Raw genomic sequence first — 57671 nt, 5'->3', positions numbered from 1 at the left:
TAGGAAACTTTTTTATTACGTCATTTACAACTTCGCCAAATTCCATAGCTTTTTGATATACGTTTAAATCTTCAAACTTAAAATGATACTTCGATTTCCTCATCTGTTATTAATTTTTTCCTCAAATATTACTCATACCACATACCTCACACTTTTATTCTTCCCAGTTTTTAGCTGTTCTGTAAACCACACCTTTAAAAAGTGCCACCAATTCATCACCTCGCTTAACCTCTACGATGTTAAAGCCGAGTTTGTTATTTACTTTTTCAATAACTGATTCAGCTACTAAATAATCACCTTCTTCTAAGGCTTCAATATGGTTAATACTTGTTTCAATGGAAACCGCATATTTACCATGCGTATTTGCTGTAAAACCAAATGCTGTGTCAGCTAATGAATAGCTAATACCTCCATGTGCATAGTTCATACTATTGAGCATGTCTTTTCTAACGGTCATGGCGACTTTACAACGTCCGATTTCACACTCAAGAATTTCTATTCCCATCCAAGTACTGAACGCATCTTGGCTTAACATTTTATATGGAATTTTGACTCTTTTCATATTCTATTTTGTCATTGCGAGGACGAAGGACGTGGCAATCTCATTATGAGATTCTTCGCTTCGCTCTGAATGACACTCTAATTAAAGAATGTTTTATGTTCTCTATTCATCTTGCGCAATAGCGGACTACATCGGTATCTATCTTCATGATACACTTCATACAATTTGTCCAATGCTGTAACACATTTATCAATACCTATTTCATCAGCCCAAGCCAATAACCCTTTTGGATAATTAACCCCTTTTGTCATAGCATTATCTATGTCTTCTGCTGAAGCAATATTTAAAAATAATGCATCTGCAGCTTCATTAATCAGCATCACTAAAACACGATTAAAAATTTGCTGTGCCAGTTCAGGGTTATGAGATTTCTCACTATCGTTCGAAATGACAAGTCGACTATTTTCGTCATAATCGTAATAGCCTTTTCCTGTTTTTCTACCTAAATAGCCTGCTTCAGCAAAACGCTTTTGTGTGAAGGCAGGTTTATATCTTGGGTCAAAATAGAATGCTGTAAACACAGTTTCTGTTACTGTATAATTAACATCGTTACCAATAAAATCCATCAATTCAAATGGCCCCATTCTAAAACCTCCAATAGTTTTTAAACTCCAATCTATGGTTGCAAAATCAGCTATGCCTTCTTCATAAATTCGTAAGGCCTCACCATAAAATGGTCTCGCCACTCTATTGACAATAAAACCAGGTGTATCTTTTGCTACTGCAACTACTTTTTTCCAATCGGAAATGATTTTAACAGAAGTCTCTAAAACGTCGTTTGATGTTTGAATCGCAGGAATGATTTCAACCAACTTCATTAAAGGCGCTGGATTGAAGAAATGAATCCCAATGCAGCGCTCTGGCTTTTCTAAAGATGCAGCAATAGAAGCTATGGATAAACTTGAAGTATTCGAAGCAATGATACAATCGTCTCCCACATAACTTTCTAATTCTGAAAAGACTTTCTTCTTAATGTCTAAGTTTTCGACAATAGCTTCAATGGTTAAGTTTGAATCTGATAAATCCTTTAGCTTATTGACATAACTGATATTTGACTGAATCCTCACCTTTTCGTCTGCATCAATTCGACCTTTTTCAATGAGCCGATTTAGTATTTTTTCTAAAGCAGATTTTGCTTTATCTAAAGCTGCTTGATTTGTATCGTATAATTTTACCTGACAACCAGCAGTTGCAGCAACTTGTGCAATGCCACTTCCCATGGTTCCAGAACCTATAATTCCTACGTTCATAGTTTTATATTAAAATGGTAGATTTTTGACATCCACATTACCGCCAGACAAAATAATTCCGACGTTTTTATTTTTGAATTCTTCCTTATTCTTCAATACAGCTGCAAAAGGTACTGCGCATGATGGTTCGATAATAATTTTCATACGTTCCCAAATCAGCTGCATGGCATTTATAATTTCATCTTCTTCAACACGAATAATTTTCTCTACAAGCTCTTTTATAATCGGAAAATTACGGTCACCTAAATGGGTTCGTAAACCATCTGCAACGGTATGAAAACTATTATTTGTTTCTATTTTGCCAGACATTAACGAACGATAAGCATCATCAGCCTCCATCGGCTCTCCACCAATCACTTTACAGTTATTAGAAAAATAATTTGCGGCTAGAGCAGTTCCTGCAATTAATCCACCACCACCTACTGGTGTTAAAATTACATCTAATTTTGGGTATTCCTCTAACAATTCCATTGCAGCAGTACTATTACCATAAATCACCTCATCTTGATTTGATGGATGTAAAAAGGATGCTCCTTTTTCTTCTTTAATTTTATTAGCTGTTGCTCCTCTCGCCTGAAGTGTTGATTCACATTCTATGATCTCACCTTCATAAGTTTTTACAGCATCTTTTTTAACTTGAGGCGCATTCTCTGGCATTACGATATAAGCTTTTACTCCTAGTTTTTGAGCTGCTAATGATACTGCTTGTGCAAAATTACCTGAAGAATGTGTAACAACCCCACGTTGTCTTTCTTCTTCGGATAAAGATAATATAGCATTGGCCGCACCACGCATTTTAAAGGCTCCCATTTTTTGAAAGTTCTCACATTTAAACACCACATCAGCACCAACCATATCATTAATTAAGCTAGAACTTAAGACAGGTGTTTTATGAATAAAAGGTTTTATTCTTTTATGAACTTCTATGAGAAGTTTTTTGGAAATTTTCTCTAAATCTTCTTCACTACAATTGTCTCCTTGAGGAGACTTCAGGGGTTTTTGTAAAGATTTCACTTTATCTTCCAAAGACATAGAAACACTAAAAATGTTATGCTTTACATCAGAGTCAGAAAATCTGATAAATTGGACGCCATGTTCTTCTAACCTATTTTGTCTGTTTACATCTTCAAAATATTTGAAATCATGAGAATCCCCATCAATTTCTATTGCAAGTTGAATTTCATGACAATAGAAATCAACTATATAGTCTAACATTGGTATTTGTCTGTGGAATTGAACTCCTAAAGCTCTATTTTTGATATTTTTCCATAATAAAACCTCAGCTAAGGTGCTGTTTTTTCGTAATTGCCTTGCGTATTCTTTAAGTTTTGGATTGTATGGTATTATTTTGTTTTTCACTTTACACCCCTTGATAATCGTTGTTTTTTACACCCCTAAAGTCCCCTCAAGGGGATAATTCTAAGATTGAAATTTTTCTCAATCTAATTTGAAGCGCTAGCTCCCTTTAAAATTAGGTTTTCTTTTTTCTATAAATGCCGCAACACCTTCTGCATAATCATTACTACTGGCTGCTTCTATTTGTAATTTAGATTCTAATGCCAATTGGTCTTCTAATGTATTGGTCATTGATTTATTGAATAATTCCTTGATAAGGCCTAAAGCTTTTGTAGGCATATTTGCTAATTTAATAGCTAATTGATTTATGGTCTCTTCAAAATCATCCAACGGAACAGACTTATAAATCATACCCATTTTTTCCGCCTCTTCAGCCGAAATTTTATCTCCTAACATTGCCAATGCCTGCGCCTTCTGAAAACCAATAAGTCGCGGTAAAAAAAAAGTTCCTGCACTATCAGGAACCAAACCTATTAAACTAAAGGCTTGAATAAAACTTACCTTTTCGTGAGCAACAACTATATCGCATGCTAATGCAATATTAGCACCAGCACCAGCAGCAACACCATTTACTGCTCCAATAATTGGTTTCTTAATTGCACGTAATCTTGTAATGATTGGATTATAATGCTCTTCTAATATTTTTTTAAATCCAGGATTTAACTCTGGATCTGTCACTTCTTTTAAATCCTGACCAGCACAAAATGCTTTTCCATTGCCTGTGAGAATGATGGCTCTTATAGCTTCATTAGATTCACAATCATCTAGAGTATTTTGAAGATTCAACGCCATCTCTCGATTGAAACTGTTGAATACATCTGGTCTATTTAAAGTAATTCGTGCTACTTTGTTTTCTATTTTCAAAAGAATTGAATTATTGCTCATTCACTTATTTGTTTGTGTCATTGCGAGGACGAAGGACGTGGCAATCTAACTAAGAGATTCTTTACTTCGTTCTGAATGACATTTACTTTAAACATTTAAAATAATCAAAAGGTTCTTGACAATCCTGACATTGAAATTGCGCTTTGCATGCTGTAGAACCAAATTGACTTACCAATCTTGTATTTTGAGATCCACAATTGGTACATTTAACTATTCGCTTACCATTAAGTAACACATCTTTATCAGCTTCTGCATCTAATGGTGCTGCAATTCCGTAATTTTCTAGTGCTTTTCTCCCTCTTGGTGTAATCCAATCTGTCGTCCAAGCTGGATGCAAAATCAAATCAATTTCAGATTCATAACCAGCTTCTTTTAATGCTTTTTTAATATCATCTCCAATAACGTCCATTGCAGGGCAACCACTGTAGGTTGGAGTTATTTCAACTTTTACTACATCATTTACAAATATTGCAGAACGAACAACACCCATATCCATTATAGATAATACGGGGATTTCAGGGTCTGAGACTTTTTCTAAAATCTCGACCAATTTTGAATCTATGTTTTGTTCTGTTGCTGTCATATTTCTACTGAAACTGAATTTGAACTTGAATTCGAAGTGTTTTGATATTCGTTTTTACTTTTGGTTAAGATTCAAGTTCAAGTTCAAGTTCAAGTTCAAGTTCAAGTTCGATTTCTTTTTCTACCATTGCATATTTGGATAGGCACGTTGCATATATTGTAATTCTGCTAATATGTATCCTAAATGTTCTGTGTGGATTCCTTGTTTCCCTCCTTTTTGGAAGTATTTAACGTCTGGAACTTCTAACGTCGCTTCTTCCAACACTTCTGAAACATACTTGTAATAATCGTTTTTGAGTTGAGTAACATCAACACCAATACCTTCGGTTACCATAGCTTTATCTGCCTCAGTTTGATGAAACAACTCATCAGTATATACCCAAAGGTCATTAATGGCTTGCTGCATTTTCGACTTACTTTCTTCAGTGCCATCTCCCAAACGTCTTACCCAATCAGATGAGAAACGTTCGTGATAACTCACCTCCTTAATACATTTATTGGCTATGGCTGCTAAAGTTAAATCTGTACTTTTTTGTAATTCTCCTAAGAATGCTAAATGATAAGCGTCAAATAAAAACTGACGACTAATGGTATATGCAAAGTCTGTATTTGGTTGCTCAACTAAAAGTACATTTTTATAATCTCGCTCTTTTCTTAGCATTGCAATATCATCTTCAGATCTTCCATCTCCTGCAACTTTGCCTGCGTATTGAAAATAACTTCGTACTTGCCCGAATAAATCCAATGAAATATTAGTGCAAGCAATGTCTGTTTCTAAACTCGGTCCATGACCTGTTAATTCACCTAATCTTTGTCCGAGTATTAGAGAATTATCTGCAATACCGAGAATGTAATTATATAAGTTTTCTTTCATTATATTCAATATTGAAATTGAAGTCGAACTTGAATTCGAAAAACTTCAATTAGTATTTTTAATTCTTGTTACAATAATTCTAATTAATTGGTCATTTTTATCTTTTAAATCATTTCGATTTCAGTTTCTCCCGATAACTATGGGATTCAAATTCGATTTCGCTTTTACATATGTTTTACTTCGTCCGGTACATCATAAAATGTAGGATGACGGTACACTTTATCTTGAGCTGGCTCAAATAATTCGCCATTGTTTTCTGGGTTTGAAGCCGTGATATGTTTAGATTCCACAACCCAAATGCTTACACCTTCATTACGTCTTGTGTAAACATCTCTAGCATTTTCTAACGCCATATCAGAATCTGCTGCATGAAGACTGCCAAAGTGTCTATGTTCTAATCCGTTTTTACTTCTTACGAAGATTTCCCATAAGGGCCAATTTTTCATTTGAATTTGAGTTTGAAATCGAATTTGAATTCGAAATAGTTTAATTAATATTTTTAATTCTTGTTACAATGATTCTAATTAATTGGTCATTTCCATCTTTTAGATCCTTTAAATTATCTTCTGAGAATAACTTTGCTTTTGTTTGAATATTTAAATTTCTTAATGACTCTCTTAATTCTTTTAAGCAAATTCTCAACTTATTGATTTTATCTTTATCTGTTCCTGCGCCTAAAACTTCCCCATAATTTAAAGCTGAAGAACAAGAAGACCTTATTAATTGTTTTGTTAAATAATCGCCTGCATAAGACATTGGCTTTTTATCGTATAATAAGATGATTTGTGCAGCAAAATCTTCAAGTCGTTCTGATAAATCAAATTTTTTATCGCTCATTTTTCGATTTCAAGTTCAGATTCAGATTTAATTTTTTAAACTGCCTGTTTCTCTTTTCTGGCTTGCTTCTTTTCTGCATGAGCCATTGCAGCATCCCGAACCCATTCTCCACGCTCCCAAGCACCGACTCTGGCTTTCATACGTTCTTTATTCATCGGTCCATGACCTTTTACAACTTGCCAAAACTCGTCCCAATCGATTTTACCAAAATCATAACTCTTACGTTCTTCATTCCATTTTAAATCAGGGTCTGGAATTGTTAACCCTAAAACATCTGCTTGGGGCACAGTTTGATCTATAAACTGCTGGCGTAACTCGTCATTTGTTTTACGTTTCAATTTCCATTTCATGGATTGTTCTGTGTGTACAGATTTATCGTCAGTAGGGCCCAACATCATTAAGCTTGGCCACCACCAACGGTTAAGTGCATCTTGAGCCATCTCTTTTTGCTCTTGTGTTCCGTTTGCCAATTTCAGCATAATTTCAAAACCTTGTCTTTGATGGAAACTTTCTTCTTTACAAACGCGAATCATTGCTCTGGCATAAGGTCCGTAAGATGTATTACATAATGGTACTTGATTTATAATTGCTGCTCCATCTACCAGCCAACCAATTGCTCCCATATCTGCCCATGTCAATGCTGGATAATTAAAGATACTTGAATATTTGGCTTTCCCAGTATGTAATTGCTCATACAGTTCATCTCTTGATATACCAAGAGTTTCGCAAGCGCTGTACAAATACAGTCCATGGCCCGCTTCATCTTGAACTTTAGCTAGTAAAGCTACTTTACGTCTTAATGATGGTGCTCTTGTAATCCAATTGCCTTCGGGTAACATACCTACAATTTCAGAGTGCGCATGCTGAGATATTTGCCTAATGTGTGTCTTGCGATACTTCTCTGGCATCCAATCTTTTGGTTCAATTTTTTCGTCACGCTCTATGCGTTCATTGAATTGTCTTTCTAGACTTCGACTATGCTCAGTCCGAGAATTCTTAATTTGTTCTTCACTCATAGTTTTTAGCTTTTGGCTATTAGCTATTCGCTTTTAGCTGGTAAAACTTCTTTTTCAATATATTTTGAATTCTTACTCTCGCAAGAATAACATATCATTGTTTCTCATTGCACAAATGAGATTTCTGCTTTTGCAGGAATTTATTAGACATCAAAATCTACTACTACTTTTTCTGTTTTTGGTACAGCTTGGCAACTCAACACCAAATTTTGCGACACTTCTTTTTCGTCTAAGGCATAATTAATTTTCATTTCAACTTCTCCTTCTTTCACTTCACATTTACAGGTGCTACATACGCCTCCTTTACAGGCAAATGGTAAATCTGCGCCTGCGCCAAGTGCTGCGTCTAAAATATTATCATATGCCTTTGTCATAGTGAATAAAAACTCTTTTCCACCATCTACAATGGTTACTTCTATGCCTTCAACATTTTGTTGGGCTAATCGCTCTGCACGTTTTATATCTTCTTCTGAAAGTCCAGTAACAAACAGCTCAAAATGCACTAATTCTTTGGGCAAACCTGCGTTAACCAAATACTCACTCACATAATTTACCATTTTCTCAGGACCACATAAAAACACTTCGCTAGTATCTGGTATATCTATAAACGTTTTGCAGAGTACCTGCATTTTTTCATCATCAAAACGTCCATTAAATAATTCAATATCTCGGCGTTCCTTGGTTAGGAAATAGTAAATTTCTAACCTCCCGAAATATTTATTTCTGAGTTGCTCTAGCTCTTCCTTAAAGATAATGGATTTTGCTGTTTTATTCACATAAAATAGCTTGCAAGTTGAATTTGGTTCGGAAGCCAAATGCGTTTTTATCATAGAAAGTATAGGCGTGATGCCACTTCCTGCAGCAAAAAACAAATAGTTTTTGGCTTTCTCTCGATTTATATCTACACCAAATGTACCGCTAGGTGCCATGACTTCAAGATGATCTCCAGCTTTTAATTCTTCATTAATAAAAGTTGAAAACTTACCTCCAGGGATTTGTTTTACTGCGACTTGCCATTTAATTTCATTTGGACTTGAGCATAAAGAATATGAACGACGGACATCTTCACCATTTATATCCGTTTTTAAAGTTAAATGTTGCCCTTGCCTAAATTTGAAAGTTTCTTGTAATTCTAAAGGAATATCAAAAGTTACTACTGACGTATCTTCCGTTTCCTTATAAATATCTGCAACTTTTAAGTTATGAAATTCTGCCATATTGCCAAAGTGTAAACCTATAACTAACAATTGTTAGTTTATTTAGCAAAGTTATAAAATTAAATCTAAACTATTTGTTAATTCCGGTTATCAGGATTTGACTCAATGTACTTGACAGTTCTTTTAGGTTGAGTTCTTCTTTTTTTGGTATCCAAATGTACAATGATCGTAAAGTGGTGAGAATGGAAAACATCATCACATCTGGCTTTACATTTATAATCTCGCCAGAAGCTATTCCTTCTTTGAGAATACTTCTAAAGTCATCTTCGTAGTCTATTCGTAACTTTTGGTAGTATTTTAGTTTTTCGTCTAAATGCATCCAATCATTGTTCAAAGATGCCATACCATATACATTTTGGCTCGATAGCTTAACGTGTAGTTCAATGATTTGCTTAAGCTTATCGATACAATTCTTGTTAGAAGATTGAATAAGTTTCATGCCCTCTGTAAATGCTTCGGCTAAAGAAATGATGATATCATTAAGAATGTCTTGTTTTGAATTTATATGGTTGTAGAGGCTAGCCGCTTTTATCCCCATTTCGGCAGCAAGGTCTCGCATAGTAACAGCGCTAAAGCCTTTTTCCTTAAATAGTTTTGCTGCGACTCTGATGATTTCTTCTCTGCGTGTTTCTTTTTTCAAATACCTATAAACTTATATTATTCGTAAATTTAAACAAAAAAGTAGCCATGGGATTTTTAGATTTTATTTTTGGTGCCAAAAAGCGTCAAGTAGAAACCTATTTAAAAAATGAAGCTGTAATATTAGATGTAAGAACACAGCGCGAGTGGGATGCGGGACATATTGAAAACTCTGTTCATATTCCTTTAGATGAATTAAGAAACAGGGTAGAAGAAGTTAAGCAATTAAACAAGCCAATTATTGCATGTTGTGAAAGTGGAGTACGTTCTGCAAAGGCCGCTAAGTTTTTAAATCTAAACAATGTAGATGCCATTAACGGTGGCGGTTGGGTGAGTGTAAAGAATAAACTATAGTTTTAAATTTTGAAGACTTTCAATGGATTCGATTGGTGTTTGATTGTATTCTAATGTCCAACCCAAAGAATTTGTTAGAATAAAGAACTTTCCTAGCTCGCTTATCAATCTATTTTGTGCGTTGGATTTTAAATCTGAATTTTCGATTTTTTTCATTAGAGAGGCGTTGACTGTTTTTTTGATCTCATTATAATCCTTAGCTTCAAACTGATTTAAAAAATCGGCTTGAATATCATAATACTCAAAATCTGGACTAATTTTTATTTCTTCCTCTGGAATGTTTAATATTTGTAAGGTTTTAGTAGTTTCATATACTTTATATTCTATTTGACTTAAATCGTATCCTATGGTTACATCGGCATTAACTATCACTATAGCCCGCTTTTCTGCTTCTAACAAATCTCCAAAAACGGCTTTAGAATTTTTATAGGTAAATACTTCGCTAAAATGCCCCTCTGTAACCACCAATTTACCAACATTTTTAATCTGTTCTTGTATTAAAGCTGTGCTCTCTTGAAGTTCGATTTTATTTTCCTTTTTATCACCACAGTATTTAAACGTAAATAAGACAATTAGAGTAATGATGACACCAAATAGTATTTTTCGCATAGGCTAATTTATAAAAATACGGCATAATACTCAGCAGAGACTAATGTTTAAATCCTATTTTTTTGTATTACAACGAGGTAGAAAGCATATCAGCTAAAAAAAATGCAAAGCATCTTAAATTTCTTATTAAAGGGGAGTTGTTGAATAATTTAGCATCTTAGAATATTTGTACACTGGTATTTAATTAATTCATTTTTAATGTTTAAAAGCTTTTCCATATTGGTTTTTATATTTACGATGTTGGCATCCTATGGTCAAAAATCAACATTGTTACAGAACATTAATTTTAGGGCTAAAGAATTAAAACATGGTCTTAATGAAAGTGGTGATAGTCTAATCTTATCAAGTGATAAGATAATTTATAGTATAGAAATTTTTAATCAGAATTTTGAAAAAAGGATAGAAGTTGGCAGCAAGGATGTTAAAATTGCTTTAAATGAAACTCCTTTGGGCAGACTTGTTGTACAGGCTAATTTGATAGATAAGCGCATCATAATGACACTTCTTAGGCATGAGGATATTGAAGAACATTCTAAAAAAACCTCCCTAACTATACCTAAAAAAGCAGTTACATCTGCTATCAACACACTTTATCTAACTGAAAATAAAATAGTTTACCATAACTATAAACCAAAAGCTAATATAAGTTTCGATACCATATCTAAAATAATATTGCCAAAATCGTTAAAAGAATTAATACCAATTGAAGAAAGTGAAGCTATTGGTGAAATTGAAAACAGTAAGTCAATTCTAGTGGAAGAAGTAAAGCAACAAGCCCACACTAGACAAAGAACAAGTTTGACGAACATGTTGAACTGGAGATCAAAAAAGACTGCTAAAAATCAAAAATCTTACTGGGTATTAGAAGAAACCAATAATGGCAATAGCTCTCATAAAACTATGCGATTGGTTAAGGAAGATGCGGTATTGAAAATGATTGAAAAGAATAAGTTAGAATCTAAAACCAGTTTTGGAAAACTAAACAAACTGACGGCATGGGAAGTGTATGATACTGTAAATTTTATAAAAGAACAGGTTGAAAATCCAGATTATATTAATTCATCTTCTTCAGATCTTTTTAGTGTTGTACCCTATTATACTACAGCTAATAATCGATTAGCGGTTAATTAAAAACACACATAACATAGTTTTGTAAATTCCAAGAAGCAGACACAAATATTAATATACTTGTATTAGCTGTGTAATGTCGAGGCTTATTTCAATATTGTTTTTAGTATGTATAGAAAATCTTTAGAAAAGTGATTTTTAAAGTTTAATGTTTTAGCGAAAAGCGTTAAATTAACACCATGACGACTTACAAGCCACGAAAAATAAGATTTGAAGAATTACATAAAGTTAATGGTTGGCAAATAAAAATTTATACCATTGCCAAGCATGGAGACTTTGATAATACTATATTCTACAACAATGCAAAAGGACAGCTGATAAAATGGCTGGCATTAACCAATGGATTTAACTCAAAACACAATAACATTGGCTTTTTAATTTTGCATGCAGGTACAGAAGGCATCTTTTCATTAATCAATTGGTGGGTTGGCGACAACATGTTAAATACACATATTTTTAAAACCGATTATAATAACCTTACTGTTTTTGAAAAAGTTTCTGGAAATGGCTTGGCCCCTTGTGTTTGGGAATTGGAAGTTATTAACCATGAGCGTTTAGCTTGGACTAATTATGTTTTGAAGCAAGAGCCTCAACCTGATTATAACACCTATCTAAATACGACTTTTAGCAAAGCGCTATGACTTTTTTAGCTCTAATTTCTCTGCAAAATAATCGCAAAAGTCCTTCATCGTAGCTGTCATCTTTTCGTCTTGAGTGGCTCTCATAAACGTATCGCTCATAGTCACTAAAGTTTGATGGAAAAAAAGTTTCATCTCGTCAACAGGCATATCCTTGGTCCACAAATCTATCTTTAAGGTTTCTTGAGCTTTACTATCCCAAACAGACAACATAATGGCTTTAGCTTCCTCATTATTCACGCCGCCATCTTGTGCAGACCAATTCAGTTTTTCTGGCACGCGGTTTTCGTCAAGTTCTACATTAAGTTCTATTTTAGATGTCATGGTTTTTGCCATTATTTTTTAGGTTTAAATTTAGATTTAATAAAAATTTCTTCGGGCTCTTTTTGTAAAATACTCATTACATCTTCACCTGTAGTATCAGCATAAGCTCTCACAATTTGCCAGCCCATGTATTGTCCTAGCCGTCCTGGTGATTCGTTGTCTAATTCCAAATAAAATTTAGAAAAAGGAGCGTCGGCAATGAACCTGCTAGGTAATTTACTGTCTGTGCTGTATAACATTTCTTTTTCAATAAAATGACTCCAAATAGGACTCTCGTTAGCTTCACCCCATTTTATCTGCTGTTGTGTATAGCCTATTTTCTCTGCATCAGATACGAACGGAATCATAACGTCCTTAAAGTAAAGTAGCTTTCCGAAGTAAATCATTTCATCTAATAAGGTTTTTCTATTAGTTTGAAACGTATACTTTTTTGCATACCCTTCGGCAACCTCTGGCACAATTTGATTTTTTGCCATGTTAGCGGCTATGTACCTCGGTATGTTTTGATAAAACTCATGGTCTTTACCCAAAAAATTATCTAAAGCAATGAGTACTAAAGAATCCGTAACAATGGTTTTGTTCCTGTAATCTACATCGTTGGTCAGTGTGATGACTCTCGGTATACTAAACGTTTTATCGTAGTGTTTTATATGCTGAAACAAGCCTGTTAAATCTTGTTTTATGTTTTCAAAATCAGAATATGAGTTTTCCACCTCATTCAATAACATATCTTGTAAGGTGTCATTAATCCGGTATATCCATACCGAATCTGGTACGTGCTTAGAAAACAAAAAGGGATAGGCTTCCTTGAGTTTTGGTAAATCTCTAGGCTTAACATTAGAAAATGCCTTATCAAAACGTTCTACAGTAAAGTTTGCTTCAATTTTAGCGATTTCGTTTTCTAGCTTAGAATCCTCATTGCAAGACAGTAAAACGAGCCCCAATAGTAATATTATGTAAATTCTCATGGACATTTTACGAAACATTTTTAAACCTAACACGTTTCTGTTATTTTTGTTGTGCAAAGGTACGCTTCTTTGTTGTAAATTTTAAGCATTATGCAAACAGAAAAGATTGTCAACCATATAGTAAACTGGCTGAAAGATTATGCAATGAAAGCTAGAGTTAATGGCTTTGTTATTGGTATTTCTGGTGGAATTGATTCCGCAGTAACCTCTACACTTTGTGCCAAAACTGGTTTAGACCTTTTGTGTATAGAAATGCCTATTCACCAAGCGGCTAGCCATGTTACAAGAGCACAAGAACACATCTCACAGTTAAAAAAGCGTTTTTCCAATGTTAGCGATGCACGTGTGGATCTAACACCTGTTTTTGAAGAGTTTAAAACCGAAGTAAGCTTAGATGGCAAACAAACTACTGTAGACATGGCTTTAGCAAATACTAGAGCACGCTTGCGTATGACAACCTTATATTATCATGCAGGTTTGTTGGGGCTTTTGGTGGCCGGAACAGGAAATAAAGTTGAAGACTTTGGTGTCGGTTTTTATACGAAGTATGGGGATGGTGGTGTAGATTTAAGTCCAATTGCAGATTTGCTAAAATCTGAGGTGTATAAGATTGGTGATTACCTTAATGTCCCTGAATCTATTATGAAAGCAGCTCCAAGTGACGGGCTTTTTGGGGATGCTCGTAGCGATGAAGATCAGATAGGCGCATCTTATCCAGAATTAGAATGGGCTATGAAGATGAAAGATGAAGGAAAAACTACCGATGATTTTACAGGTAGAAAACATGAAGTTTTTGAAATTTTTATGAGTTATAATTCTAGAAATCAGCATAAAATGGTTCCTATACCGATTTGTGAGATTCCTAAGGAATTAAGATGAAAACTGCAGTTTATCGAATAAATTGTTTGCACTGTTTAAATTTTAGTTACTTTTACACAACAAATCTCCAAGATACTTTTAAACCTAGTTTAGCTATTGTACCAATTAACTAACCCTAACCAAATTCAATTATCATGATACATATTTTGATTGTTGACAACCATCCTATCGTAAGAACTGGATTAGAATTGTTCTTAAAGAGTAAACCAGACCTTAAAGTCGTTGGTAAGTTAAGTAGTGGTATTGAGATTTTTGAATTTATAAGACGTCATAAAGTTGATGTTATCATTTCAGAAGTCGATTTGCCTGAACTTAATGGTATTACTGCACTTAGAGCGATTAAAAAAGAGAATCCTCATGTTAACGTATTGATGTTTAGTCACCAGCCAGAAGAAATTTATGCTATAAGTACACTTAAAGCAGGCGCTTCAGGCTATTTAAACAAAACTGCAAGTGTTGATGCTGTTGAAGCTGCCATAAGAAAAATCCATAATGGTGAAGTTTCGTTAAGCGAAAAAATGGATAAGCATTTGCGCTACGAAGATACTCGAAAGAGTAGAAGTCGTATGTTTAAAAAACTGTCGACCAGAGAAGTTGAAGTTTTAAAACTGCTTTCTATTGGTAGAAAAAACAAAGAGATTGCAGAAGAATTGAGCATCAATGAAAAGACTGTGAGTACTTACAAAGCAAGGCTTTATAAGAAATTGAATGTTACCAACATTGTAGATTTAATTCATCAGGCAAAGCACCACAACCTTACTTAGTCATGTAACCTCCAATTACCTTTCCGAGTTTTCGAGATAGTAACATTTTAAGTTCAACATAGTCTTTAACATCTTCTATGATTGATCGGGAGTCTGCTCCTTCTTTTAATGTTTCGTTCTTGTATTCGGCTACTTTTTGGTCTATTAAATAACAACGTAAACTTAAAATGGTTTGACTCACCAATTGGGGAACTAAATGTTCTTTTTCCTTTGGGATGATTTGATTGCGTTCCCAATCATGGAGATTGTATTTTTCATCTTCCATCAATATGCTAGTGACTTCGCTGGCCGATTCTTGATCCAATTGATTGATGAAGTCTTTGGTCGAAAAGTTTTCATCTTGATTCAATCTATCAATAATTGAATAGTACAACTCTTTAAACTTCTCGTTAGAAAACATCATTTCATCTTCTTGAAGGTCGAGATAAATTTTCTCAAATACACGTGCTTCATGTATAGCTGGTTCTAAAAGTAATTCGCCAGAAACTTCATCTTCTTTTAAAACCAAATCTTCAAACTGCTCAGTTCGGTCTCCATAAAGCATCAGTATTTCAATAATTTTTCGTTCTAACTCGTACTGTACATCTACCTTTTGCTTTTGTTGTGGTTCATTTTTTACAACTTCAAAAGCTTTTTGTTCTTGTTTGTATTTTTTATTGGCATTCTGAAATTCCTTTTTAGAAATTTGTGCCAATGTGCTAAACAATACATTTTCGCTAATGTCCATTATAGAGGCACATTCTTGTACATAGATTTCGCGTTTAATAGCATCAGGTATTTTTGCAATGCTATTCACAATTTCTCGAATCGTTTCTGCCTTTTTTATAGGATCATTTTTAGCTTCTTTTACCAATAACGATGCTTTAAACTGAATAAAGTCTTTAGCATTCTCATTGAGGTATGTTGTAAGCTCTTCTAGGGTATTGGATTTTGCAAAACTATCTGGGTCCTCACCATCAGGAAAGGTACATACCTTAACATTCATGCCTTGCTCAAGAATTAAATCTATGCCACGAATAGAAGCTCTAATACCAGCGGCATCACCATCAAAAAGCACGGTTATATTATTGGTTAATCTGTTTATTAATCTAATTTGTTCTGATGTTAAAGCTGTTCCTGAAGATGATACCACATTTTTAACTCCAGTTTGATAAAATTGAATAACATCTGTATAGCCTTCCACCAAATAACAATTATCTTCTTTGGCAATGGTTTGCTTGGCAAAATATAAACCGTAAAGCACTTTACTTTTATGGTAAATCTCGCTCTCTGGGGAATTGAGATACTTTGCAGCTTTTTTATCGTTGGTTAAAATTCTACCTCCAAAACCAAGAATCCTTCCACTCATGCTATGAATGGGAAACATCACTCGGCCTTTAAACCTATCGAAACGTTTGCTTTCTTTAACAATAGTTAAGCCTGTTTGTTCTAAAAAGTCTAATTTGTAGCCTTTGCTCAAAGCATCATCTGTAAAGGCTTGCCATTCATCTAGCGAATAGCCTAATTGAAACTTTTCTATTGTGTCTTCCGTAAATCCACGCTCTTTAAAATAACTTAAACCAATGGCTTTTCCTTGATCGGTTTTGTGCAATATTTTTTGAAAGTATTCATTGGCATATTCACTTACCAAATATAGACTTTCTCTTGCGTCTGCCTGAGCTTTTTCTTCATCGGTTCGTTCGGTTTCCTCAACCTCAATATTATATTTTTTAGCTAAATACTTTATAGCCTCAGGGTAGGTAAAATGCTCATGTTCCATTAAAAACGTTACCGCATTACCGCCTTTGCCACTTGAGAAATCCTTCCAGATTTGTTTTACGGGAGAGACCATAAAACTTGGTGTGCGCTCTTCACTAAAAGGACTTAAACCTTTAAAGTTGCTCCCTGATTTTTTAAGCTGAACAAAATCACCAATGACCTCCTCAACGCGAGCGGTTTCAAATACTTGTGCTATGGTGTTTTGTGATATCATACAACTTATTGTAAAAACAGGAATCTAATAAATATTTTGGTAGATTTTATAAAGTTTTCTGCTTCTATGAGATTGAACGGTAAATTTAAGATAAACTATTTGTTTTGCGAATTAATGTCTGAAAGTAAGTTTTTGAATTTCTTCAATCTTCAGCTTCAGAAATTAATTGCTCCATGGTTAGTATTCTGTTTTATCCGTTTTTTTTGTCCATTCTTCAAATGGTTTTAAAGCAATATCACGAGCCAATTGCTCAAAAGGGATGCTTCTTTCTTCATATGGTAGGGGAATTTCTTTATAGATAAACTCGTCATCAAAACCAATATTGGCAGCATCTACTTGGTCACTTCCGTAATACACTTTGTCTGGTCGTGCCCAATAAATAGCACCTAAACACATTGGGCAAGGTTCGCAAGAGGTATAGATTTCGCAACCATCTAATTGAAACGAATCTAAGTTTTTACAAGCATCTCTTATGGCTGTAACTTCTGCATGCGCTGTTGGGTCGTTAGTTGATGTTACTCTGTTGTTGCCGCGACCTACAATTTTACCATCCTTAACAACGATGCATCCAAATGGACCACCTTCATTGTTTTGCATTCCTTTTAAAGCAGCATTTACTGCTTCTTTCATGAAACGTTTTTTGTCTTTCATCTTTATCTATGGTTCTCTAAATGTAACTAAACGGTCAATTATAGCATAATCGATTATAATTTAAAATATATTTCTGTTTGCTTTACAAGATACTTTTGCTAAAAAAATAGTCTATCTTAAACTATGCTCAAAGCAACAGTAGAGATACAAAGAAACCTATTTTATTTGAAATTTCGTTTTAAAAAAATATTGGCATTAGTAAATAATAAACGATCTATAATTTCTAAAGCTGAAATTTGATTTTGAGCTTGTAAGTTTAAACTGTTTCCTTTTAAGTAATTTTCAGCTTTTTCGACTAAAAAGGGTTTAATGTCTGCTATGTTTTCAGCTGTCCATAAACCTTTTATGGGATTTACTATACCGTCAAAATCTGAGCCTATAGCAACTGTTTCCCAACAGAACAAGCCGTTTTTATCGAGCAATTCTGCAACGTGTTGAATTTGGTTCCAGATCAATTGAGATTTATTACTGTAGCGTCTTTTTTTACTTGGCCAGTAAATTCGAGAATTTCTAATGGCGCGTTTACTTCCAATACGGCGTTCGTCCAATTGTAATCCAAAAATACCTTTTGATTTCGCAATTCGAAGTATTTCTGAATCATAAAAATTGATGTCTGCGCCATTGAACTGTTTGCTAAGTTTAGAATCAGATGTATCTTGTTCTTCAATACTTAGTTTCCCATTTATTGCTCCATGACTTACAATGATTGGAATATTTTCATCAGCATATATGGTTTCCAACAATTGGTAATAGGTTTTTCGAGACGCTCTGCTCATGTGTTTTACATCAATTAGAATACGTTTGCCTTGCGAATTGTCTAATAGTTTATCGATGACTTTAAAACCTAAATCTGAAATATCAGAATTGAGACCGCGGTTTTGTTGCTTTTTAATCAAACCAATACTTATGCTTCTGGCATGTCCACAAATTTCGTTATAAAAGTGATGTGCCAAGGTAATGAAAAGTGGTTTGTGCTCCCAGTTTTTAACTGTATCGATGTTTTCTAAAACTGTAGTTTCATCTGCTGTATTTTTTTTGCGATGCAAGCCGGTTTCAAAAGCATGACCTCCTTCGATTGTGTTAACTAAACTTATAATTTTTCTAGATGGAGTAGAGCTATTTCTGTTATTTTCAATATCAGTGTAACTATTGACCAAACGATAAGTAAACGTAACGCCACCTATAATCTGAGCCATATTATTTAATTGTAAGTAGTAATCGTATTCATCAACCAAATCTTTAAAATAGCTATTGTGATTTCTAAGATTATCTATACGCTTTTGACTAACTCCAGCAGCTAAATTCACCAATGCATCTGAAATAAATTTAAAACCCAAAATCTTGTCTTTGAGGAAGTGTTTTTCAAAAGGGTATAATGAAACAACGACAATATTGCAGTTGGCCTTGGCTAAGGTTGTTAAATCGGTTTGAGTAAATTTTGTTAATGTTAGCAATCGATTAACCTGACGCTCTAAAAAATTTGGAGGACTATAATGCCATATCGAATTTTTTCTTCCGCTATTGAGGCGATTTTGTTTCGGGGGTTTGTATTTAAAGCTCTTCCCGTAGGGTTTCAGGGAAGGATGGCAGTGTAGGTCTATATACGAATCACTCATTTTAGTTGATTATACACATGAAAGATACTTGCTTTTTTAGGATTTATTGAAATGTTTTTATAAGAGATGGTCTTAATTTCTTTCAAAAATGACCTCTCCATCAAAAACCGTCATGTCTACTTTGGTCAGACCAATTTGTGATATGGGGATTTCAAAAATATTGCGATCAATGACTATAAAATCAGCAAGTTTACCAACTTCTAACGAGCCCACTCTATTTTCTTGTCGCATTACATAAGCACTGTTTAATGTGTAAGCCTTTATGGCGTTCTCTAAAGAAATATTTTCTGGTGCCCTGCTTACGGCATTTTGTATACCAATAAATGGATTTAGGGAACTCACATCCCAATCGCTACTTAATGTTAATCTTGCATTGGCTTCTGTTAAACTTTTTATTGGCACTACGTTTTGGGTATTTTCACTACCGATGAGTTCGTCGTTTTCGCTCCAAAACTCTGGATTTGTAAAATCGCCGGCGACTTGGCAATCGGCAGTAATATTGAGCTGTGCAAAACGAGTTAAATCACTTTCGTTAACAAACTCCACATGAGTGATACGGTGTCTACCATTTGGCGTACCAGATTGCTCAATGGCGCTGAGGCTCTCTCTTATGCCGCGATTTCCAATAGCATGGATGTGAAAATCGAACCCCATGGGCTCTAATTGTGCAATATAGTTGGCTATTCTATTTTCGGCAAAGTAATTGAGCCCATTATTGGTCGATGCGCCAAAATAATCTACCAGATAATCATTCTCCATCGCTGAAGTGGTATTATGGACAATGCCATCGTTGTATAACTTTACCTGATTAATTTTTAATAAGCTATTGGCTTCGTTTCTATAAAGCGATTGTAATGTTGCAATTTGTGAAGCATCGTCTTCACCTGGGTAAGCCCAAAGTCCTAAGTTGGCTCTGACAGTTAGGTGGCCTTCATCTTCTAAACGCTGCCATACTTGGTGATGATTGCGTTTCCAATAAGTTCTGGCATCACAAACCGATGTGATACCATATTTTCTTAATTCAACCAAGCCGTAGTTTTTGAGGCCTTGATAGTCGTTTTCAAGTGTTTGCTCTGTCGGTGCGAGTATAACGTCCAATATTTCATTTCCTGCATTATCAATTAAGATGCCGTTAAGGTTTCCATCAGTCTCCTTCATATAAATGCCGCCTACAGGGTTTGGAGTATCTTCGTCAATAACGGCTAGCTCTAAAGCTTTGGAATTTACCCAGATTGAATGTGAGGTTTGTTCCATTATAACGATTGGCCGTGTTGTGGAGATCTCGTCTAGAATTTCGATAGGTGGGCGATCGGCATCCAAAATTGTGTTTAGTGAATGACCCCAACCTAATAGCCATTCTGCATCAGGATTTTCGCTTAAGGCATTGGTAATATCATTGGTATAGTTTTCAGCATCTGTCTCCATTTCATTTAAGGTGAACAAGAAATTTTCACTGGAGGCTTCGAGAGGGTGAACATGTACGTCATGAAAGCCAGGAAGCACAACCGCGTTTTCAAGATCAATGTATTCGGCATGTTCGTTAGCTTCTGCTTCAGCGTCTATATTAGAGCCAATAAATGTTATTGTATTGCCTTGAACGATCATAGCTTCAGCCCAAGGTTGTGACGTGTTTACCGTGTAAATTTTACCGTTATGATAAACTTTTTGATTGTCCTCTTGAGTTGTAGTGTTGCCGTTATCATCGGTTTTGCAAGATGCATTGGTCAGTAAAAGGCTAAATAGTAGGGCTAAACATTTCATTGGTTTCATAATTAATTTCATCGGGCTTAGAAATATAATGAATTGTTTTTATTGAAAACCAAAAAAACCAATTTGTTTGAATTAGGTTTTTTATGGTGGTGCCAAGGGGACAAAAATCGAACTATTTTAACCACTTTTGATAATAATTGTCCGGCTTTTTGTTGCAAGTCCATTTTCCAGGGAAGCTATTTTTATTACCATATTGTTTTAACTCTTGATGCCATCTCTATAAAGAGTGTAGGGAGATATCTAAATCTTTACAGGTTTGTTTTAGACTACCTTTTGTATAACTAAGCTCCACAGCTCTTAAATTCTGTGGTGTGAAAATTTTGTGCTTTTGACATTATTTCTTTTTTAAGTTTATAAATATATAAACTCGCTTCTTACTTTCCCTGTCGAATATAGCATGTCCATGCTTATTTTATTCGCTAATATTGGACTTGAGATGCAGATCCATTTGAGGAAATGCAATCACTATATTATTGTTAGTGAAATTCTTGTTGATTAATCTTCGAATGTCACTTTTCATTTTTCCAATTCTAAAAATGTTTGCACTAAAAAATAAAAGTTGGAAATCTAACGATGAGCTTCCAAAATTTAACAAACGAGCTTCGATCAATTTCTTATTGTGAATTTGGGGATGCTCAAAGGCACTTTTTTCTAAATTTTTAATGACAAAATCAACATCACTTCCATAAGCTACACCAACATTAATTTTAAAACGGGTTTTATGTGATTGATGACTCCAATTAATTACTTTACTGGTAGTAATCAAAGAATTTGGAATGATAATAGAAATATCATCCCTATTCATTGCTTTAGAAGTTCTTAAACCTATACTTTCAATTATAACTACATCATTATCAATTTCTAAAACATCTCCCACTTCTATAGAGCGTTCCGAAAGTAATATAATACCAGATATTACATCGTTAAATGTTTGCTGCAATCCTAAACCAATACCCACTAATAATGCGGCCGAACCTGCTATTAATAAAGTGACCTTAATACCAATGGATTCTAAGACTAATGCAATCGCAATAATCCATACAACATATTTAATGATTTTTAATAAGGCATAGGTGCTTCCAGTATCTATCTTGCTAGATTTATTTTTACGGAAAAATGCTTTTTTAAGTACCCAAAGTATGAATTTAGCCACAACAATAATTACTAAAATGCTAACTAATTGAGAAATTTTTAGTGTATAAGTCCGAAAAGTAAAGATTTCAGATTCTAAAATTTGATTTAATGTTTCCATTCTAATTCATTATTAACCAATCTATTTATCAGATTTAGTGCTTTGTTATAAGGTAGTTTAAATAATATATCTTTATTACGATTTCTAACTATTTCTACAGAATTAATACGAGACACCTGTAATAGTACTATAGACAACACCGAGTATAATTAATTGCTTGGTCACTGTCGACTTACGAACATTACTGCGGAATATTCTATCTGTGATTTATTTGCTAAATTAGGTGCTTATCCTAGATATTTTATAAGTATATCCGTCCTGCCTGAACGTTTAAGCCCCCGTATTGCTGATTCCCTTATTTGACGTATCCGTTCCGTAGACAGGCCAAATAATTGACTTATTTCGCTAAGTGTCATAGGGGCGTCAATGCCTATTCCGTAATGGAGTCTTATGACCTCGGCTTCTCTTTCTGAAAGTGTACTAAGAACCGTGTGCAAATCTATTCGCAGGGAATCTGACATCAAAGAAGTTTCAGGGGAAGGAAAGGTGTCAGATTTTATAAGTTCATGTCTATTGTAATTGCTATCCTCAAAGATAGGCTGATCCATAGAAATATGACTACTTGAACTTTCTATGCAGAGTTCGACTTCAGAAGCCGAAACACCTATTAGGCCGGCAATTTCATGATATGAAGGAGGGCGATTGTTTTCCTGTTCAAAATAGGCATTGACCTTTTTCACCTTGTTTAGGATATTTATTTTATTCAGGGGTAACCTAACCATCCTTGAATCTTGGGCTATGGACTGAGCAATAGATTGTCTTATCCACCAGACCGCATACGAGATGAATTTGAAACCTCTGGTTTCATCGAACCTTAATGCAGCCTTTAGCAGACCTATATTACCCTCGCATATTAGATCTGAAAGTGTAAGTCCCTGTTGCTGATATTGTTTGGCTACAGATATCACAAATCTTAGGTTTGCTTTTGTGAGCTTGTCTATTGCAAATTGATTTCCCTCCCTAATCTTGATCGCCAACTCCACTTCCTCCTCAGAGGATATCATATCTATCTTACTGATATCGTTTAGATACCTGTCCAAGGATTTATCGTCCCTATTGGTAATCCGTTTACTGATTTGAAGCTGTCTCATGATAATTTAATGTTTAGGTAATTATCCTTAAATAAATCAATTTTTGATTTTCCTTTATTTTTATGTTGTTCTACCTCAAACTTATCAATAGATTTTCACTTTTGTTTTAGGCCTTTTATCTCACGATTTCATTTTTTCTACCAATTTTATAGTTGTTATGGAATATGATTGATTTGAATTAAAAAAGAGCACTTCAATCTAGATAGTATTTAACCTTTGTTATATTATTACATCAACATTCACTGTACTAAACCTTTTTTTAACTCGTTCGGTAACAAATCTTACTTTGTCATTTTCATTGATATTATCAATTAAGCCTGATAAGTGCACAAGAACTTCCTCTTTCGTGCATCTACTGTGATAAATCCAAATCCTTTGGGTTTGGATTTGTTGAATAATTTTACATTACTTTCCATGATATGAAAAATTAAATTTTTACTTAATGAGTGCATTAATCAAGATAAACCTATGAAACAAATAATTCTGTACTGACCTGTACATTAACTTGTTAGTGATAAAATAGGAAGGAGACTAAAACAGGAAAAGAATAAAATATCTTTACTAAAAGCGATGTAACTAACAAGCGTAAAGTAATGTCTTTATGTTGGGACTAACTAATTTTTACTTAGTTATTTATTTATTGATAATCTTTAAAAAAAGTAATTATTACCCCTAAGGTTTTTGTTTCTGCCTCATCTAATAAATTTAAATGTAAGACAATTATTAAATAACGTTTTGGCTAGCCAAAGCATAAAATGATTTAAACACAGACTTTCCATTAAAGATCAATTGATCTTTTCTAATCATATATAGCATTTCTATACCCTATTTATAGTTCTCTTGACTGATTCAATATAGAATAGTGAGCTCATATCCTTTATTGGTTTGCGGCTCATTAGTACGGTAGCCCTAAGTCCACCATTCAATCGCTGGAAATGATCCACTTTTTATTTCTCAATTGCAGTAACGTTGTTTACTATTGAATTGTTTGCCATTTTTCACAGCAAAATTCTTAATTTTTTTACATTTCATATTTTTCTATCAACTAATTTGTACCGTTACCCATTACTTTTCATAGTCATTCATTTTTAAATTATTAGTTTTTAATTGATCGTCTATATACGGCATCAGTTCTCTATCAAAATAGACAAGTTCTTTTGCAGTAGGGTCTGCCTGAATATTACAATAATATATATTCCTAGCATATACTCTAACAATGAGCGGCACTGAAGGTCTAACTTTGGCGAACACAAAATCCCCAGCACTAAATCTATTTTCCATGATATTTTTTGTTATTATTTCTTTAAGAGTAAAGTGAATTATTTAATCAATTTTTATTGTAGTACAAATCATCTTGAATGGTTGGTTGGCTTCAATTGAACTGCTAATAGCCCTAGGAATAAGAATTGAATCCCCAGTTTGCATAAAGGTGGAATTGTTGTTAATAACCACTTCAGCTTTTCCTTCAATAATATAAATGAATCGAGAAAAAGTGGATTTTTTATATAACTGGACTTTGCCAAAATCAAAAGCAAAGGCCTGTATGACGCATGTGTTTTCAACAACTATGTTTTTTACTCCAATAGTATTGGAACTATAATTTAGTAAATCCGGTAAATTAAATGTAGTCGATTCTTCAAACTCACTATTTTTCATCCTTCAAAAGCTCTAATGTTTCCCTTTTTCTATTCTGAATACTTTTTTGCATTTCGCTTTAAAATTTTAGCGGCTTTTTTTTCTTTAGCTGTTTTGGCAGGAGGAGTTTTACCATTTTTTTTCTTGCCCTCTTTTTCTTTTGACATTGTTTTAAGTATTTAATTAACTGTGATTCAAGTTAATGTAAATGTCATTTATGGTGTTGTAAAAAAAACTAAATGAGTTACATATATCACAGATTTTCTAAATTATGCTTTCTTTTTTCGCCTATTTTTTTATAAAACGAAGGGGATTGTCCTGTTACTTTTTTGAATTGATTGGATAAATGGGCTACACTACTATAATTAAGTCTATAAGCTATTTCTGTAAGATTTAACTCGTCATATAGTATGAGTTCTTTGGCTTTTTCAATTTTATGCTTGATAATAAAATGCTGTATTGTTATGCCTTTGGTCTCGGAAAAGATGTTAGACAAATAGGTGTAATCATAATTCAACTTTTTGCTAATAAAATCTGAATAATTAGCTTTTGGAACTTCATCAGAATAGTGTATCATCTCAATTATGACATTTTTTATCTTATCTATAAGAATACTCTTTTTATCGTCTAATAATTCCAGACCCGATAGAGCTAAATTTGATTTCAGTCTTTGTTTTAGTTCATCAGTAATGTTCTCTTTTATTTCAATCATACCAAGCTCAATGCTTGTATAATGTAAGCCTAGTTTTTCTAGCTCATATTTTACCCTGAGTTTACATCTTAAGCTTACCATGTATTTTATATATAATTTCATTACGTTTCAACTTGTTTAACTATAATTTTAAAATTAAGCTTAATTTTTTGAAGATTGACTATCGGTTAAACTAATAATACACACAGAGCCATCTACTATATTTACCAATGCAATAACATTATATGCATATTGCTAATGTGATCGGACGTAGGCCAATATTGCTTTGAAATAATGAATGATTCGAGAAATACTTCTAATGCCACAACCTTCTTTTAATACGCTTTTAATTAAATCATTTGTATTACTCTCATAAGCTATATACAAATAGTTATTTTGAAAATAGCGCTTACAATCTTTACAATAATAACGTTGAAGATTATTTCTCTTTCCTTTTTTAATGATTTTGATTTGATGACAATATTTACATTTCATATTTGTAAAAATAATCAAGCACCATTTTACTACACGAAAGGATAGAGAATCCTTATTTGACGAACTGTAACTAACTTTCATCATTTCAAAGAACTAGAACAAGCTCTCAAAAGAGAGCTTATTACTTTTATAATATATTGATAATCAGCATGTAATTCACACTTTTTTTCTAAAGCATCAATTTACTACCGTAGATAGCACCCTGTAAAAACAAAAAACTCGTAATATCATCATTATGAATCTATTACGAGTTTTAAAGGTGGTGCCTCCAGGAATCGAACCAGGGACACAAGGATTTTCAGTCCTTTGCTCTACCAACTGAGCTAAGGCACCATGCTTAAATAAGCACACCTGCTCGACATAATAATTATTTTGTCATTCAGGCGGGTGCAAATATATATTCATTTTTATTATTCACAAAAAGAAACTTGTAAAATTTGATTTTATAAATTTGCCTTTTATTAAATGCTTATGAATCTTATAGTTGATGTTGGAAATACCTTTGTAAAATTTGCGGTTTTTAGGAATGATAAACTTATCCATAAAATAAGCTTTAAACTTTCAGAATTTAAAAAGCAATATAAATTACTTACAGGCAATTTTCCAAAGTTAAAGAATGCTGTCATTTCTTCCGTTGGCCGCTTATCAAAAAAAGATATTGAAATTATTGATAAGGACATGAAGGTGCTTCAACTGAACTACAAGATAAGACTACCTTTTAAAAATCTATATGAAACACCAAAAACATTGGGTGTGGATCGCATTGCATTAGTAAGCGCTTCTGTAAATCAGTTTCCTAACAATAATGTATTGATTATAGATGCTGGTAGTTGTATTACCTACGACTTTGTAACGGATAAAAATGAGTATCTTGGCGGTGCAATTTCTCCAGGAATAGAATTGCGCTATCAAGCACTCCATAATTTTACGGCTAATCTTCCGTTATTGGTAAAAGACCAACCTAAAACAATTATAGGCAACTCTACAGAATCATCCATTCATTCTGGTGTTATAATAGGTGTAATTAAAGAAATTGATGGTGTTATAGACCAATATATAGCAAAACATCAAGATTTAACAGTTATTTTAACAGGAGGCGATGCCAAATTTTTGTCAAACCAATTAAAAAATAGCATATTTGCGAATTCAAATTTTTTGTTAGAAGGTTTGAATTTTATACTAGATTTTAATTCAAAATAATGATAAAACGACTCATTGTAATTTGTATTACAATTATAGGTTCCACAGCTTTTGCGCAACAAGGAACTGCGTCTCCATATTCATTTTATGGTATTGGTAGCCTTAAATACAAAGGTACTGTGGAAAACCGTAGTATGGGAGGTATAGGTGTGTACATTGATAGCGTACATGTTAACCTTAGAAATCCTGCTGCATATGTAGGTAAAAATATTGATGCTGGTCCTTTTGATGGAGAAAGCAGGCCTGTAAAATTTACCGTAGCAGGTACCATGTCTGATGTTACGTTGAAGGGCGATTTTGGTGAAACCGAAACCAATACTTCTACATTCGATTATTTGGCATTGTCGGTTCCAGTTGGAAGATTTGGATTTGGGTTCGGTCTATTGCCTTATACATCTGTGGGCTACAAGTTAGATGACACTAACGACGATGATAATTTGGCCAATAGATTTAGTGGTGAAGGAGGTGTAAATAAAGTATTTGCAGGTTTTGGATATCAAATTTCTAACAAATTAAGTGCAGGGGTAGATATACAATACAACTTCGGAAACATACAAAACACAGCAATTGCTCTAGAATACAATTCTGAAGGAGAACTAGTGCAATACCAAACCAGAGAGTTTAACAGATCAGATTTGAGTGGTGTTAACTTTAATTTTGGGTTGGCATACAAAACAATGGTATCTGATAAATTAGAATTATCGGCAACTTTAGCTTATGCTCCAGAAACTAAACTAAATTCTGAAAACGAGCGCACGTTTTCTACAGTGTCTTTAGACCAGAATACATTCGATGTTATAAGAATATTTCAAACCGAAGAAGCCAATTTAGAGTCGCAAAATTTAGACAGAACCGAGTTAACGCTCCCATCGCGATTAGCTATTGGTGCTGGTATCGGTAAACCAAGATCTTGGTTTGTTGGTGCAGAATTTACAACTCAAAACACTAGCGAGTTTTCTAATCCAGTGTTCAACAATACTAATGCGTCTTACGAAAATGCTTCTCAAATAGCTATTGGAGGCTTCTATATCCCTAACTATAACGCCTTCTCTGGTTATCTAAAGCGCGTGGTCTATAGAGCAGGATTTAACTACGGAAATACAGGTTTGGTAATAAATGATGAGTCAATTAACGAGTTTGGCATATCTTTTGGTCTAGGTTTACCAGTTGGAGACCGAAATCTATTTTCTAATGCCAATTTTGGCTTTGAAATTGGAAAGCGAGGCACAACTAACCAAAATTTAGTTGAAGAGAATTTTATAAATTTTAACTTAAGTTTATCTTTGAACGCTAGATGGTTTAGACAAAGGAAGTATAACTAACATAAATAATAAGATGAAGACGAGAATTACGATACTATTATTAGCATTATTTGCAGGTTTTAACATCGGTTTTGCTCAGCAAGACGAAGAATGTATGAACAATCTGTCGATTTTTGATAGTTACGTTAAAAGCAAGAAATATGATGATGCTTATGAGCCATGGAAAATTGTAAGAAACAAGTGTCCAAAATTTAACAGAGCCATCTATGTTCATGGCGAGAAAATCTTGAAGCATAAAATTAAAAATTCCACTGGTGCAGATCAAATAGCACACGTTAACGATTTAATGTTGCTACATGACCAAAGTAGAGAGTATTTTGCTTCTAAATACGAACTTGGTGAAGTATTGGAAGATAAAGCTAACTTAGCGTATAAGTACAAAAAAGAGTTAGGTAAAACAAATGAGCAGCTTTATGGTATGTTTGAAGAAGCTTATCAAAAGGATGCTAAAAACTTTACCAATCCTCAAGCTTTGTATACCTATTTTTCTTTGGCAGTAGATATTTATGATGCTGGCGCAAAGACATCACAAGATGCTCAGAAGATGTTTGATAAGTATGATGATGTTATTGAGTTAATTGAAAGTATAGAAAAGTCCCATACTGAAGAACTCAACAAGTTAATTGAGAAAGAAGAGTCTGATACTGCTTTAACCAAGAAAGAATTACAGTACAAGGATTATTACCAAAAAAGCCTTGAGGCTCTAGAGAAAGTAACCACAAGTATGGATCGTAAGCTTGGTGATAGAGCTACATGCGAGGTTCTAGTACCATTGTACAAAAAAGACTTTGAGCAAAATAAAAATAACAGTGTATGGTTACAACGTGCCATGAACCGTATGTATGCCAAAGGTTGTAAAGACGATCCATTATTCTTACAGTTGGTAGAGCAGAAGAACAGTATAGAGCCAAGTGCTGATACAGCCTTGTATCTCTATCTATTAACTGGTGAGCAAAAGTATTTTGATCAATTTGTACAGTTAGAGAAAGATCCTTTGAAAAAAGCAAAGCAGTATAAGAAGTTAGCTAATGAATATAAAAGCAAAGGGAATTACAGTAAAGCAAGACAATATTATATGGAAGCTTTAAAACTAAACCCATCTGATGGTTCACCTCACCTAGCAATTGCAGCAATGTATGCTAAAAGTGCAAATAACTGCGGTGATACAAACTTTAACAAAAGAGCTGTATTTTGGTTGGCTGCAATCGAAGCAGAAAAAGCAGGTAGAGTAGATGGTCGTCTAAAGTCGGCAGCAGCAAAATCTGCAGCGAGTTATAGAGCTAGTGCGCCAAGTAAGGCAGATATCTTTAACTGTGGTTGCTCTGGTACAACAATTAAAATTGGTTGTTGGATTGGTCGCTCAGTTACGGTACCAAAAATTTAATGCAAGAACAATATTCACATATTATAAAAAACTTAGTCACAGCAATTGTTGTGACTTTGTTTTTTGCATGTGAAAATGATTTTAGAGACGTACAAAAAGTAGGTGTTCTTCAAAACCAACCTGTTGGTGAAGCTAAAGATATAGATTTAAAATACACTGAGTTTAAATTAGACACAGTACGTTTGTTGGCAAACCTTATCAGTTTAAAAATGTTAGATTACTCTAACAGAGAGTTTCCGTTTAGGGAGTTTCCAAATGGTATATTTTTAAAGATTTATGATGATGATAATAAGCTAACTACCATAACATCTAATTACGCCATCTTCTATACAGAAACAAATATTATTGATTTAAGGGGTAATGTCACCATTACAACCCACGAGCAAGAAACTTTAGTTACAGAACAATTGTATTACAATGAAAAACTGGAATGGCTTTTTACCAATAAATCTTGGGTGTTTAATCGTACTGTTGGCCCATTGCATGGTTTGGGGTTTGATTCTGACAAGGATTTTAAAAACTTTCAGATGTTAGAAATGGGTGGTGACTTTGAACTTGATAATTAACTATCTTTACACTTTTAATACAATTGATAAGCTAACCAATGAAAATCCTAAAATTCTTTCAGTACGCATACATATTTTTTGCAGCATTATTTCTATGGGATGCTATTTCTAATTGGTCTGTAAATAGAAGTAGGTCTTATATGTCATTGTTATTTACAGCTCTAGCCATATTTATGTTTTTCTTCAGGAAACGATTTGGTAAGAAGTTTGAGGACCGTAACAAAAAGTAAATTATGACTGTAGATATAGTTGTTATTATAACTACACTTATACTTTCAGCATTTTTTTCTGGTATGGAGATTGCCTATGTTTCTTCCAATAAAATCCATATAGAGCTCGAAAAAAAGCAAGATGATTTTTTAGGTAGAATCTTAGCCAAGTTAACCGCTAAACCTTCAAAATATATTGCTGCCATGCTTATAGGCAACAACATAGCCCTGGTTATTTATGGTCTTAAAATGGGTGATGTTTTAGTACATTGGTTTCAATCTCTATTGCCCTCAGACAGTACAACTTTAAGTTATTTGTTGGTCGATTTGCAATTATTGACTCAAACCGTAATTTCTACTTTGGTTATATTAATCACGGCAGAATTTCTTCCTAAAGTGTTTTTTCAGATTTACGCAAACACTTTACTCAAGGTATTAGCACTACCAACATACATATTCTATATACTGTTTTCTTGGATTTCTGATTTAGTACTTTGGATTTCTGATGCAGTTCTTAAATACATTTTTAAAGCCAAAGGTGAGGATGTGGCTTTGGCAATGACCAAGGTAGAGCTTGGCAACTACATTAGTGAACAGATGGAATCTGTAGAAAATCATGACGATGTAGATAGTGAAATTCAGATTTTTCAAAATGCACTCGAGTTTTCAGAAGTAAAAGCCAGAGAAGTTATGGTACCACGTACTGAAATTTCTGCTGTAGATATTTCAGAATCTATTGATAATCTTAGACAGTTATTTATTGAAACCGGACGGACAAAGATTATCGTTTATAAAGATAATATTGATGATATTCTAGGTTATGTGCACGCTTTTGAGCTCTTTAAGAAGCCCAAAACGATTGAGTCTATCATTATTCCTGTAAGTTTTGTGCCAGAAACCATTCTCATAAAGGATGTGCTCAATATTTTAACAAAAAAGCGACAGAGCATAGCTATTGTTATAGATGAGTATGGTGGAACGTCTGGTATAATGACGGTTGAAGACATTATAGAAGAACTATTCGGTGAGATTGAAGATGAGCACGATACACTAGAAATGATAGAAGAACAACTCAACGAAAACACCTATAAATTTTCAGCAAGGCTAGAAGTCGATTATCTCAATGAAACCTACAAATTAAACCTTCCCGAGAGTGAAAATTATGAAACATTAGGGGGTTTAATTGTTAATGCAACGGAAGAAATTCCTCAAGAAAATGATAATGTACAGATCGATAATTTTAAGTTTACTATCGAAGAAGTCTCATCCACAAAAATAAACATAGTACTTCTAAAAATTCTAGAAATCGATTAATACGTCCTAACCGCTTATAAAAAGCAAACATCTCCTTTTATAATTTACTAGAAAATACTATTTTCGCAGACTTATTTATACGAAAAAAATAAACTATGGCAGTTTTAAATAAAATTAGACAACGTTCACTGGTATTAATTATAGTTATTGCAATGGCATTGTTTGCCTTTGTAATTGGTGACTTGTTTAGAAATTCTGATGCACTTACTGGTGCGGTTCAAGATGTTATCGCAACCGTAAATGGTAAAGATATCAATAGAACTGAGTTTCAACAAAAGGTAAAAAACTATCAAGACAGAGCTGGAGGAAGAGTATCTAACACCCAAGCAATGAATACGATTTACAACCAAGAGCTTCGTAAAATTATTTTGCAAAACGAATTTGACGAATTAGGCTTATCTGTTGAGAAAGATGAAATGCGCGATTTACTCAAAAATAGTTTTTCCTCATATCCAGATTTTCAAGATGAAAACGGAAACTTTGATGTTAACCGATTAAATGCTTTTATCGCTAACTTAAAAGATCTTAAGGGAGAAGCAGCGCCATTGGGTAATCTTATGGTTAATTACGAAAGTTGGGCGAATAATGAGCAGTCTATTGCGGCTAATGCAGTTCAGCAATCATATTACAACATGATTAAAGCTGGTATAAGCACAACAATAGCAGAGGCAGAAGATGAGTATTTGGCAGATGCAAAAACTGTAGATATTCGTTTTGTACAAGTACCTTATACAACGATTGCTGATAGTTTAGTAGAAGTCTCTAAGTCTGACGTTAAGGCATACATGAAAGATCATAAAGAAAAGTTTAAGGCAGACGCTAATAGAGAGGTAGTTTATGTAGAGTTTAAAGAAGAAGCTTCTAAAGCCGATGAAGATGCTATTAAGAATGCATTATTAAAGTTAAAAAGTGATCAAACAGAATATAATGATAGTAGTGGAAACTATGATACTATCCCAGGATTTGATTCTGTTGTTAATATGGAAGAATTTGTTAACTCTACTTCTGATGTAAAGTACAATGATTCCTTTTTAAGAGCTGCAGAATTATCAACCGTGGCAAAAGATAGTTTAATGGCATTGCAGGTAGGTGAATATTACGGGCCTTATAAAGATGGTGAATATTTTAAGCTATCTAAAGTTATTGCTACCAAGCAAATGGCAGATTCGGTAAATGTAAGACACATATTAATTCCTTATGTTGGTGGACAAAGAGCTGATGCATCTATTACAAAAACACCAGAAGAAGCAAAGAAAACTGCAGATAGCATCTTAGCAAAGATAAAAAGTGGCACCAAGTTTATGGATTTATTAGACTTATCTTCTGACAAGGTAAGTAATGAAAATGACGGTGAAATTGAATTTGCATACAATGCTAGTATGGCACCAGAGTTTAAGGCATTTGCTTTTGATAATAAAGAAGGAGATATCGACGTTGTAGGTACATCTTTTGGTTACCATATCATTGAGATATTAGAGCAGAAGAGTTTTAATGATGCGGTTAAAGTTGCAACTATAGCAAGAAAGATAGAGCCATCGGATCAAACACTTCAAGATGTTTTTAATAAGGTATCTAAGTTTGAAATTGCAGCCAAGGATGGCGATTTTAATGAATTGGCTAAAGAGCGTGAATTAACCGTTAAACCAATTACGTTTAAGGAATTGGACGAAAATATACCAGGTATAGGAAGCCAAAGACAAGTTGTGCGTTGGGCTTTCGAAGACGATACAGATATTGGAGATTACAAAAGATTCCCAATTTCAGGTTTCGGATTTATAGTGGCTAAACTTGTAGAAAAGAATGAAGAAGGTTTAATGAATGTTGAAGATGCTTCTGTAATCGCTGCCCCAGAAATTAGAAAAGAGAAAAAGGCCAAGTTGATTCGTAATAAAATGACAGGAACGACTATTGATGAAATTTCTAAAAATCAAGGGCAAAGCATAAAAACAGCAGCAGCAGTAACAATGAAAAATACAACACTTGCTGGAGCCGGTGTTGAACCTAAAGTGGTTGGTGCAGCGTTTGGATTAGAGCAAGGTAAAGTATCTCAACCAATAGATGGCGAAAAAGGAGTTTATGTTGTAGAAGTTACCAAAATAACTGAAGCTACTAAACTAGATAACTACACGTCTATAATGAACAGGCTTAATACTACACGTAGAAATACAGTTCAAAATAAAGTATATCAAGCTTTAGAAGAAGCAGCCGATATTGAAGATAATAGAGCTAAGACGGTTTACTAATTGTTGTAGTACAAGATTAAAGAGAAGGCTTTACATAAATTGTAAAGCCTTTTTGTTTCATCTCAAAACCATTTCATCATAAGGGATAATAGTATCGAATCCTTTAGACTTAAAATAATGTTTAGGATTTGATTCTGAAGTCACTAAAATAAAATCTCCTCCCCAAGCACCAAGACTTTTTATACTACCATTGTAGTCTTTGAAAAGTCGAAATTTTATGGTGTCTTGCTTAATAAGTCTAGCAATAATAGTCTCATGCTTGTTGATAAGCGTTTCAAATTCTGAAAGTGATTCACATAGTACTATAGCCTCAGTAATTGCATTCACTTCTTCGATTATGGTTCTGTCAATTTTTGCGTTCTTTCTATAAGAAGCAATACCATCTCTACTGTTTTGCTTCTGGTTGAGGTACACAAAATATAAATTGTCTTTAAAACGAGGATTAAAAAATGCGGGTTCAACGAGCCTTTGTTTTTTATCAATAATACGATAAGTTATAGGCCTTTGAGTTTGGGCACATGCAATATCATAACCACTACCACCAAATGTTTTGTGTAGAAGCTGATAAGCATTAACTTCTGCCCAATCAGCAATGTTATTAATCAATGTAGAAGATGTTCCTAAGCCCCATTTTCTGTTGAAATCTTGATGAGTTGTAACATTATAACCTTGATTGTCACTTAAAAATTCAGAATTTAATTCTTGCGCAACTTTAAGTATTTCCAATAGACGAACAGATACCTGATTGTCATTCTGAACTCTTATACTGGGCTTAGTCGAAGTATGTTTTTGAATCTCATTGTCTTTTAAGGCAAACTCATGCTCAAACCAAACGTTACCTTTCTCGTCAAAACTTTTCCAAATAATAGTCTTAGTATCATTAGGTTCAACAGTTAAGCTTTGACCATATTTTGTTGGTATGGCTAATGCTTTTGCGCCATCCAAAACCACATACTCACCCGTTAGTATGAGCTTGCCATTACTTCTGTATGTTTTAGAGTTTTTATTCTCTATTTGGTTTTCGATGGCTGAGCGTAGTCGGTTTTCGTTGGCTGAGCGTAGTCGAAGCCACAATTTGTAATGACTATCATTCTTGCATTCTGATAGGCTTTTTAATGATTCAAAATTATTATTGATTAGAGCTTCTTTTTTAGCTCTGCTCCAACCTTGAATTTGTTTTTCTCTACGAAATGCATCATCAATTCTTTGAAATTCTTCAAAATATACCAATTCAACGGGCAATCTTTTTTTGGTGTGGTTAGATCCTTTTCCATCATTATGCTGTGCAATACGTTTTTCAATATCGATTGTACTTCCTGTGTAATATGTGCCATCGCTGCACTCAAGTATGTAAACGTAACCTTTGGACATATTTAATTCATGGGGCTTCGACTACGCTCAGCCACCAGTATGGGTTAATTTATTCTAATATTATTTATAGCCTCAGCCACAGCACTATGCGTCACAACATTGGTTTTAAAGTATTCAATAAGGTGTGTTTTTTCTTCGGGTGTGGCTTCAAACTGATTTAAAATATTCATCAGGTGCATTTTCATATGCCCTTCTTGTATACCAGTGGTTGTCAATGATTTTAAAGCTGCAAAATTTTGAGCCAAACCAGCAACAGCAACAATTTGCATTAGGTCTTTTGCAGAAGGTTTTTCTAGCATTTCAAGAGAAAACTTTACTAATGGATGCAGGCTTGTTAAGCCACCAACAGTTCCCAGTGCTAGAGGAATTTCAATCCAAAATTTAAAAATTCCATCATTTATAGAACAATGTGTTAAGCTCGAATATCTACCGTTTCGGGAAGCAAAAGCGTGCACGCCAGCTTCAACAGCCCTAAAATCATTTCCTGTGGCCAAAACAACAGCGTCAATACCATTCATTATCCCTTTGTTATGGGTTACTGCTCTGTAAGGCTCAATTTCAGCGATATTAACGGCTTGCTTAAATTTATCTGCAAACAATTTAGGGTTAGCAATGTCTTTACTTTTTAGTTCTGAAATAGGACAAGAAACTTCAGCCCTGACCAAACAATTAGGTACATAGTTAGAGAGAATACTCATCACTATATCTAAATCACCTTTAAGCTTGGTTGCCTCATTTTTAAATGTTTTTGCAAATTGCTCTAGGCAAGAATTGATAAAATTTGCGCCCATCGCATCAAGCGTTTCAAACGTGGCATGTAACTGATAGTAATTGTCTAAATCTTTAGATTTGTCTTTCAGTTCAATATCTAAAATACCGCCTCCTCTGCGTTTCATATTCTTGGTAATATCGGAAGTAGAAGCGATTAACTTAGGTTTTACAGTCTCGAAAAACGTTTTGAGACTTTCAAAATCACTATTATAAGTAAAATGGACTTGACCTATTTTTTCTGTTGAGATCACTTCAGCTTTAAAACCACCTCTATCCATCCAGAATTTTGCAGCCTTACTTGCTGCTGCAACAACTGAACTTTCCTCAATTGCCATTGGAATAGTGTAAAGCTTATTGTTTATAAGAAAATTAGGTGCTATTCCTAAAGGCAGATAATAATTGGTTATGGTATTTTCAATAAATTCATCATGAAGTTTCTGAAGCTTTTCGTCAGAATTCCAATACTGCTTTACCAATGTTCTTGCGGCTTCTTTGTCAGAAAAATAAGTATCTAGGAGCCACTCGATCTTTTCGGGTTTTGTAAGCTTTGAAAAGCCAGAAATTGCGTTTGGCATAGGGTAATGATTTTGAAAAAGCAAAGATACTTAGAATGGCATAAAATGTGTGCATTATATAGCATTATTGCCGATTTACTGTTAATAATGCCTATTTTTTGCATAATTTTTAGTAAACTTGGCATGCCTATAATGAAACATCTATCATTAATTATTAATCACAAAGCGAAATGATAATTTGGATGTTCCATGTGACTGTTGAAAAACAATACATATTAACACATGAAATAGAAATTTAATGAGAATAAGACACTTCGCTGCAATAGTAGGATTTTTAACAACTGCTTTAATTTATGGTCAAGACAAACAGATTTCACTCGAAGATATCTGGAGCGGTGAATTTAGGACAGAAGGCATGCAAGCCTTGCATTCAATGAAGAATGGAAAGCAATATTCAGTCTTGAATTTTGATAGGAATACCAGAACTTCTACAATAGATATTTACGATTATAAGACTTTAGAAAAAGTGAAAACTTTGGTGTCTTCTGAAGAGATTTCAGAAATCCAAGGTTTTTTTGATTACAGTTTCAGCGATGATGAGACCAAGGTAATTTTAACGACTAACGAAGTACCTGTTTTTAGACGCTCGAGATTAGGTGAGTATTATGTCTACGATCTTAAAACTAAAGTTTTAACCAAAGTATCTGATGATTTGGTACAAGAGCCAACATTATCACCAGATGGATCGAAAATTGCTTATGGTTTTGAAAATAACCTTTATGTAAAGTATTTAGAATCAGGTAAAGTAAAGCAACTTACGGATGATGGTGAAAAGAACAGAATTATAAACGGCATTACGGATTGGGTTTATGAAGAAGAGTTCAGCTTTGTTAGAGCTTTTGACTGGAATGCGGATAGCAACTTAATTGCTTACATTCGTTTTGATGAATCTGAAGTACCAGAGTTTTCAATGGATGTTTATGGTTCTGGCTTATACCAGACGCAGCAAGTTTTTAAGTATCCTAAAGCAGGTGAGGCCAACTCTAAAGTGTCTTTGCATCTATATGATTTAGATACCAACAAGACGCAAACTTTAGAAGTTGATAAAGCGTATACGGATTATTACATCCCAAGAATAAAATGGACTAAAGATCCAAAAATACTAAGTGCGCAATACATGAATCGTCACCAAAATGAACTAGATCTTTGGATGATTGATACTTACGCAATGAGCTATGACTTGGTCTTAGAGGAAAAAGACAAGGCCTATGTCGATGTCACATTCGACCTTACATTTTTAAGGGATAACAGTTTTATCTGGACAAGCGAAAAGGACGGTTACAATCATATTTATCATTATTCAAAAGATGGAAAGTTGCTAAACCAAGTCACTAAGGGCAATTGGGAAGTGACCAATTACTATGGGTTCAACGAAAAAGAGAATACTATTTATTTTCAATCAACCGAAAACGGTTCAATTAATAGGGATGTGTATTCCATTAAATTAAACGCAAAAGACAAAGAACGTCTAACTAAAACTGACGGCACTAATAGCGCATCTTTTAGTGCGGATTTCACCTATTTTATCAATACACATTCTAGTGCTACAATTCCACCAGAATATACATTGCATAATTCTAAATCAGGAAAACTTGTAAAAGGGATTAAAGACAATGATAAATTGGCTCAAAAAGTAGGAGATTATGTTACATCCAAAAAAGAATTCAGTACTATAAATGTGAATGGTAATGATTTGAATATGTGGATGATTAAACCAGCAGATTTTGATGAATCGAGAGAATACCCACTCTTTATGTACCAGTATTCTGGTCCAGGTTCGCAGCAAGTGGCTAACCGTTGGAATGGTGCTAACGATTATTGGTATCAGATGTTGGCACAGCAAGGATATATTGTAGTTTGTGTCGATGGTAGGGGAACAGGTTTTAAAGGCGCAAACTTTAAAAAAGTAACTCAGAACGAACTCGGTAAATACGAAGTTGAAGATCAAATTGCTGCAGCTAAAAAATTAGGAGCTTTACCATATATTGATGAAGGACGTATAGGAATTTGGGGTTGGAGCTACGGAGGCTTTATGAGTAGTAATGCTCTGTTTAAAGGTAATGATGTCTTTAAAATGGCAATTGCCGTAGCACCGGTGACAAGCTGGAGATTCTACGACACCATTTATACAGAACGCTATATGACGACTCCACAGGAAAACCCAAGCGGTTATGATGAAAACTCTCCAATAAATCATGTAGATAAATTAGAAGGTGATTTTCTTTTAATTCATGGTTCTGGTGATGATAATGTACATTTACAGAATACCATGCGTATGGTCGAAGCGTTGGTGCAAGCCGATAAGCAATTTGAGTGGATGATTTATCCAGATAAAAATCATGGCATTTATGGAGGAAATACAAGATTACATTTATATAAAAAGATGACGAATTTTATCAATAGAACTTTAGGTGATAAGCTTAAAAAAGAAGATAAAAAAGAACAAGAAACATCTAAGATAAAAGGCTAAATAAGAATTATTACTAACTAAAATATATTATATGTCAACAGCAATTAAACAACCGCATCAAAGAGAACTATTTGGCCACCCAGTAGGTTTATTCATATTGTTTTTTACAGAAATGTGGGAACGCTTTTCTTATTATGGAATGCGAGCAATTCTAGTTTTATATTTAGTAGCTCAAGCAACAGGTGATAACGCAGGTCTTGGATGGACAAACGGTGAAGCCTTGGCGCTATATGGTTGGTACACTATGTTGGTATATGTAGCTTCAATACCTGGGGGTTGGATAGCGGATAAATTTCTAGGACAGAAGAAATCGGTATTATATGGTGGAATTCTACTAGTGGCTGGACACAGTATTTTAGCTATAGAACAGATGTGGGCATTCTACACAGGTTTAGGACTTATCATAGCTGGTGTAGGAATGCTCAAGCCTAATATATCTACAATGGTAGGCGGATTGTATAAGCAAGGCGATATTAGAAGGGATAAAGGCTTCACTATATTTTATATAGGCATTAACATAGGAGCATTTTTATCGAGTTTAATTGTTGGTTACGTTGGTGAAGTTCACGGATGGCATTATGGTTTTGGGCTTGCAGGAATTGGTATGGCTTTAGGATTATTGCAGTATTTAGTTGGTCAAAAGTATTTGAAAACTGTTGGTAATTTTACTGGTGATTCCGAAAACGAAGAGGAAAAAGCAGCTATGAAACGTCCCTTAACTAAAGTTGAAAAAGATCGTGTAGTGGTCTTATTTATTTCCTTTTTACTTGTTATTGTTTTTTGGGGGGCTTTTGAACAAGCTGGAGGCTTAATGAATATTTATGCTATGGACAATACAAATAGGATGCTAATGGGATGGGAAGTTCCAGCTTCTTGGTTCCAATCATTGAATGCTATGTTTATTATTTTCTTAGGAACTTCAGTAGCTGCCTATTGGGCAAGTCGAAAACTTAAGGGTAAAAATGCAACATCATTATTTAAAATGATAATAGGTTTAATAATAATGGGTACAGGATTTTTCTTTATGTCTGCTGCGTCTGCTCAATTTGAAAGTACAGGTTCTTCCGCTATGTACTGGTTAGTTTTAGCCTATTTGTTTCATACCATAGGAGAGCTTTGCATTTCACCAGTTGCTTTATCCTACATTACAAAGCTTGCACCATTAAAATATGCTTCTCTAATGATGGGTGTATATTTTGCTATGACAGGTTTCGGTAATAAGCTAGCAGGTCTTTTAGGTGAAGCTTCAGAAAAATTAGGAGAGTTCACAATTTTTACAGGAATAGCTATGTTTTGTGTTGCTTTTGGACTTATAGTTATGGTTTTCAGAAAGAAATTAGAGACATTAACCCACGGAGCCGAAGATAACGAACATGAGATATTAGAAGCCGAAAAATATGAATTGGCAGATCCGGATATTAATAATTAAAGTAAAAAAGTTAGAGCCCTTATACTCAATTGTATATAAGGGCTTTTTCCATTTAACTAACTAAACTATCTAATTTATGAATGATTCATCCGAAAATTTTTTCGAAACAAAAGTAATGGGACATCCTGCGGGATTGTTCGTACTCTTCTTTACCGAAATGTGGGAACGCTTTTCCTATTACGGAATGCGAGCTATTTTGGTTATATTTTTAACAGGATTAGTTGCTGGTGAAAATCCAGGTTGGGGATGGGACAAGCCTGCGGCACTTTCGTTGTTAGGTACTTATGCCATGCTTGTTTATCTAACGCCTATTATTGGCGGTTGGTTAGCGGATAACAAAATTGGTTATCGAATGGCTGTAGTAATTGGCGCATTACTAATGACTCTAGGGCATGCTTCAATGGCTGTGGAAACTCCAACATTTTTATATATAGGAATTGCACTTTTGATTCTTGGAAATGGGTTTTTTAAGCCCAATATGACATCGATTATTTCGAAGATGTATGAGGGCCATGATGAGAAAAAGGATGGTGCTTACAATATTTTTTATATGGGAGTAAATGCTGGAGCATTTTTAGGTATTATGTTATGTGGTTGGTTGGGAGAAAATGTTGGTTGGAGCTATGGCTTTGGGTTGGCTGGAATTTTTATGCTTTTAGGTATGCTGCAGTTTTACTATGCACAACCTTTATTTGGTGATGTTGGTGCTAAGCCCAAAAATGAAAATAGAGGAATAATTGACACACTTTCAGAAGATTTAGATACTCAAAAAGAAAAAGCAAGTGATAAATTAAATCATTTTGTAACAATTGATTACTTATTAATAGGCATTTTTATTATTTCAGCACTGATATTTATAATCAATGATCCTTTAAGTAAGATAGGTAACATAAATACACTCAATTTTAGTATAGCAGGAATGACGGATTCTCTGTTTTTTGCACTATTGGCTGCAATTATGTTTATTGTAATTCTTGTAGTAAGAATTCCTCGCTATGAAAGAATAGTTAGAGATAGGATGATAGCTTTTACAATCTTCTGTATTTTTACCATATTCTTTTGGGCAGCTTTTGAACAGGCTGCTGGCTCGTTGCCAATTTATACGCGAGATTTCACAGATAGAGTATTGGAGGGTAATGCCGCTTCTATTTTTAAGATTATAGATGCTATAGTTACAATTGTACCGATAGGGATAATTACATATGTACTATTAAGTTTATTTAGAAAAACATTCAATAGAATTAGTTTATCTAATATTATTCTTGCCATAAGTTTTATTATAATTTGGGCATTGGTAATATATAAGCTTTACGTTAATTTCAGTGCTGAGGCTAAAGAAGTAGAAATAACGTGGTTTGCCATATTAAATTCCCTGTTCATAATTGTGTTTGCGCCATTATTTACAAAATGGTGGGACAGTAAATATAACCCTCCTGCATCAGTTAAATATGGCTTAGGGCTAATCATCATGGCTATTGGTTTCGGATTATTAGCTTTTGCAACTAGAAATGTTCCACTAGGTGCTGAGACTGCAAAATTGAGTATGATCTGGTTAGTTTTTGCTTATTTATTCCACACATTGGGTGAGTTGTGTTTATCCCCAATGGGATTGTCCTATTTAAGTAAGTTGGTACCAGCAAGAATGGTGGCATTTATGTTTGGTGTTTATTATCTGGCCATAGCAATTGGAAATAAGATGGCACATTATGTCGGTGGGGATATTGAAAAAATTACTAGAGAAGACGGTCTCTCTTATTTCTTTTTAATTTTCACAATAGTTCCTGTGGCTTTAGGTTTAGTATCCTTTGCGCTACATCCGCTATTAAAACGATTAATGCACGGAGTACGCTAATCAAAACAGTTAAAAATACTTAAAGTGCTCCTTATAAGGAGCATTTTTTGTAAGTTCGGTATAACATTTGCAACAAATTAGACATGAAGAAAATACATTATATTATAGCATTTATTGCTTTTGGAACATTATTGTCATTTCAAGAAGCAAAAAAAACATCAGGAAAAGAAATCAACTGGATCACTATAGAAGAAGCGGTAGAGCTTCAAAAAAAAGAGCCTAAAAAGATTATTATGGATGTTTACACCAATTGGTGTGGGCCATGTAAGCTGCTAGATAAAAACACGTTCCATAACGCAGACGTTGTGGATTATATTAATGAGCATTATTATGCGGTAAAATTTAATGGAGAAGGAAATGATGTAGTTACGTTTAACGAAAAAACATTTAAAAACCCTAAGTACGATCCGGCAAAAGCTAATAGACGTAATAGTGCGCATGAATTTACTGGGTATCTTAAAGTTAGAGCTTATCCTACAATAGTGTATTTTGATGAAGAGGCTAATATTATTGCACCTATTAGTGGTTATCGTAAGCCACAGCAATTAGAATTATACTTAAAGTTGTTTCAAAGTGACAAATACAAAGAAATGGACACACAAGAAAAGTTTAACGAATACTACAAATCTTTTAAACCAACGTTTAAAGAATAAATAGTTGGATTTTGAAGTATCGTTACTTCTAATTTCTAGAAAAGCAAAGTTACCACAATGAATATAAAAAACGCGCAAAAAGAAGTTGATAATTGGATTAATGAGCATGGCGTAAGATACTTTAACGAGCTAACTAATATGGCACAGCTTACAGAAGAAGTCGGCGAAGTAGCTCGTATTATTGCTAGACGTTATGGTGAGCAAAGTGAAAAGGATAGTGACAAGGATAAAGATCTCGGTGAGGAACTGGCTGATGTTATGTTTGTAGTTTTATGTTTAGCAAATCAGACAGGAATTGATTTGCAGGAAGCATTTGACAGAAAAATGAATTTAAAGGCTAAACGAGACCACAACAGGCATCATAATAACGATAAATTAAAGTAGATTTGTTCCCGCTAAAGCGGGAATCTTTTTTATATGGATATTACAATTCTGAAATCGACAATCGATAATGACCAAAAATCAATTGCTGTAACGGGTTCAAAAAGTGAATCTAATCGCCTGCTCTTGCTCAAAGCTTTATATCCAGGTATTTCCATAGAGAACCTATCCAATTCTGATGATTCAGTATTAATGCAAAACGCTTTGGAATCAAAAGATGAAGTTATTGATATTCATCATGCTGGTACCGCTATGCGTTTTTTAACGGCTTATTTTTCCATTCAAGAAAACCGAGAAGTTATCCTAACAGGATCTTCAAGAATGAAAGAACGACCAATACAGATTTTGGTTGATGCATTAAGACAACTGGGAGCTGATATTAACTATTTGGATAAAGAAGGTTTTCCACCACTAAGAATTAGCGGTAAGAAACTAACCAATTCAAAAGTGATCTTAAAAGCTAACGTGAGCAGTCAATACATTTCGGCTTTGCTGCTTATAGCCTCAAAATTGGATTATGGTTTAGAATTAATTTTAGATGGTAAAATAACTTCTGTACCTTACATTAAAATGACTTTGAGTCTTTTGAATGAAATTGGAATTGAAACTGAATTTAAGGATAATCAGATAACGGTTCAGGCTCAAACCTCAAACCTCAAGCCTCAAACCTTGACAGTAGAGTCAGACTGGTCTTCGGTTTCTTATTTTTATAGTGTTGTAGCACTTAGTGAGGTTGGAACAAAACTCAGCTTATCATCCTATAAAAAAGATTCCCTTCAAGGGGATTCAATCTTATCAGAAGTATATAAAACATTCGGAGTAGAAACTAATTTTGAAGCCAGTACCATAACACTTCATAAATCAACAAACGCTAATCAAAAATTGTCAATACATCTTGATTTAAGCAATGCTCCAGATATAGCACAAACTATTGCTGTAACTGCGTTTGGTTTGGGTATTGCGTGTGATTTAACAGGGCTTCACACACTTAAAATAAAAGAAACAGATAGGTTGGTAGCCCTTAAAACTGAATTGGAAAAATTTGGTGCTGATATAAGTATTACTGATACCTCATTGCACCTAAAATCTTCCAAAGTTATTAAAAGTAATATTTCAGTTGCGACTTACAATGACCATAGAATGGCTATGGCATTTGCACCTTTAGCTCTTACAACTTCAATTCACATCCAAAATGCAGATGTGGTGAGTAAATCCTATCCCCAATTTTGGGAAGACTTTAAAGCTATTGGCTTCAATTTAAAATAAAACAGTCATTTACTTGACAAGGCCTATGTTGAGATTGTATATTTGCATCTTCAAAAAATAAACAACCACTACATATGAAATTATCAAACTTTAGTTTTGATCTTCCAGAAGAATTATTGGCAGAACACCCTGCAGAGCACAGGGACGAAGCAAGATTAATGGTTCTCAATAGAGAAAAGCAAACCATAGAGCATAAGCTCTTTAAGGATGTCATTGATTACTTTGATGAAGGTGATGTAATGATTTTGAACAACACTAAGGTTTTTCCTGCGAGATTATTTGGTAATAAGGAAAAAACAGGTGCTCGTATAGAAGTGTTTTTATTACGTGAGTTAAACCAAGACCAACGTCTATGGGATGTTTTGGTAGATCCTGCTCGTAAAATAAGAATAGGTAATAAACTCTATTTTGGTGAAGACGAGACCTTAGTTGCAGAGGTTATTGACAATACAACATCAAGAGGTCGTACGCTACGATTTTTATATGATGGTTCTTATACAGATTTTAGAAGAAAGTTAACCGAACTTGGTGAAACACCACTTCCCAAATACATTAAAAGAGATGTTGAACCCGAAGATGAAGAGCGCTACCAAACAATTTTTGCTAAGAACGAAGGGGCAGTAGCAGCACCAACTGCAGGTTTACATTTTTCTAAGCACCTTTTAAAGCGTTTAGAAATTAAAGGTGTAGAAATGGCAGAAGTTACGCTTCATGTTGGTTTGGGTACGTTTAATCCAGTTGAAGTTGAGGATTTATCAAAGCACAAAATGGATAGCGAAGAAATTGTGATAACCTCTAGAGCAGCAGATATTATAAATAAGGGTATTGATAATAAAAGGCGTGTCTGTGCTGTTGGTACTACATCAATGCGAACTATTGAAAGTTCTGTATCTTCTAATGGGAGATTAAATGAATTTGAAGGTTGGACCAATAAATTTATATTTCCTCCTTACGACTTCAGTATTGCCAATTGCATGATAACAAATTTCCATACACCAAAATCAACTTTATTGATGATGGTTTCAGCATTTGCAGGTCATGATTTTATGAAAAAAGCTTACGAAGAAGCCGTAAAAGAAAAGTATAAATTCTATTCTTATGGTGATGCCATGCTCATTATCTAATTATAAAGATTGAAAAATTACTACTAGAGCCTCTAGGTCACTGAGCGAAGACGAAGTGTTAGAGGCTTTTTTTATGAATAGGTTTTCCGCCTCATTTAAGTAACTTTGCAATCACAATGGAAATAAAAAAGAAAGACATACGAGCACTAACCAAAGAACAACTGAGAGAATTCTTTGTAAAGCAAGGAGATAAAGCTTTTAGAGGTAATCAGGTATACGAATGGTTATGGCAAAAATCAGCACATAGTTTTGAGGATATGACCAATATATCTTTAGAAACAAGACAGATGTTGAAAGACAACTTTGTTATCAACCATATAAAGGTAGATCAAATGCAGCGGAGTTCTGATGGTACAATAAAGAATGCTGTACGGTTACATGATGACTTAATTGTAGAGTCTGTTTTAATTCCTACAGCTACACGTACTACTGCTTGTGTATCGTCTCAAGTGGGCTGTAGTTTAGATTGTAAATTTTGTGCCACTGCACGATTAAAACGTATGCGTAATCTTAACCCAGATGAAATTTACGATCAAGTCGTGGCTATTGATAATGAAAGCAGATTGTATCATGGAAGACCTTTGAGTAATATTGTTTTTATGGGAATGGGAGAGCCACTTATGAACTACAACAACGTACTCAAAGCCATTGGCAAAATAACTTCACCAGAAGGTTTGGGCATGTCACCAAAACGTATTGTGGTGTCTACGTCTGGAGTACCAAAAATGATTAAAAAAATGGCGGACGACGAGGTGAAATTTAAGTTAGCCGTGTCTTTGCATTCTGCTATTGATGAGGTAAGGACTTCCATTATGCCTTTTAATGCGACGTTTCCATTAAATGATTTGCGAGAAGCTTTGCAATATTGGTATGCTAAAACCAAAAATAGAATCACGTACGAATATGTAGTTTGGGATGGCATTAATGATAAGAAAAAAGATGTGGATGCTTTAGTGGAATTTTGCAAGTTTGCACCAAGCAAAGTGAATCTTATCGAATACAACCCAATTGATGATGGTGAATTTCAACAGGCCAATTCACAAGCTTTGGATATGTACGTCAATGTTTTAGAAGCTAACAATATCACGGTAACTGTAAGACGGAGTAGAGGCAAGGATATAGATGCGGCTTGCGGTCAGTTGGCAAATAAAAGTTAGAATAAAAAAGCGGCATTAAGCCGCTTTTTATAAGTAAAATATGATGTAAAGATTAGTTCTTCACAAACTTAATTGTTTTTGAGTTTCCGTTAATGCTTACTTTCGCTAAATATACACCATCATTTAATGATGAAACATCAATAGATTCAGAAGTATTACTCAGTGGTTTTGAAACTACACTTTGACCTAAAAGAGAATAAACTTCAACATTAGTCATCTCTGAATTAGAAGATTCTAGATTAAGTGTTTTTGAAACCTTGTCATAGTTATGTGTGAATACATTTTGTTCAAACTCATTTATACTAAGAGTAACATCAATTCCAATATTATCAATATTAAGTACAAATTCATCAGAAACTGCATGGTGTCTAAAAGCAAAATAAACTGTTTGACCAACAAAGCTGCTAATATCGAGAGTTCTACTCTCAAAGTTTCCGAAACCATCCATATCGGGATCATTAGAGGAAAGTGTTTCAGTAAACGTTGTGCTACTTGATTCCAAATCTATTATTGAATTGTTGGTAGCAACATAAACACTATAATTTTCAGCAGCAAAATCTGGGTCTATTCCTCTAGTGTCCCAAGAAAGTTCAATAAGATCTCCAGTACTGTAAGAGGTTAAATCAATTTGAGGTGAGATTAACCAATTGTCTGGTGTTAATGCAATGTCATTCCATGAAGCTGAACCAAGCATAGGGTTACCATCTGGTACCATATTACCATCTTGGTCATAGTCAGCTGTAAACCAACCCTGTCCATCCCCATCACTATCTATAGTTTCCCAGCAAGCAATAAATGTATTTGGATTAGTAAAATCATCAAAAAATGGTAAGGAGCCATCAGGGCAGCTAACAGCTTCTTCTGTAATCTCAAAATCAAACTGTGAATCAGACCACCTATCATCCCAATGCAGATAGTAAGTTGTACCAGAAGTAACAGCGAAGGTAATGTTCGTGAGGTAATTTGTGTCACTCACATCATCTCCCACCGCATAACATGTCAAAGCTCCACAGGTTCCAGTAAATATACTTAAGCGCGTATCATCACTATTCGTTATACCATCATTTTGAGGTAAATCGGAGTTTACAGTAGCTACGCCGTCCAAAGTGGCGGTAAATGCATACCATTCACCAAATGTAGCAGCTGTATCCCAATTGCAACCATTGTCCACAGTTCCGTTTATTGTACCAACTGAAATAGTGGTACTTACAGTTGCAGCTAAAGCTGTAGCGCAAGTATCTTGGGCATAATTAAATTGAAAAGCTATAAAAGCTAATAGTAAAGTAATTTTTTTCATGGATTATTATTTTTAATTAATACTATTAAAAATATAGAAAATATTTAATATTTATGTTAAATATCGGATGTATGTCAATTTAAAGTAGTTGATGAGAGAATTTAAGTAGAGGTTTAATCTAGAATTCTTTTTTAAATTAAAATCTTAAACTTTCATCAACTAAAAGTAAATATATTTTGCTTCATAATTTCATGACTTTGCACTAAGATAGCTTAGTTTGCAAATAGTTTTGATATAGAACTTATTGAATTCAAGTCAATTAAAAAGAGAGTTTGCAATTGTCTCACTTAACGAGATCACATATATAAGTATTGCATTGCATAATAATGTAATAATTAACAGATTGAAATGCAGATATTGCTCATGAGTAAAGGCTACAAAGGATTAAATAAAAAAGCGGCTGAAAAGCCGCTTTTCTATAAGTATTGTTGGTAAAGATAATTAGTTCTTTACAAACTTAATTGTTTTAGAATTTCCATCAATGCTTACTTTAGCTAAATATACACCATCATTTAATGATGACACATTAATAGATTCAGAAGTATTGCTTAAAGGTTTAGAAATTACATTTTGACCAAGTAGAGAAAATACATCCACTTTTGTCATAGCTCCACTAAAAGATTCTAAATTAAGTGTTTTTAATTCTTTATTATAATTATGTGTAAAAGCACTAGCATCAAAGCTATCAACACTCAATTGGCTTGTAATGTTCAGATCATCTATAATTACAGAATTTCCTACTTCTACTGTAGCAAGAAAACTAGATTTATCTCTAACACCAAAATAATAAGATCCATCACTGGAAGGAGTGAAAGAGGCCATTCTTTGTACATAAGTCAAATTATCTAAATCATCAAAAGTTGCTAGAACTGTGTTAGCTGTACCATCGTTAGTCGTTGCTACTACAATCTCTATATCTTTATTTGGTCTTACAGGTGTTGTAGATGATGCTGCTGCAAAATTCCTTTGTTGAAAAGTAAAGGTATATTCATTGGCTGTGGTTAAATCAAATGGTCCAATAAATACAGTTGCGTCTGCATCTGCATCAGAAAATGTACTAGAGGAAAACATATAACTTATACCATTACTAGCAAAATCATTTGTAGTGTCACCATCAGTGGTATTGTCTTGTCCAAAATTCCAACTACCGGTGTTATTATCAAAAGATAATCCTAAATTGAGTAAAAGTGCTTGGTTAGCATCAGGCTCTAAATCTTCAGTATGTGGCAATGTACTGAGGTCGTCTGGTGCCGTGCCTACAACAATCTCTACATAGCTGGAATCACCATCAAAACCACAATCTTGTCTAACAAAAACGTTATAAGATACTCCTGGAGTTAAATTACTAATTTGGTAAGTATCACCATTTGTAATAAGTGCTGTACTACCACCACTACCTTGCGTATAAGGAAATTCACCCCATTCTACATTAAAGTTTCCAACAGTATTTGTTGATATATCTACTGTTGTAGAAGAAAAATCATCGAATGTAACTACTGGTGCAGGGCAATCTGGCAATGCCTCAAGATTCACATCATCTAAACCCCATCCGTCACCATCATTATTCTCCATAACAAAAGCAATGTAAATAGTACTACCTACATAAGCATCTAAATCTACGGTAAATGGCTGAAAACCAGCACCGTTGGTATCTAACTCATCTACAGTTAACAAAATATCTGTAAAGCCAGCAATATTGGTCTGATTGGCATCAGTTGAAATTCTAACAGTTACTTCAGAGCCAAAATCAGGTGCATTAAAATCAGTCATAAAAAATGATAACTGGTTAGTCGTGGAAGTTATAGTAACTTGCGGAGTAACTAGCCAATCTTCTGCGGTAACTCCACCTGCGAGTACTTCAGACCATCTAACAGATGCGTAGTCGTCGTCGTCGTTAATTGTCCAATTCCATGTTGTGCCTTCACCATTTGCCCCTATAAATTCAACCCATCCTGCAGGTAGATTCGGACCACCATCAAAACTTTCGGGGAATTGAGCATAGCTTATTGCGCTTATTGAAAGGGCTAATAGTAGTAAAGTAATTTTTTTCATAAAGATTGTTTTTTAGATTAATAGCCCTAAAGTTACAAATAATTGTCTTTATAGAATGTTAAAAGTCTATAATTCATTTTTTAAGAATAAAACCTTACTATAATTCGTAATTTTGCAGAGTTCAAAATTATAAATGAAAATAACCGAACAAATAAAACAACCTATTGCTTATGAGATGGAACTTTTTGAACAGAAGTTTCAGCTCTCTATGGCAAGCAAGGTTGCACTCCTAAACAGGATAACACATTATATCGTTAACCGCAAGGGTAAACAAATGCGGCCTATGTTTGTGTTTTTGGTAGCTAAGATGCTCAATAATGGAGAAGTTAGTGAGCGTACCTACCGTGGTGCTTCGGTGATAGAGCTCATCCATACAGCCACGCTGGTCCATGATGATGTAGTTGACGATAGTAACCGAAGACGCGGTTTCTTTTCTATTAATGCACTCTGGAAAAATAAAATTGCCGTACTTATTGGTGATTACTTATTATCCAAAGGCTTATTACTTTCTATAGACAACAATGATTTTGATTTATTAAAAATCATCTCCGTTGCCGTACGTGAAATGAGTGAAGGCGAATTACTTCAAATTGAAAAAGCCAGACAACTCGATATTACTGAGACTGTGTATTATGAAATTATTCGTCAAAAAACAGCAACCTTAATTGCGGCATGTTGTAGTCTAGGTGCAGCTTCCGTGAAACCAAATTTACCAGAAGTAGAAACTATGAGAAAGTTTGGTGAACTTATCGGTATGGCATTTCAAATAAAAGACGATTTGTTCGATTATGGGGAAGAAGCTATAGGAAAACCAACAGGAATTGACATCAAAGAGCAAAAAATGACCTTGCCTTTAATTCATGTTTTAAATAATTGCTCTAAAAAAGAAAAATCTTGGTTAATCAACTCCATTAAAAATCATAACAAGGACAAGAAACGTGTTAAGGAAGTGATTGCCTTTGTGAAATCTAATAATGGCTTAGATTATGCTATTTCAAAAATGAAGCTTTTTCAAAAAGAAGCCCTCAATTTATTGAACGATTATCCTGAATCACCATATAAATCTTCGCTTAAGCTTATGGTGAATTATGTTATTGATAGAAAAAAATAAATTTTATTTATTTGATAATCAGTAAATTGAATGTTTATTGTGGTATTTTTCACTTTTCAGACAACCATTAATACAACAATTGCGTCTTTATAAGTAGAAGTGCAATCGTAATTAACAAAATGAAAGTTATCCAACTTCATAAAAACGAAACAAAACTTATACAAAGAGCAGCGAAGCATAATCGCGAAGCACAGCATGTGCTATATGAGTTACATGCGCCAAAAATGTTAAGTGTTTGTAGATACTATATAAAAGATGTATACCAGGCAGAAGAAGTAATGTTGAACGGCTTTTTTAAGGTGTTTAAGTACTTAAAGACATTTAAAAATGAAGGCAGTTTTGAAGGTTGGATAAGACGAATTATGGTAAGGGAAGCCATCTCATACCTAAGAAAGAAAAAGCATATTGAGTTTGCTGCAGAAGATGAATACCTAGAGCACGATTACGCCAATAATATTAAGACTAATATTGAAGTTGCAGAAATTCAGCAATTGATAGATAGTTTACCAGAAGGTTACAAAATGGTATTTGTAATGTATGCTATAGAAGGCTACAAACATTATGAAATAGCTGAATTGTTAAATATTTCTGAAGGCACTTCGAAATCACAATTGTTTAAAGCACGACAAATGCTTCAGAAAAAAATAAAAGAACTAAATAACAGTAGTTATGGCACCAATTAAATTTGAAGAACAGTTAAAGGATAAGCTCGAAAAACGCAGCTTATCACCATCAGCAGATAGTTGGGCAAAACTGTCTAAGCATCTAGATACCGAAGAAAAGAAAGCCAAAAACCCTTGGTTTTGGTGGATGGGGATTGCTGCAGGCTTAATCCTTATGCTGGCCATTGCAGTACAAACACTGGGTTCTAAAGCTGTTAATAATACAATACCAGAGCTGGTAGAAGAAGATACAATCGAAAATGAAATCGAAGGCTTACAATCTAATATAAATGAGATAAAAACTACCGAATTAGTTATAGAAGATGAACAAATTGAAGAAAAAATCAGTACTAGTCAGGTTAAAGAAAAACCAAAAATTATTGATTATAAATCGGTAATTCTCAAAAAGCAAAAGACTAAAACACAACTTGTAAATACAGATAAATCTGAAAGCATAAAAATAGAAGAACCTAACAAAGTTAGCAATGGGCAAAAGCCTATAATTAGTCAACCAGAAATTAAAGAAGGCGCAGTTGTGCAAGCCATCAATGAATTTAAATCTGAAAATAAAACAGTTACGGACAGAGAAGTAGACTCATTATTGAAACTTGCGAGCAAGGAACTTTTCAAAGATAAATTACAAAAACAAACTAGCAAAACTGTTGATGCCAATTCCCTATTGCAAGATGTGGAAGAGGAAATGGGTCAATCGTTTAGGAGCAAAGTGTTTGAAGCGCTTAAAGACAGTTACGAGACAATTAAAACTGCAGTTGCAGAGCGTAACAATTAACAAATTATAATTAAGACAGGAATTCTGTTAAAGAGAACTGTAATAAGAATCAAATGGCATTAGGTTACGGCAAGTAGCCAAAATAAACATCAATAATCAAAAAACGAACAGTTATGAACACAATTACAAGATTAGTAGTCTACACCATTATTGCAATGACATTTGCTACTGTACAGGGGCAGGATAGAAAGCTAGATTCTATTAGAAAAGTAGAGGTAGACGAAAAAATCAATGACTTAGAAAACGAAAAAACTAAAATCGAAGCTCAAGAAAAAGAGATTTTGAAACTTAAGATTTCTAAAATCAATAAACGGTTAGATAAGAAGGAAATTACTGCAGAGGAGGCAGAAAACCTCAAAAAAGAAGCTGCTAAAATAGCTGCACTAAACATTGAAACCAGAACTGAGATAATTAATGGAAAAATAGCACTTTTAAATAGAAATGGTTATGACGCATATCAACACAAAAGAGATGATGATGGATTTATCCTAAGGATTGGTGGTGATGAAAATACAAGTGAAAGCTTTATATACATTGGTGAAAAATCACAAGATAAGCCTAGAAAATATGATAGGAGAACCACAGAAGATGTTGTTTTTGCCATAGGGTTTAATAATGCTTTAATTGATGGACAGAGTATAGACGACTCACCGTATAAAATAGGAGGTTCTGGATTTTTGGAATTGGGTTATGCTTGGAAAACGAGAATCTTTGACAACACTAACTTCTGGAGATTAAAGTATGGATTTTCATTTCAATGGAATAAGTTAGACATTAAAGACGATCAATATTTTGTGAATAATGACGACGAAATTTCGCTACAAGAGTTTCCATCTAATTTAGATAAAGCAAAATTTAGAACCACCAATTTAGTGTTTCCAGTACATTTAGAATTCGGGCCGTCTAAAAAGATTGAAAAAGAAGATTACTTTAGATACTCAACCCGTAAAAAATTAAAAATAGGTTTAGGTGGTTATGCAGGTCTTAACATTGGAAGTATGCAAAAGCTAAAGTACAAAGAAGACGGTAACCGTATTAAAGATAAACAACGTGGAGGTTTTGAAGTTAGCAGTTTCGTCTATGGTCTAAGTGGTTATGTAGCACTTGGCGAAGTGGCTTTGTATGTTAAGTATGATCTTAACCCATTATTTAAAAACCAAGCGATTGACCAAAACAATATTTCTGTCGGAGTCCGTTTTGATATGGACTAGATTTGCTAATTTTTTGAGTGCTAATTAGGTCAAACAAAAAAGTCTCATTTGTAAAAATGAGACTTTTCAATATATAATGTCTTAAAACTTTTACAATGCAAATATAGCTTGTATGTGAGTTTGGTAATGATTATTATCAAGTCCGCTATCAGAGTGGTCTAAAGCAAATTTACCTATAACTTGCGCTCGAATTCCAAATGTTTGTCTTCTATTTAACCAAAATAAAACACCACCACCCAGGTTAAGTGAAACATTGGTATTGTCAATATGGAAAAATCCAACACCTGCATTACCGTAAAAATCTATCCAGTCAGCACTAGGGAACAAATGTTTACCAAAATAATATTTGGCATGGGTGTCAAATGACATGTAAGTGTAGTCTTCAGGTAATTCTACACCATCAATTTCATCTCCCTCGCTAAATGAATTTAAAGTAAAGGCTTGCTCAATAGATAAACCCGAAGTCCAACCCACTTCAACAGCAAGAGATACAGGGATATTGATTGCCCAATCACCTATTCCGTTAATTGGCGATTGAGTACCTTGACTATTAATGGCATTTAAACCGACGCTTCCAAACCATTGCTTATCGTTTGATTGGCTAAATGAGCATATAGAAAAGGCTAAAAGTGTTGTTAATAAAAGTAATTTTCTCATGAAAAATATAAATTTAGAAAGTCAAAGTTAAACTTTATGGTTTATAAAACAAATAATCATACATAGATATTGTTGCAAATATCATTAAAAAAAAATTAAGAATTGTTCAAAATGGATATAAAATAGTTGTAAACACGCCTTCTGTCTGCAAATAAAGCCTTTCTGTAGGCCTTGTTAGTTAAGAGATATGGAATTCGTTTTAATAAAATGGTAAAAAAATGGGTTAGTTTTAGAAGTCTATTCCAAAATTTATAAAAAACCCTGTGTCTTAGTTTATAGTGGTAAAAAGCCGTAGTAAAATTTGTTTTTAAACCACTCATCTTCTGTATGTCCTCGAAAAATAAACCGGCTAACCTAAAATATTTTTTAAAAACTCTATTCTTGTATGTTGTTATATCCATTTTTTGCCTTCTTTGTAAAGAAATAGTATCATAAATAGACCTAAAACTAATGCCATTGTATAAATTACCATAATCATTGATTTGATAGTTAAGAATATTATGATTAAAGAGATGTTCTTGTGAAGGAATTGATACATTGTTTTTTTTACGTTTGTAAGCTAAAAGATTTGCATTAGAAAGTTCTTTCTCTTTATATGTTACAAATAGTTTTCTATGTAATTCCACAGCAGAGATATTTTTTTTTGTTTTTAATCTAGGTAAATGTTTATGCTCAAAAAAGGTATCGCCAAAAGTTTGTTCTATGGGCGTATAACCATTGTTTTGCAAAAGGTTAAAGGCAAAATCTAGTTGCTTTAAGTCTACAAGAATGTCTATATCACCAATCATTCGTTCGGCAATATCATTATAATAATCAGCGGCCAGAAGTGCTGTACCTTTTAAGAATAGATGGTTAACATTATGCTGATTAAGCAATTGAGATAATATATGTACTTGCTTGAGTATAGATGTATTTCTGTTTCTATTAATTGATGTGATCTCTTCTAAATAAGTATTTAACTCGTCTGGTAAAACGAGTAGAAGGCCCTTGGCTTTAAGTCTGCAATAAAGAGCGGGTAAAATCAGGTGTTTACTGCCCTCAACAACAATAGCATCCCAATTGAATTTTGGATTACTGAGAGTTTTTTCTAACTCAGAATCTGTAGTTTCAAAACTTAGGATATCTGCAATATGTTGGTATGTAGTGGCTAGATTATCCATAAAGTTTAAAATAAAACTCTAATATAAGTATTATTGGTTTTTTTTTAGCTTTTGAAAAAGAGAAGATAATTCAGTTTTAACGCTTTCTGTTTCACTGTAGGTTAGTTGATATATGTCAACAGTTTCTAGCCAATCTAAAAACTGCTTGGCATGTAAAGTGTTGGGTGATAGCCAAGAATCTGGGATAAGTGTTTCTAAAAGTGTTTTTACTGAGGTGTTTTCTAAATTCAACTTTGCACCATTATTATAATTCACCATAACTATGGCTTTACATGGGTAGCTGTTTTTCTTTGTATTGGGAAAAGGCACGTATTTTATAGCTCCTTTGGATGTATTAAAAACCGTTATTGGTAATTCGTCAAAATTTTTCACTACTGATTGTAATAAGCCAAATGCACCTTTTTTTATAGATATGGCTGAAGGATTATGATAAATATGGCAATCTTCTGAAAGTATTGGGGAAACATCATCTGCCAATAATTCATAGCCATTAGCCGCTAATATAGCGCATAACGTACTTTTTCCTTTTCCAGATTGACCCACAAATAAAATTGAGTTATGGCCATCGGTTATCGTAGAACCATGAAATGTTCCTATCCAGTCAGACTCTTGCTTATTATGTATTACAGAAAGTAACTCCATAACAAACTTACCTTGTAATAGATGATAATCGCGCTTAGGTACTGATCTGATTAATTGCTTATCTCTGAACAAACATAATTGATCATTATCTAGGTAAATATCAAAAGTAATTTGTGCTTCTTCTTTTTGCTTAACTTCAAGATGAGCTATTGAAGGATGTATGGTTTTTTTTACCAATTCAGAATCGTAGTTGATTTGAATTAGTTTGCCATTCGTATCATATTGTTTAAATGTTTTACAATGCGAAGGTTTAAATTTTAGATTAGCTTTTTCAATAGATGCCTTAGCTGTATTGCAACCCTTCAAATACGATTGAAGTTGTTTTGCAATCAATTTAGGGTCAGATACATCGTCATGCAACGCTATCTTACTAGCAAATTCATCTAATGAATTGGATTGAAAATAATTATCTAAAAGGATCTTGAATTCTAATTCTACAATACTGTAGTTGTTAGATTTAGAGTACCACAAGACCCAATAAGAACCAAACAGCCTTTGATAAGTCGGTGCTAATTGGTAATTCAAAATATAATAGGAAAATTAATCTGGAGCGAAAGGATTTCCACCTGCATCTGGCGGGGAAGACGATTGCGCTTTAAGTGGATTTAAAATCACAAAAGTTCCAACAGCTGTTAATGCAGCATATTTGCCCATTTTTTTAATGGCATCTTTACGTGTAATTTTATCTGTATGGTTGTCTTTTTTCATGGGACTAGCCTATAGTTTGATTCAAAAATAGTAAAATAA

The 57671-nt window shown here is 33.9% G+C and carries 56 protein-coding genes, 1 tRNA gene and 2 pseudogenes (1 of these 59 only partly in view); 24 read left to right on the top strand and 35 right to left on the bottom strand.

The features are described from left to right. The 13 genes and pseudogenes from KCG49_RS08945 to KCG49_RS08885 form a co-directional block, all read right to left on the bottom strand. Positions 1–103, bottom strand: partial view of a four helix bundle protein gene (locus KCG49_RS08945; protein ID WP_256259929.1) — the 5' end (the start) only. It extends 185 nt beyond the left edge of the window; 103 of the gene's 288 nt are visible here — the first part of the coding sequence; it begins with the start codon at positions 101–103; its stop codon lies beyond the left edge, outside the window. Positions 104–154: 51 nt separating this feature from the next. Next, positions 155–562, bottom strand: coding sequence for a PaaI family thioesterase (locus KCG49_RS08940; RefSeq protein ID WP_218545972.1), 408 nt, complete (start codon positions 560–562; stop codon positions 155–157). A gap of 77 nt (positions 563–639) precedes the next feature. Continuing rightward, positions 640–1812: a 3-hydroxyacyl-CoA dehydrogenase NAD-binding domain-containing protein gene (locus KCG49_RS08935; protein ID WP_218545971.1), complete on the bottom strand. Its 1173-nt coding sequence runs from the start codon at positions 1810–1812 to the stop codon at positions 640–642. Positions 1813–1821: 9 nt separating this feature from the next. Further along, a complete protein-coding gene (locus tag KCG49_RS08930; protein WP_218546158.1) occupies positions 1822–2757 on the bottom strand; it encodes a pyridoxal-phosphate dependent enzyme in 936 nt (311 codons plus the stop codon). A 99-nt stretch (positions 2758–2856) separates the two neighbouring features. Beyond that, positions 2857–3171: pseudogene (locus tag KCG49_RS08925) on the bottom strand (endonuclease domain-containing protein); the annotation flags it as partial. A 96-nt stretch (positions 3172–3267) separates the two neighbouring features. Beyond that, positions 3268–4053 (bottom strand): enoyl-CoA hydratase-related protein, encoded by a 786-nt coding sequence (locus tag KCG49_RS08920; RefSeq protein WP_218545970.1) that lies wholly within the window; start codon positions 4051–4053, stop codon positions 3268–3270. Between the two features lie 82 nt (positions 4054–4135). After that, positions 4136–4636: a 1,2-phenylacetyl-CoA epoxidase subunit PaaD gene (gene paaD, locus KCG49_RS08915; RefSeq protein ID WP_218545969.1), complete on the bottom strand. Its 501-nt coding sequence runs from the start codon at positions 4634–4636 to the stop codon at positions 4136–4138. A 120-nt stretch (positions 4637–4756) separates the two neighbouring features. Continuing rightward, positions 4757–5509, bottom strand: coding sequence for a 1,2-phenylacetyl-CoA epoxidase subunit PaaC (paaC, locus tag KCG49_RS08910; RefSeq protein WP_218545967.1), 753 nt, complete (start codon positions 5507–5509; stop codon positions 4757–4759). Between the two features lie 164 nt (positions 5510–5673). Beyond that, the gene (gene paaB, locus KCG49_RS08905) at positions 5674–5955 is read right to left on the bottom strand and encodes a 1,2-phenylacetyl-CoA epoxidase subunit PaaB (RefSeq protein WP_218545965.1); all 282 of its coding nucleotides are present in this window, start codon (positions 5953–5955) and stop codon (positions 5674–5676) included. A 40-nt stretch (positions 5956–5995) separates the two neighbouring features. Continuing rightward, positions 5996–6346, bottom strand: a complete 351-nt coding sequence (locus KCG49_RS08900; protein WP_218545963.1) for a four helix bundle protein — start codon at positions 6344–6346, stop codon at positions 5996–5998. A 35-nt stretch (positions 6347–6381) separates the two neighbouring features. Continuing rightward, entirely contained in the window at positions 6382–7362 is a 981-nt protein-coding gene (gene paaA, locus KCG49_RS08895; RefSeq protein WP_218545961.1) for a 1,2-phenylacetyl-CoA epoxidase subunit PaaA, read from the bottom strand. Positions 7363–7505: 143 nt separating this feature from the next. Next, the gene (paaE, locus tag KCG49_RS08890) at positions 7506–8579 is read right to left on the bottom strand and encodes a 1,2-phenylacetyl-CoA epoxidase subunit PaaE (RefSeq protein WP_218545959.1); all 1074 of its coding nucleotides are present in this window, start codon (positions 8577–8579) and stop codon (positions 7506–7508) included. Positions 8580–8649: 70 nt separating this feature from the next. Then, a complete protein-coding gene (locus tag KCG49_RS08885) occupies positions 8650–9219 on the bottom strand; it encodes a TetR/AcrR family transcriptional regulator (RefSeq protein ID WP_218545957.1) in 570 nt (189 codons plus the stop codon). A gap of 47 nt (positions 9220–9266) precedes the next feature. Between KCG49_RS08885 and KCG49_RS08880 the strand changes: the two genes are divergently transcribed. Then, complete coding sequence (locus KCG49_RS08880; protein WP_218545955.1) at positions 9267–9572, top strand: rhodanese-like domain-containing protein; 306 nt, start codon at positions 9267–9269, stop codon at positions 9570–9572. Here KCG49_RS08880 and KCG49_RS08875 read toward each other — a convergent pair. Further along, positions 9567–10181, bottom strand: coding sequence for a DUF4230 domain-containing protein (locus KCG49_RS08875; protein ID WP_218545954.1), 615 nt, complete (start codon positions 10179–10181; stop codon positions 9567–9569). The two genes, KCG49_RS08880 and KCG49_RS08875, sit on opposite strands and share 6 nt — an antisense overlap. A 198-nt stretch (positions 10182–10379) precedes the next feature. Here KCG49_RS08875 and KCG49_RS08870 point away from each other — a divergent pair, with 198 nt between their 5' ends. Together KCG49_RS08870 and KCG49_RS08865 are read left to right on the top strand one after the other, a co-directional pair. Then, positions 10380–11312 (top strand): hypothetical protein, encoded by a 933-nt coding sequence (locus KCG49_RS08870; protein WP_218545952.1) that lies wholly within the window; start codon positions 10380–10382, stop codon positions 11310–11312. A 176-nt stretch (positions 11313–11488) separates the two neighbouring features. After that, positions 11489–11950 (top strand): hypothetical protein, encoded by a 462-nt coding sequence (locus KCG49_RS08865; protein WP_218545950.1) that lies wholly within the window; start codon positions 11489–11491, stop codon positions 11948–11950. Here the strand turns inward: KCG49_RS08865 and gldC are convergent. Then, positions 11945–12283: a gliding motility protein GldC gene (gene gldC, locus KCG49_RS08860; protein ID WP_218545948.1), complete on the bottom strand. Its 339-nt coding sequence runs from the start codon at positions 12281–12283 to the stop codon at positions 11945–11947. The two genes, KCG49_RS08865 and gldC, sit on opposite strands and share 6 nt — an antisense overlap. Further along, positions 12283–13239 carry a gliding motility lipoprotein GldB gene (gene gldB, locus KCG49_RS08855; protein ID WP_218545947.1) on the bottom strand — a complete coding sequence of 319 codons (957 nt, stop codon included), beginning with the start codon at positions 13237–13239 and terminating at the stop codon, positions 12283–12285. Before gldB ends, gldC begins: the two co-directional genes overlap by 1 nt. Before the next feature lie 90 nt (positions 13240–13329). Here gldB and nadE point away from each other — a divergent pair, with 90 nt between their 5' ends. Together nadE and KCG49_RS08845 are read left to right on the top strand one after the other, a co-directional pair. Continuing rightward, on the top strand, positions 13330–14118 hold the full coding sequence (gene nadE / locus KCG49_RS08850) for an NAD(+) synthase (protein WP_218545946.1): 789 nt from the start codon (positions 13330–13332) through the stop codon (positions 14116–14118). 134 nt (positions 14119–14252) lie between these two features. Next, complete coding sequence (locus KCG49_RS08845) at positions 14253–14882, top strand: response regulator (protein ID WP_218545945.1); 630 nt, start codon at positions 14253–14255, stop codon at positions 14880–14882. Here the strand turns inward: KCG49_RS08845 and dnaG are convergent. The 11 genes and pseudogenes from dnaG to KCG49_RS08795 all read right to left on the bottom strand — a co-directional run bounded on the left by dnaG (position 14875) and on the right by KCG49_RS08795 (position 26388). Then, on the bottom strand, positions 14875–16854 hold the full coding sequence (dnaG, locus tag KCG49_RS08840) for a DNA primase (protein ID WP_218545944.1): 1980 nt from the start codon (positions 16852–16854) through the stop codon (positions 14875–14877). The genes KCG49_RS08845 and dnaG overlap by 8 nt on opposite strands. 177 nt (positions 16855–17031) lie before the next feature. After that, on the bottom strand, positions 17032–17505 hold the full coding sequence (locus KCG49_RS08835) for a nucleoside deaminase (RefSeq protein WP_218545943.1): 474 nt from the start codon (positions 17503–17505) through the stop codon (positions 17032–17034). A gap of 161 nt (positions 17506–17666) precedes the next feature. After that, positions 17667–19121 carry an amidohydrolase family protein gene (locus KCG49_RS08830; protein WP_218545942.1) on the bottom strand — a complete coding sequence of 485 codons (1455 nt, stop codon included), beginning with the start codon at positions 19119–19121 and terminating at the stop codon, positions 17667–17669. A 72-nt stretch (positions 19122–19193) separates the two neighbouring features. Next, positions 19194–20882: an amidohydrolase gene (locus KCG49_RS08825; RefSeq protein ID WP_218545941.1), complete on the bottom strand. Its 1689-nt coding sequence runs from the start codon at positions 20880–20882 to the stop codon at positions 19194–19196. Positions 20883–21303: 421 nt separating this feature from the next. After that, positions 21304–22143 (bottom strand): mechanosensitive ion channel family protein, encoded by an 840-nt coding sequence (locus tag KCG49_RS08820; RefSeq protein WP_218545939.1) that lies wholly within the window; start codon positions 22141–22143, stop codon positions 21304–21306. Between the two features lie 227 nt (positions 22144–22370). Beyond that, complete coding sequence (locus KCG49_RS08815; protein WP_218545937.1) at positions 22371–23234, bottom strand: sigma-70 family RNA polymerase sigma factor; 864 nt, start codon at positions 23232–23234, stop codon at positions 22371–22373. A gap of 1065 nt (positions 23235–24299) precedes the next feature. After that, the gene (locus KCG49_RS08810; RefSeq protein WP_218545935.1) at positions 24300–24515 is read right to left on the bottom strand and encodes a hypothetical protein; all 216 of its coding nucleotides are present in this window, start codon (positions 24513–24515) and stop codon (positions 24300–24302) included. 42 nt (positions 24516–24557) lie between these two features. Continuing rightward, positions 24558–24890, bottom strand: coding sequence for a cupin domain-containing protein (locus KCG49_RS08805; RefSeq protein WP_218545934.1), 333 nt, complete (start codon positions 24888–24890; stop codon positions 24558–24560). 232 nt (positions 24891–25122) lie between these two features. Continuing rightward, positions 25123–25683, bottom strand: coding sequence for a helix-turn-helix domain-containing protein (locus KCG49_RS08800; protein ID WP_218545932.1), 561 nt, complete (start codon positions 25681–25683; stop codon positions 25123–25125). Positions 25684–25857: 174 nt separating this feature from the next. Beyond that, a pseudogene (locus tag KCG49_RS16580) lies at positions 25858–26055 on the bottom strand (transposase-like zinc-binding domain-containing protein); the annotation flags it as partial. 260 nt (positions 26056–26315) lie between these two features. Beyond that, positions 26316–26388: transfer RNA gene (locus KCG49_RS08795), tRNA-Phe, on the bottom strand. Positions 26389–26526: 138 nt separating this feature from the next. On the opposite strand from KCG49_RS08795, the gene KCG49_RS08790 reads away from it, so the two are divergent. The 7 genes from KCG49_RS08790 to KCG49_RS08760 all read left to right on the top strand — a co-directional run bounded on the left by KCG49_RS08790 (position 26527) and on the right by KCG49_RS08760 (position 34293). Continuing rightward, positions 26527–27255: a type III pantothenate kinase gene (locus tag KCG49_RS08790; protein WP_218545930.1), complete on the top strand. Its 729-nt coding sequence runs from the start codon at positions 26527–26529 to the stop codon at positions 27253–27255. Next, entirely contained in the window at positions 27255–28577 is a 1323-nt protein-coding gene (gene bamG, locus KCG49_RS08785) for a BamG family beta-barrel-assembly machinery protein (RefSeq protein ID WP_218545929.1), read from the top strand. The genes KCG49_RS08790 and bamG overlap by 1 nt, the downstream gene beginning before the upstream one ends. A gap of 13 nt (positions 28578–28590) precedes the next feature. After that, positions 28591–29961 (top strand): tetratricopeptide repeat protein, encoded by a 1371-nt coding sequence (locus KCG49_RS08780; RefSeq protein WP_218545927.1) that lies wholly within the window; start codon positions 28591–28593, stop codon positions 29959–29961. Beyond that, positions 29961–30527 (top strand): LPS export ABC transporter periplasmic protein LptC, encoded by a 567-nt coding sequence (gene lptC / locus KCG49_RS08775; RefSeq protein ID WP_218545926.1) that lies wholly within the window; start codon positions 29961–29963, stop codon positions 30525–30527. The genes KCG49_RS08780 and lptC overlap by 1 nt, the downstream gene beginning before the upstream one ends. A gap of 38 nt (positions 30528–30565) precedes the next feature. Then, the gene (locus KCG49_RS08770) at positions 30566–30757 is read left to right on the top strand and encodes a hypothetical protein (protein WP_218545924.1); all 192 of its coding nucleotides are present in this window, start codon (positions 30566–30568) and stop codon (positions 30755–30757) included. Between the two features lie 3 nt (positions 30758–30760). Next, entirely contained in the window at positions 30761–32050 is a 1290-nt protein-coding gene (locus KCG49_RS08765; protein ID WP_218545922.1) for a hemolysin family protein, read from the top strand. Between the two features lie 95 nt (positions 32051–32145). Beyond that, positions 32146–34293: a peptidylprolyl isomerase gene (locus tag KCG49_RS08760; RefSeq protein WP_218545920.1), complete on the top strand. Its 2148-nt coding sequence runs from the start codon at positions 32146–32148 to the stop codon at positions 34291–34293. A gap of 57 nt (positions 34294–34350) precedes the next feature. On the opposite strand, the gene KCG49_RS08755 is transcribed toward KCG49_RS08760, so the two are convergent. Then, a complete protein-coding gene (locus tag KCG49_RS08755; RefSeq protein WP_218545918.1) occupies positions 34351–35664 on the bottom strand; it encodes a GYDIA family GHMP kinase in 1314 nt (437 codons plus the stop codon). A gap of 44 nt (positions 35665–35708) precedes the next feature. Further along, positions 35709–37010: a hydroxymethylglutaryl-CoA reductase, degradative gene (locus tag KCG49_RS08750; RefSeq protein ID WP_218545916.1), complete on the bottom strand. Its 1302-nt coding sequence runs from the start codon at positions 37008–37010 to the stop codon at positions 35709–35711. Between the two features lie 238 nt (positions 37011–37248). Between KCG49_RS08750 and KCG49_RS08745 the strand changes: the two genes are divergently transcribed. The 8 genes from KCG49_RS08745 to rlmN all read left to right on the top strand — a co-directional run bounded on the left by KCG49_RS08745 (position 37249) and on the right by rlmN (position 47342). Further along, the gene (locus KCG49_RS08745) at positions 37249–39480 is read left to right on the top strand and encodes a S9 family peptidase (RefSeq protein ID WP_218545914.1); all 2232 of its coding nucleotides are present in this window, start codon (positions 37249–37251) and stop codon (positions 39478–39480) included. A gap of 31 nt (positions 39481–39511) precedes the next feature. Beyond that, complete coding sequence (locus KCG49_RS08740) at positions 39512–40909, top strand: peptide MFS transporter (RefSeq protein WP_218545913.1); 1398 nt, start codon at positions 39512–39514, stop codon at positions 40907–40909. A gap of 76 nt (positions 40910–40985) precedes the next feature. Next, positions 40986–42761: a peptide MFS transporter gene (locus KCG49_RS08735; RefSeq protein WP_218545911.1), complete on the top strand. Its 1776-nt coding sequence runs from the start codon at positions 40986–40988 to the stop codon at positions 42759–42761. A gap of 83 nt (positions 42762–42844) precedes the next feature. After that, positions 42845–43414: a thioredoxin family protein gene (locus KCG49_RS08730; protein WP_218545909.1), complete on the top strand. Its 570-nt coding sequence runs from the start codon at positions 42845–42847 to the stop codon at positions 43412–43414. 57 nt (positions 43415–43471) lie between these two features. Then, positions 43472–43798, top strand: coding sequence for a nucleotide pyrophosphohydrolase (locus tag KCG49_RS08725; RefSeq protein WP_218545908.1), 327 nt, complete (start codon positions 43472–43474; stop codon positions 43796–43798). A 33-nt stretch (positions 43799–43831) separates the two neighbouring features. After that, complete coding sequence (locus KCG49_RS08720; RefSeq protein ID WP_218545906.1) at positions 43832–45061, top strand: 3-phosphoshikimate 1-carboxyvinyltransferase; 1230 nt, start codon at positions 43832–43834, stop codon at positions 45059–45061. A gap of 74 nt (positions 45062–45135) precedes the next feature. After that, complete coding sequence (gene queA / locus KCG49_RS08715; protein WP_218545904.1) at positions 45136–46185, top strand: tRNA preQ1(34) S-adenosylmethionine ribosyltransferase-isomerase QueA; 1050 nt, start codon at positions 45136–45138, stop codon at positions 46183–46185. A 116-nt stretch (positions 46186–46301) separates the two neighbouring features. Next, positions 46302–47342, top strand: a complete 1041-nt coding sequence (rlmN, locus tag KCG49_RS08710) for a dual-specificity RNA methyltransferase RlmN (protein WP_218545903.1) — start codon at positions 46302–46304, stop codon at positions 47340–47342. Between the two features lie 52 nt (positions 47343–47394). Here the strand turns inward: rlmN and KCG49_RS16450 are convergent, their stop codons facing one another. Both KCG49_RS16450 and KCG49_RS08700 read right to left on the bottom strand, forming a co-directional pair. After that, positions 47395–48639 (bottom strand): T9SS-dependent choice-of-anchor J family protein, encoded by a 1245-nt coding sequence (locus tag KCG49_RS16450; RefSeq protein ID WP_256259928.1) that lies wholly within the window; start codon positions 48637–48639, stop codon positions 47395–47397. Between the two features lie 441 nt (positions 48640–49080). After that, positions 49081–50691 (bottom strand): T9SS-dependent choice-of-anchor J family protein, encoded by a 1611-nt coding sequence (locus tag KCG49_RS08700; RefSeq protein ID WP_218545901.1) that lies wholly within the window; start codon positions 50689–50691, stop codon positions 49081–49083. 133 nt (positions 50692–50824) lie between these two features. Between KCG49_RS08700 and KCG49_RS08695 the strand changes: the two genes are divergently transcribed. From KCG49_RS08695 to KCG49_RS08680, 4 genes are all read left to right on the top strand, one after another. Then, positions 50825–51802, top strand: a complete 978-nt coding sequence (locus KCG49_RS08695; RefSeq protein ID WP_218545899.1) for a polyprenyl synthetase family protein — start codon at positions 50825–50827, stop codon at positions 51800–51802. 119 nt (positions 51803–51921) lie between these two features. Continuing rightward, a complete protein-coding gene (locus KCG49_RS08690; protein ID WP_218545897.1) occupies positions 51922–52485 on the top strand; it encodes an RNA polymerase sigma factor in 564 nt (187 codons plus the stop codon). Beyond that, a complete protein-coding gene (locus KCG49_RS08685) occupies positions 52472–53254 on the top strand; it encodes a hypothetical protein (RefSeq protein WP_218545895.1) in 783 nt (260 codons plus the stop codon). The genes KCG49_RS08690 and KCG49_RS08685 overlap by 14 nt, the downstream gene beginning before the upstream one ends. A 113-nt stretch (positions 53255–53367) precedes the next feature. Next, positions 53368–54465 (top strand): hypothetical protein, encoded by a 1098-nt coding sequence (locus KCG49_RS08680; RefSeq protein WP_218545894.1) that lies wholly within the window; start codon positions 53368–53370, stop codon positions 54463–54465. A gap of 90 nt (positions 54466–54555) precedes the next feature. On the opposite strand, the gene KCG49_RS08675 is transcribed toward KCG49_RS08680, so the two are convergent. From KCG49_RS08675 to KCG49_RS08660, 4 genes are all read right to left on the bottom strand, one after another. Continuing rightward, the gene (locus KCG49_RS08675; protein WP_218545892.1) at positions 54556–55122 is read right to left on the bottom strand and encodes a hypothetical protein; all 567 of its coding nucleotides are present in this window, start codon (positions 55120–55122) and stop codon (positions 54556–54558) included. Between the two features lie 95 nt (positions 55123–55217). After that, entirely contained in the window at positions 55218–56282 is a 1065-nt protein-coding gene (locus KCG49_RS08670) for a nucleotidyltransferase family protein (RefSeq protein ID WP_218545891.1), read from the bottom strand. 30 nt (positions 56283–56312) lie between these two features. Next, positions 56313–57449, bottom strand: coding sequence for a hypothetical protein (locus KCG49_RS08665; protein WP_218545888.1), 1137 nt, complete (start codon positions 57447–57449; stop codon positions 56313–56315). A gap of 15 nt (positions 57450–57464) precedes the next feature. Next, positions 57465–57632, bottom strand: a complete 168-nt coding sequence (locus tag KCG49_RS08660) for a hypothetical protein (RefSeq protein ID WP_218545886.1) — start codon at positions 57630–57632, stop codon at positions 57465–57467. Positions 57633–57671: the final 39 nt, after the last annotated feature.

Origin of the sequence: Winogradskyella luteola (assembly GCF_019203985.1) — a bacterium.
In the GTDB taxonomy this organism is placed as follows: Bacteria; Bacteroidota; Bacteroidia; order Flavobacteriales; family Flavobacteriaceae; genus Winogradskyella; species Winogradskyella luteola.
This window is presented reverse-complemented; position numbering and strand designations above follow the sequence as displayed.

Bases quoted from the DNA above. Each gene is read 5' to 3' on its own strand.
- KCG49_RS08770 (WP_218545924.1), top strand. From the start codon at position 30,566: ATGAAAATCCTAAAATTCTTTCAGTACGCATACATATTTTTTGCAGCA.
- KCG49_RS08825 (WP_218545941.1), bottom strand. From the start codon at position 20,882: ATGAAATGTTTAGCCCTACTATTTAGCCTTTTACTGACCAATGCATCT.
- KCG49_RS08670 (WP_218545891.1), bottom strand. From the start codon at position 56,282: ATGGATAATCTAGCCACTACATACCAACATATTGCAGATATCCTAAGT.
- KCG49_RS08935 (WP_218545971.1), bottom strand. From the start codon at position 1,812: ATGAACGTAGGAATTATAGGTTCTGGAACCATGGGAAGTGGCATTGCA.
- KCG49_RS08690 (WP_218545897.1), top strand. From the start codon at position 51,922: ATGAAAGTTATCCAACTTCATAAAAACGAAACAAAACTTATACAAAGA.
- KCG49_RS08815 (WP_218545937.1), bottom strand. From the start codon at position 23,234: ATGAGACAGCTTCAAATCAGTAAACGGATTACCAATAGGGACGATAAA.
- lptC (WP_218545926.1), top strand. From the start codon at position 29,961: ATGCAAGAACAATATTCACATATTATAAAAAACTTAGTCACAGCAATT.
- KCG49_RS08755 (WP_218545918.1), bottom strand. From the start codon at position 35,664: ATGTCCAAAGGTTACGTTTACATACTTGAGTGCAGCGATGGCACATAT.
- KCG49_RS08680 (WP_218545894.1), top strand. From the start codon at position 53,368: ATGAACACAATTACAAGATTAGTAGTCTACACCATTATTGCAATGACA.
- rlmN (WP_218545903.1), top strand. From the start codon at position 46,302: ATGGAAATAAAAAAGAAAGACATACGAGCACTAACCAAAGAACAACTG.
- gldC (WP_218545948.1), bottom strand. From the start codon at position 12,283: ATGGCAAAAACCATGACATCTAAAATAGAACTTAATGTAGAACTTGAC.
- KCG49_RS08660 (WP_218545886.1), bottom strand. From the start codon at position 57,632: ATGAAAAAAGACAACCATACAGATAAAATTACACGTAAAGATGCCATT.
- gldB (WP_218545947.1), bottom strand. From the start codon at position 13,239: ATGAGAATTTACATAATATTACTATTGGGGCTCGTTTTACTGTCTTGC.
- KCG49_RS08870 (WP_218545952.1), top strand. From the start codon at position 10,380: ATGTTTAAAAGCTTTTCCATATTGGTTTTTATATTTACGATGTTGGCA.
- KCG49_RS08745 (WP_218545914.1), top strand. From the start codon at position 37,249: ATGAGAATAAGACACTTCGCTGCAATAGTAGGATTTTTAACAACTGCT.
- paaD (WP_218545969.1), bottom strand. From the start codon at position 4,636: ATGACAGCAACAGAACAAAACATAGATTCAAAATTGGTCGAGATTTTA.
- KCG49_RS08830 (WP_218545942.1), bottom strand. From the start codon at position 19,121: ATGAGTGATTCGTATATAGACCTACACTGCCATCCTTCCCTGAAACCC.
- KCG49_RS08720 (WP_218545906.1), top strand. From the start codon at position 43,832: ATGGATATTACAATTCTGAAATCGACAATCGATAATGACCAAAAATCA.
- KCG49_RS16450 (WP_256259928.1), bottom strand. From the start codon at position 48,639: ATGAAAAAAATTACTTTACTATTAGCTTTTATAGCTTTTCAATTTAAT.
- KCG49_RS08730 (WP_218545909.1), top strand. From the start codon at position 42,845: ATGAAGAAAATACATTATATTATAGCATTTATTGCTTTTGGAACATTA.
- KCG49_RS08750 (WP_218545916.1), bottom strand. From the start codon at position 37,010: ATGCCAAACGCAATTTCTGGCTTTTCAAAGCTTACAAAACCCGAAAAG.
- KCG49_RS08810 (WP_218545935.1), bottom strand. From the start codon at position 24,515: ATGGAAAATAGATTTAGTGCTGGGGATTTTGTGTTCGCCAAAGTTAGA.
- KCG49_RS08700 (WP_218545901.1), bottom strand. From the start codon at position 50,691: ATGAAAAAAATTACTTTACTACTATTAGCCCTTTCAATAAGCGCAATA.
- KCG49_RS08805 (WP_218545934.1), bottom strand. From the start codon at position 24,890: ATGAAAAATAGTGAGTTTGAAGAATCGACTACATTTAATTTACCGGAT.
- KCG49_RS08900 (WP_218545963.1), bottom strand. From the start codon at position 6,346: ATGAGCGATAAAAAATTTGATTTATCAGAACGACTTGAAGATTTTGCT.
- KCG49_RS08780 (WP_218545927.1), top strand. From the start codon at position 28,591: ATGAAGACGAGAATTACGATACTATTATTAGCATTATTTGCAGGTTTT.
- KCG49_RS08920 (WP_218545970.1), bottom strand. From the start codon at position 4,053: ATGAGCAATAATTCAATTCTTTTGAAAATAGAAAACAAAGTAGCACGA.
- queA (WP_218545904.1), top strand. From the start codon at position 45,136: ATGAAATTATCAAACTTTAGTTTTGATCTTCCAGAAGAATTATTGGCA.
- KCG49_RS08875 (WP_218545954.1), bottom strand. From the start codon at position 10,181: ATGCGAAAAATACTATTTGGTGTCATCATTACTCTAATTGTCTTATTT.
- paaB (WP_218545965.1), bottom strand. From the start codon at position 5,955: ATGAAAAATTGGCCCTTATGGGAAATCTTCGTAAGAAGTAAAAACGGA.
- KCG49_RS08880 (WP_218545955.1), top strand. From the start codon at position 9,267: ATGGGATTTTTAGATTTTATTTTTGGTGCCAAAAAGCGTCAAGTAGAA.
- paaA (WP_218545961.1), bottom strand. From the start codon at position 7,362: ATGAGTGAAGAACAAATTAAGAATTCTCGGACTGAGCATAGTCGAAGT.
- KCG49_RS08790 (WP_218545930.1), top strand. From the start codon at position 26,527: ATGAATCTTATAGTTGATGTTGGAAATACCTTTGTAAAATTTGCGGTT.
- KCG49_RS08725 (WP_218545908.1), top strand. From the start codon at position 43,472: ATGAATATAAAAAACGCGCAAAAAGAAGTTGATAATTGGATTAATGAG.
- KCG49_RS08865 (WP_218545950.1), top strand. From the start codon at position 11,489: ATGACGACTTACAAGCCACGAAAAATAAGATTTGAAGAATTACATAAA.
- KCG49_RS08760 (WP_218545920.1), top strand. From the start codon at position 32,146: ATGGCAGTTTTAAATAAAATTAGACAACGTTCACTGGTATTAATTATA.
- KCG49_RS08940 (WP_218545972.1), bottom strand. From the start codon at position 562: ATGAAAAGAGTCAAAATTCCATATAAAATGTTAAGCCAAGATGCGTTC.
- KCG49_RS08845 (WP_218545945.1), top strand. From the start codon at position 14,253: ATGATACATATTTTGATTGTTGACAACCATCCTATCGTAAGAACTGGA.
- KCG49_RS08820 (WP_218545939.1), bottom strand. From the start codon at position 22,143: ATGGAAACATTAAATCAAATTTTAGAATCTGAAATCTTTACTTTTCGG.
- KCG49_RS08800 (WP_218545932.1), bottom strand. From the start codon at position 25,683: ATGAAATTATATATAAAATACATGGTAAGCTTAAGATGTAAACTCAGG.
- KCG49_RS08685 (WP_218545895.1), top strand. From the start codon at position 52,472: ATGGCACCAATTAAATTTGAAGAACAGTTAAAGGATAAGCTCGAAAAA.
- KCG49_RS08735 (WP_218545911.1), top strand. From the start codon at position 40,986: ATGAATGATTCATCCGAAAATTTTTTCGAAACAAAAGTAATGGGACAT.
- paaC (WP_218545967.1), bottom strand. From the start codon at position 5,509: ATGAAAGAAAACTTATATAATTACATTCTCGGTATTGCAGATAATTCT.
- bamG (WP_218545929.1), top strand. From the start codon at position 27,255: ATGATAAAACGACTCATTGTAATTTGTATTACAATTATAGGTTCCACA.
- nadE (WP_218545946.1), top strand. From the start codon at position 13,330: ATGCAAACAGAAAAGATTGTCAACCATATAGTAAACTGGCTGAAAGAT.
- dnaG (WP_218545944.1), bottom strand. From the start codon at position 16,854: ATGATATCACAAAACACCATAGCACAAGTATTTGAAACCGCTCGCGTT.
- KCG49_RS08740 (WP_218545913.1), top strand. From the start codon at position 39,512: ATGTCAACAGCAATTAAACAACCGCATCAAAGAGAACTATTTGGCCAC.
- KCG49_RS08765 (WP_218545922.1), top strand. From the start codon at position 30,761: ATGACTGTAGATATAGTTGTTATTATAACTACACTTATACTTTCAGCA.
- KCG49_RS08695 (WP_218545899.1), top strand. From the start codon at position 50,825: ATGAAAATAACCGAACAAATAAAACAACCTATTGCTTATGAGATGGAA.
- KCG49_RS08835 (WP_218545943.1), bottom strand. From the start codon at position 17,505: ATGAAAGACAAAAAACGTTTCATGAAAGAAGCAGTAAATGCTGCTTTA.
- KCG49_RS08675 (WP_218545892.1), bottom strand. From the start codon at position 55,122: ATGAGAAAATTACTTTTATTAACAACACTTTTAGCCTTTTCTATATGC.
- paaE (WP_218545959.1), bottom strand. From the start codon at position 8,579: ATGGCAGAATTTCATAACTTAAAAGTTGCAGATATTTATAAGGAAACG.